This window comes from Verrucosispora sp. WMMD703 (assembly GCF_049178935.1).
In the GTDB taxonomy this organism is placed as follows: Bacteria; Actinomycetota; Actinomycetes; order Mycobacteriales; family Micromonosporaceae; genus Micromonospora; species Micromonospora sediminimaris.
In genome coordinates this window covers 6,327,753-6,384,117 of record NZ_JBMHMM010000004.1, presented here as the reverse complement: position 1 = coordinate 6,384,117, position 56,365 = coordinate 6,327,753, and the positions used below count along the sequence as shown (strand labels likewise).

Annotated in this window: 51 protein-coding genes and 1 tRNA gene (2 of these 52 only partly in view); 25 read left to right on the top strand and 27 right to left on the bottom strand. The window is 71.6% G+C overall.

Annotation, left to right across the window (positions count from 1 at the left end; genetic code table 11):
- On the top strand, positions 1 to 755 hold the 3' portion of the coding sequence (locus ACN26Z_RS29675) for an ABC transporter ATP-binding protein (RefSeq protein ID WP_275415505.1). Its footprint begins 370 nt before the window's first position; the window shows 755 of its 1,125 coding nt (coding positions 371–1,125); the start codon falls outside the window, past its left edge; the stop codon is at positions 753 to 755.
- Positions 756 to 837: 82 nt separating this feature from the next.
- On the opposite strand, the gene ACN26Z_RS29670 is transcribed toward ACN26Z_RS29675, so the two are convergent.
- Positions 838 to 1,284 carry a hypothetical protein gene (locus ACN26Z_RS29670; protein ID WP_421464460.1) on the bottom strand — a complete coding sequence of 149 codons (447 nt, stop codon included), beginning with the start codon at positions 1,282 to 1,284 and terminating at the stop codon, positions 838 to 840.
- Positions 1,266 to 1,925 (bottom strand): HNH endonuclease family protein, encoded by a 660-nt coding sequence (locus tag ACN26Z_RS29665; protein ID WP_093410012.1) that lies wholly within the window; start codon positions 1,923 to 1,925, stop codon positions 1,266 to 1,268. Before ACN26Z_RS29665 ends, ACN26Z_RS29670 begins: the two co-directional genes overlap by 19 nt.
- Positions 1,926 to 2,033: 108 nt before the next feature.
- On the opposite strand from ACN26Z_RS29665, the gene ACN26Z_RS29660 reads away from it, so the two are divergent.
- On the top strand, positions 2,034 to 3,506 hold the full coding sequence (locus ACN26Z_RS29660; protein ID WP_093410010.1) for an MFS transporter: 1,473 nt from the start codon (positions 2,034 to 2,036) through the stop codon (positions 3,504 to 3,506).
- A 41-nt stretch (positions 3,507 to 3,547) separates the two neighbouring features.
- On the opposite strand, the gene leuA is transcribed toward ACN26Z_RS29660, so the two are convergent.
- The 3 genes from leuA to ACN26Z_RS29645 form a co-directional block, all read right to left on the bottom strand.
- Positions 3,548 to 5,305 (bottom strand): 2-isopropylmalate synthase, encoded by a 1,758-nt coding sequence (gene leuA / locus ACN26Z_RS29655; protein WP_421464458.1) that lies wholly within the window; start codon positions 5,303 to 5,305, stop codon positions 3,548 to 3,550.
- Positions 5,306 to 5,541: 236 nt separating this feature from the next.
- The gene (locus tag ACN26Z_RS29650) at positions 5,542 to 6,090 is read right to left on the bottom strand and encodes a nitroreductase family protein (RefSeq protein WP_421464456.1); all 549 of its coding nucleotides are present in this window, start codon (positions 6,088 to 6,090) and stop codon (positions 5,542 to 5,544) included.
- Positions 6,091 to 6,175: 85 nt separating this feature from the next.
- The gene (locus ACN26Z_RS29645) at positions 6,176 to 6,991 is read right to left on the bottom strand and encodes a hypothetical protein (protein ID WP_421464454.1); all 816 of its coding nucleotides are present in this window, start codon (positions 6,989 to 6,991) and stop codon (positions 6,176 to 6,178) included.
- Between the two features lie 222 nt (positions 6,992 to 7,213).
- On the opposite strand from ACN26Z_RS29645, the gene ACN26Z_RS29640 reads away from it, so the two are divergent.
- Complete coding sequence (locus ACN26Z_RS29640) at positions 7,214 to 8,479, top strand: aspartate kinase (RefSeq protein WP_282236553.1); 1,266 nt, start codon at positions 7,214 to 7,216, stop codon at positions 8,477 to 8,479.
- Between the two features lie 5 nt (positions 8,480 to 8,484).
- The gene (locus ACN26Z_RS29635) at positions 8,485 to 9,543 is read left to right on the top strand and encodes an aspartate-semialdehyde dehydrogenase (protein ID WP_421464452.1); all 1,059 of its coding nucleotides are present in this window, start codon (positions 8,485 to 8,487) and stop codon (positions 9,541 to 9,543) included.
- A gap of 101 nt (positions 9,544 to 9,644) precedes the next feature.
- Here the strand turns inward: ACN26Z_RS29635 and ACN26Z_RS29630 are convergent, their stop codons facing one another.
- On the bottom strand, positions 9,645 to 11,063 hold the full coding sequence (locus tag ACN26Z_RS29630) for a diguanylate cyclase (protein WP_421464450.1): 1,419 nt from the start codon (positions 11,061 to 11,063) through the stop codon (positions 9,645 to 9,647).
- Positions 11,064 to 11,251: 188 nt separating this feature from the next.
- Here ACN26Z_RS29630 and ACN26Z_RS29625 point away from each other — a divergent pair, with 188 nt between their 5' ends.
- Together ACN26Z_RS29625 and ACN26Z_RS29620 are read left to right on the top strand one after the other, a co-directional pair.
- On the top strand, positions 11,252 to 12,031 hold the full coding sequence (locus ACN26Z_RS29625) for a phosphodiesterase (RefSeq protein WP_421464448.1): 780 nt from the start codon (positions 11,252 to 11,254) through the stop codon (positions 12,029 to 12,031).
- 113 nt (positions 12,032 to 12,144) lie between these two features.
- Positions 12,145 to 12,606 carry a hypothetical protein gene (locus ACN26Z_RS29620; RefSeq protein ID WP_421464446.1) on the top strand — a complete coding sequence of 154 codons (462 nt, stop codon included), beginning with the start codon at positions 12,145 to 12,147 and terminating at the stop codon, positions 12,604 to 12,606.
- A gap of 38 nt (positions 12,607 to 12,644) precedes the next feature.
- Here the strand turns inward: ACN26Z_RS29620 and ACN26Z_RS29615 are convergent, their stop codons facing one another.
- The 3 genes from ACN26Z_RS29615 to ACN26Z_RS29605 all read right to left on the bottom strand — a co-directional run bounded on the left by ACN26Z_RS29615 (position 12,645) and on the right by ACN26Z_RS29605 (position 14,140).
- A complete protein-coding gene (locus ACN26Z_RS29615) occupies positions 12,645 to 12,971 on the bottom strand; it encodes a zinc finger domain-containing protein (RefSeq protein WP_421464444.1) in 327 nt (108 codons plus the stop codon).
- 132 nt (positions 12,972 to 13,103) lie between these two features.
- A tRNA-Pro gene (locus ACN26Z_RS29610) sits at positions 13,104 to 13,180 on the bottom strand.
- Positions 13,181 to 13,246: 66 nt separating this feature from the next.
- Positions 13,247 to 14,140 (bottom strand): metallophosphoesterase, encoded by an 894-nt coding sequence (locus ACN26Z_RS29605; RefSeq protein ID WP_282236559.1) that lies wholly within the window; start codon positions 14,138 to 14,140, stop codon positions 13,247 to 13,249.
- Between the two features lie 25 nt (positions 14,141 to 14,165).
- Here ACN26Z_RS29605 and ACN26Z_RS29600 point away from each other — a divergent pair, with 25 nt between their 5' ends.
- Positions 14,166 to 14,621: a GatB/YqeY domain-containing protein gene (locus ACN26Z_RS29600; protein ID WP_093409988.1), complete on the top strand. Its 456-nt coding sequence runs from the start codon at positions 14,166 to 14,168 to the stop codon at positions 14,619 to 14,621.
- A 120-nt stretch (positions 14,622 to 14,741) separates the two neighbouring features.
- Here ACN26Z_RS29600 and ACN26Z_RS29595 read toward each other — a convergent pair whose 3' ends face one another.
- Entirely contained in the window at positions 14,742 to 17,195 is a 2,454-nt protein-coding gene (locus ACN26Z_RS29595) for a penicillin-binding protein (protein ID WP_396885018.1), read from the bottom strand.
- Between the two features lie 402 nt (positions 17,196 to 17,597).
- Here ACN26Z_RS29595 and ACN26Z_RS29590 point away from each other — a divergent pair, with 402 nt between their 5' ends.
- Positions 17,598 to 17,918: a WhiB family transcriptional regulator gene (locus tag ACN26Z_RS29590; RefSeq protein ID WP_093409985.1), complete on the top strand. Its 321-nt coding sequence runs from the start codon at positions 17,598 to 17,600 to the stop codon at positions 17,916 to 17,918.
- A gap of 46 nt (positions 17,919 to 17,964) precedes the next feature.
- Here the strand turns inward: ACN26Z_RS29590 and ACN26Z_RS29585 are convergent, their stop codons facing one another.
- The 3 genes from ACN26Z_RS29585 to ACN26Z_RS29575 are packed head-to-tail and all read right to left on the bottom strand — an operon-like array spanning position 17,965 to position 20,770.
- Positions 17,965 to 19,116, bottom strand: coding sequence for an ArsA family ATPase (locus tag ACN26Z_RS29585; RefSeq protein ID WP_282236562.1), 1,152 nt, complete (start codon positions 19,114 to 19,116; stop codon positions 17,965 to 17,967).
- 53 nt (positions 19,117 to 19,169) lie between these two features.
- Positions 19,170 to 20,147 (bottom strand): ArsA-related P-loop ATPase, encoded by a 978-nt coding sequence (locus tag ACN26Z_RS29580; protein ID WP_421464440.1) that lies wholly within the window; start codon positions 20,145 to 20,147, stop codon positions 19,170 to 19,172.
- A gap of 26 nt (positions 20,148 to 20,173) precedes the next feature.
- A complete protein-coding gene (locus ACN26Z_RS29575; RefSeq protein ID WP_282236563.1) occupies positions 20,174 to 20,770 on the bottom strand; it encodes a hypothetical protein in 597 nt (198 codons plus the stop codon).
- Between the two features lie 326 nt (positions 20,771 to 21,096).
- Here ACN26Z_RS29575 and ACN26Z_RS29570 point away from each other — a divergent pair, with 326 nt between their 5' ends.
- From ACN26Z_RS29570 to ACN26Z_RS29540, 7 genes are all read left to right on the top strand, one after another.
- A complete protein-coding gene (locus ACN26Z_RS29570) occupies positions 21,097 to 21,591 on the top strand; it encodes a hypothetical protein (protein WP_093410120.1) in 495 nt (164 codons plus the stop codon).
- 44 nt (positions 21,592 to 21,635) lie between these two features.
- Entirely contained in the window at positions 21,636 to 21,791 is a 156-nt protein-coding gene (locus tag ACN26Z_RS29565) for a DUF4177 domain-containing protein (RefSeq protein WP_013736319.1), read from the top strand.
- Positions 21,788 to 22,258, top strand: coding sequence for a RidA family protein (locus ACN26Z_RS29560; protein WP_093409977.1), 471 nt, complete (start codon positions 21,788 to 21,790; stop codon positions 22,256 to 22,258). The genes ACN26Z_RS29565 and ACN26Z_RS29560 overlap by 4 nt, the downstream gene beginning before the upstream one ends.
- A gap of 112 nt (positions 22,259 to 22,370) precedes the next feature.
- Positions 22,371 to 23,198: an MBL fold metallo-hydrolase gene (locus ACN26Z_RS29555; RefSeq protein ID WP_421464436.1), complete on the top strand. Its 828-nt coding sequence runs from the start codon at positions 22,371 to 22,373 to the stop codon at positions 23,196 to 23,198.
- Positions 23,195 to 26,782, top strand: coding sequence for an adenylate/guanylate cyclase domain-containing protein (locus tag ACN26Z_RS29550; protein WP_421464434.1), 3,588 nt, complete (start codon positions 23,195 to 23,197; stop codon positions 26,780 to 26,782). The genes ACN26Z_RS29555 and ACN26Z_RS29550 overlap by 4 nt, the downstream gene beginning before the upstream one ends.
- A 214-nt stretch (positions 26,783 to 26,996) precedes the next feature.
- On the top strand, positions 26,997 to 27,533 hold the full coding sequence (locus ACN26Z_RS29545; protein WP_421464432.1) for a hypothetical protein: 537 nt from the start codon (positions 26,997 to 26,999) through the stop codon (positions 27,531 to 27,533).
- Between the two features lie 31 nt (positions 27,534 to 27,564).
- Positions 27,565 to 29,040, top strand: coding sequence for a serine/threonine-protein kinase (locus ACN26Z_RS29540; protein WP_282236567.1), 1,476 nt, complete (start codon positions 27,565 to 27,567; stop codon positions 29,038 to 29,040).
- 22 nt (positions 29,041 to 29,062) lie between these two features.
- Here the strand turns inward: ACN26Z_RS29540 and ACN26Z_RS29535 are convergent, their stop codons facing one another.
- Positions 29,063 to 29,359 (bottom strand): hypothetical protein, encoded by a 297-nt coding sequence (locus ACN26Z_RS29535; RefSeq protein ID WP_282236568.1) that lies wholly within the window; start codon positions 29,357 to 29,359, stop codon positions 29,063 to 29,065.
- 291 nt (positions 29,360 to 29,650) lie between these two features.
- On the bottom strand, positions 29,651 to 30,004 hold the full coding sequence (locus ACN26Z_RS29530; RefSeq protein ID WP_282236569.1) for a winged helix-turn-helix transcriptional regulator: 354 nt from the start codon (positions 30,002 to 30,004) through the stop codon (positions 29,651 to 29,653).
- A 79-nt stretch (positions 30,005 to 30,083) separates the two neighbouring features.
- On the opposite strand from ACN26Z_RS29530, the gene ACN26Z_RS29525 reads away from it, so the two are divergent.
- The 3 genes from ACN26Z_RS29525 to ACN26Z_RS29515 all read left to right on the top strand — a co-directional run bounded on the left by ACN26Z_RS29525 (position 30,084) and on the right by ACN26Z_RS29515 (position 32,867).
- Positions 30,084 to 30,695, top strand: coding sequence for a hypothetical protein (locus tag ACN26Z_RS29525; RefSeq protein WP_421464429.1), 612 nt, complete (start codon positions 30,084 to 30,086; stop codon positions 30,693 to 30,695).
- 91 nt (positions 30,696 to 30,786) lie between these two features.
- Entirely contained in the window at positions 30,787 to 31,728 is a 942-nt protein-coding gene (locus tag ACN26Z_RS29520) for a transporter substrate-binding domain-containing protein (protein WP_421464427.1), read from the top strand.
- Positions 31,729 to 31,799: 71 nt separating this feature from the next.
- Complete coding sequence (locus ACN26Z_RS29515) at positions 31,800 to 32,867, top strand: hypothetical protein (RefSeq protein ID WP_421464425.1); 1,068 nt, start codon at positions 31,800 to 31,802, stop codon at positions 32,865 to 32,867.
- A gap of 61 nt (positions 32,868 to 32,928) precedes the next feature.
- Here ACN26Z_RS29515 and ACN26Z_RS29510 read toward each other — a convergent pair whose 3' ends face one another.
- The 9 genes from ACN26Z_RS29510 to ACN26Z_RS29470 all read right to left on the bottom strand — a co-directional run bounded on the left by ACN26Z_RS29510 (position 32,929) and on the right by ACN26Z_RS29470 (position 43,918).
- Entirely contained in the window at positions 32,929 to 33,663 is a 735-nt protein-coding gene (locus tag ACN26Z_RS29510) for a hypothetical protein (protein WP_282236572.1), read from the bottom strand.
- 138 nt (positions 33,664 to 33,801) lie between these two features.
- Positions 33,802 to 34,992 (bottom strand): acyl-CoA dehydrogenase family protein, encoded by a 1,191-nt coding sequence (locus ACN26Z_RS29505; protein WP_421464423.1) that lies wholly within the window; start codon positions 34,990 to 34,992, stop codon positions 33,802 to 33,804.
- Positions 34,989 to 36,998, bottom strand: a complete 2,010-nt coding sequence (locus ACN26Z_RS29500) for a biotin carboxylase N-terminal domain-containing protein (protein WP_421464421.1) — start codon at positions 36,996 to 36,998, stop codon at positions 34,989 to 34,991. Before ACN26Z_RS29500 ends, ACN26Z_RS29505 begins: the two co-directional genes overlap by 4 nt.
- 58 nt (positions 36,999 to 37,056) lie before the next feature.
- Entirely contained in the window at positions 37,057 to 38,658 is a 1,602-nt protein-coding gene (locus tag ACN26Z_RS29495; protein ID WP_421464419.1) for an acyl-CoA carboxylase subunit beta, read from the bottom strand.
- Complete coding sequence (locus ACN26Z_RS29490) at positions 38,655 to 39,866, bottom strand: acyl-CoA dehydrogenase family protein (RefSeq protein ID WP_421464417.1); 1,212 nt, start codon at positions 39,864 to 39,866, stop codon at positions 38,655 to 38,657. Before ACN26Z_RS29490 ends, ACN26Z_RS29495 begins: the two co-directional genes overlap by 4 nt.
- Entirely contained in the window at positions 39,863 to 41,575 is a 1,713-nt protein-coding gene (locus tag ACN26Z_RS29485) for an acyclic terpene utilization AtuA family protein (protein WP_421464415.1), read from the bottom strand. The genes ACN26Z_RS29490 and ACN26Z_RS29485 overlap by 4 nt, the downstream gene beginning before the upstream one ends.
- A 43-nt stretch (positions 41,576 to 41,618) precedes the next feature.
- Complete coding sequence (locus ACN26Z_RS29480) at positions 41,619 to 42,419, bottom strand: TIGR03084 family metal-binding protein (RefSeq protein WP_421464413.1); 801 nt, start codon at positions 42,417 to 42,419, stop codon at positions 41,619 to 41,621.
- 26 nt (positions 42,420 to 42,445) lie between these two features.
- Entirely contained in the window at positions 42,446 to 43,066 is a 621-nt protein-coding gene (locus ACN26Z_RS29475) for a TetR/AcrR family transcriptional regulator (protein ID WP_421464411.1), read from the bottom strand.
- A 174-nt stretch (positions 43,067 to 43,240) separates the two neighbouring features.
- On the bottom strand, positions 43,241 to 43,918 hold the full coding sequence (locus tag ACN26Z_RS29470) for a Crp/Fnr family transcriptional regulator (protein WP_013736306.1): 678 nt from the start codon (positions 43,916 to 43,918) through the stop codon (positions 43,241 to 43,243).
- Positions 43,919 to 44,138: 220 nt separating this feature from the next.
- Here ACN26Z_RS29470 and ACN26Z_RS29465 point away from each other — a divergent pair, with 220 nt between their 5' ends.
- From ACN26Z_RS29465 to ACN26Z_RS29440, 6 genes are all read left to right on the top strand, one after another.
- Positions 44,139 to 44,801 carry an adenosylcobinamide amidohydrolase gene (locus tag ACN26Z_RS29465; protein ID WP_421464409.1) on the top strand — a complete coding sequence of 221 codons (663 nt, stop codon included), beginning with the start codon at positions 44,139 to 44,141 and terminating at the stop codon, positions 44,799 to 44,801.
- Between the two features lie 58 nt (positions 44,802 to 44,859).
- On the top strand, positions 44,860 to 46,005 hold the full coding sequence (locus ACN26Z_RS29460; protein WP_396885003.1) for a CapA family protein: 1,146 nt from the start codon (positions 44,860 to 44,862) through the stop codon (positions 46,003 to 46,005).
- Between the two features lie 55 nt (positions 46,006 to 46,060).
- Positions 46,061 to 46,840 (top strand): endonuclease III, encoded by a 780-nt coding sequence (gene nth / locus ACN26Z_RS29455; RefSeq protein WP_396885002.1) that lies wholly within the window; start codon positions 46,061 to 46,063, stop codon positions 46,838 to 46,840.
- On the top strand, positions 46,837 to 47,445 hold the full coding sequence (locus ACN26Z_RS29450) for a TlpA family protein disulfide reductase (protein ID WP_421464406.1): 609 nt from the start codon (positions 46,837 to 46,839) through the stop codon (positions 47,443 to 47,445). Before nth ends, ACN26Z_RS29450 begins: the two co-directional genes overlap by 4 nt.
- 2 nt (positions 47,446 to 47,447) lie before the next feature.
- Complete coding sequence (locus tag ACN26Z_RS29445) at positions 47,448 to 48,152, top strand: NUDIX hydrolase (RefSeq protein ID WP_421464740.1); 705 nt, start codon at positions 47,448 to 47,450, stop codon at positions 48,150 to 48,152.
- 63 nt (positions 48,153 to 48,215) lie between these two features.
- Positions 48,216 to 49,394 carry a MarP family serine protease gene (locus ACN26Z_RS29440; protein WP_282236584.1) on the top strand — a complete coding sequence of 393 codons (1,179 nt, stop codon included), beginning with the start codon at positions 48,216 to 48,218 and terminating at the stop codon, positions 49,392 to 49,394.
- Positions 49,395 to 49,401: 7 nt separating this feature from the next.
- On the opposite strand, the gene ACN26Z_RS29435 is transcribed toward ACN26Z_RS29440, so the two are convergent.
- From ACN26Z_RS29435 to eccCa, 3 genes are all read right to left on the bottom strand, one after another.
- Complete coding sequence (locus ACN26Z_RS29435; protein ID WP_232511433.1) at positions 49,402 to 50,070, bottom strand: phosphatase PAP2 family protein; 669 nt, start codon at positions 50,068 to 50,070, stop codon at positions 49,402 to 49,404.
- 132 nt (positions 50,071 to 50,202) lie between these two features.
- Positions 50,203 to 51,525 carry a type VII secretion-associated serine protease mycosin gene (gene mycP / locus ACN26Z_RS29430; RefSeq protein ID WP_282236585.1) on the bottom strand — a complete coding sequence of 441 codons (1,323 nt, stop codon included), beginning with the start codon at positions 51,523 to 51,525 and terminating at the stop codon, positions 50,203 to 50,205.
- A 73-nt stretch (positions 51,526 to 51,598) separates the two neighbouring features.
- Positions 51,599 to 55,546, bottom strand: coding sequence for a type VII secretion protein EccCa (gene eccCa, locus ACN26Z_RS29425; protein ID WP_421464403.1), 3,948 nt, complete (start codon positions 55,544 to 55,546; stop codon positions 51,599 to 51,601).
- Between the two features lie 100 nt (positions 55,547 to 55,646).
- Here eccCa and eccD point away from each other — a divergent pair, with 100 nt between their 5' ends.
- On the top strand, positions 55,647 to 56,365 hold the 5' portion of the coding sequence (eccD, locus tag ACN26Z_RS29420) for a type VII secretion integral membrane protein EccD (protein WP_282236587.1). Its footprint extends 682 nt past the window's final position; only the first 719 of its 1,401 coding nucleotides appear in the window; its start codon is at positions 55,647 to 55,649; its stop codon lies beyond the right edge, outside the window.

Genomic DNA, 56,365 nt, shown 5'->3' with positions numbered 1-56,365 from the left:
CGATCCTCACCGAGGGGCTACAGGCGCACGGCATCGGTGGTGACCGGAACAGTCGTCGCAAGATCATTTCCGAGACGTTGGACCAGGTCGGGCTGCCGCGTTGGGCGCTGTCCCGCTACCCGCACGAGTTCTCCGGCGGCCAGCGGCAGCGCATCGGCATCGCCCGGGCGCTGGTGCTGGGGCCGGAACTGATCGTCGCGGACGAGCCGGTCTCCGCGCTCGACGTGTCGATTCAGGCCCAAGTGGTCAACCTGCTCGACGAACTTCAGGACAACCTCGGTCTGACCTACCTGGTAATCGCGCACGACCTGGCGGTGGTCCGGCACATCTCGGACACCGTGGGCGTGATGTACCTGGGCGCGCTGGTCGAGGAGGCACCGAGCGACCGGCTCTACACCGAACCGCTGCACCCGTACACCCGGGCGCTGATGTCGGCGGTGCCGGTGCCCGACCCGGACGTGGAGGACCGCCGAGAGCGCATCCTCATCGCCGGCGATCTGCCGTCGCCGGCCAACCCGCCGTCGGGCTGCCGCTTCCACACCCGGTGCCCGTGGGCGCAGCCGACCCGCTGCGCCGACGAGCGGCCGGAGTTGCGGGACATCGGCGGCAGTCGGGTCGCCTGCCACTGGGCCGAGCAGATCGCCAGCGGGGAGCTGCGTCGACACAAGGTCAGCGTGGAGATCACCCGGCCAGCGGGCGAGGGTGAGGATCCCTCGGTCGTTTCCGCCCCCACCGAGCCCGGCTCCTTCGTGTAGGTCGTGCGCGCAAGGGGTCCCTTCCTGACGCCCGAGCTGTCAGAAGGGCCCCTTGCCGTCACTGCCGACGACGCTGGGGCGATCAGCCCTCGGGGCGGTGCAGCAGGCCGAGGGCGATGGTGTGTACCGCATCCAGCCCGGGAGCGTCGGTCAGCGGTGCGCTGCCGCCGGTGACCGCGTACCACTCGTCGGCGTCCTTGTACTGCACGTGCAGACTGACCCGGCCGTCGGCGAAGTCGGTACGCAGGGTCAGCTCGCCGGTCACCACGCCGACCTCGTCGGTCATCACGCCGCCCGGTCCCGGCACGATGTCGGCGGTGCGGCTCTGTGGGCCGGTGGCACCGCCGGCGTCGGCGGTCATCCCGGCGCCCGGCACCTCCACCTCTGCCGCGGTGGTGCCGTCCACGGTCATGCCGGCCGTGGCCGGGCCGGGGCTGCCGGTGGCCGCCGCCGCGTCCTCGCCGCCCGGATCCGGCGTACGCTCGGGCGCCGGTGCCCCGTCGGCCCCGGTTACGGCTTGCTCTCCCATGTGCAGCCCTCCAACATGTCGGCCAGTTCGGCCTGCTCGGCACTGGTCACCGTCAGCTGCCAGTGGTGCTTCACCGCCACCCAGTCCCCGGCATATTGACACCAGTATGACCGGTTTGATGGCTTCCACTGGGACGGGTCCTGGTCACCCTTTGCCCGGTTGGAGGATGCGGAAACCGCGAACAGCTGCGGCCGGTCGAGGTCGTTGGCGAAGTCACCGCGCTTCGAGTCGTCCCACTCGTCGGCACCGGAGCGCCAGGCGTTGGCCAGCGGGACCATGTGGTCGATGTCCACGTCGGAGGGGTCGGTGAAGGTGCGGCCGTCGTAGACGCTCTCCCACCGCCCACCGACCACGTTGCAGCCGGAGTGCTCGATGGATTTGCCGTCGCGCTCCAGCACGGTGTCGCGGACGTCGCAGTTCTGGCCGGTCTTGCGCCAGTGCGGGAAGCGGTTGCGGCTGTAGCCGCGCATCGAACCCGCCTCGGCGACGGTCAGCTCCGAGAGCATCTGGTCGATGTTGCCGCTGCCGCTCGGCGGCGTGACCGGCTCCTCCTCAAGTGGGACGCAGCCGGCGGCGCCGAGGGTCAGCGCCGCGATGAGCGCGAGCGCCCCCGGGACGCGCGGTCCTGATCTGGTACGCACAGACGACACCTTTCCAGCTTGCGGGCTTCCGGCGATCCCGCACAGTACCCGGCTAGGGTTTCGGCGTTTCGTGGTGTCTGACGGATGGTGCACGGCAGATTGGTAACCATGCCCGAACCCTCGTCCGCTCTCCGCCTGCGCAGCAGCGCCGGCCGGGGCACCCTGGCCGCCGCCGTGCTCGCCTCCGGCATGGTCTTCCTGGACAGCACCGTGGTCAACGTGGCGCTGCCCCACCTCGGCGCCGACCTCGACGCGTCAGTTGCCGGTCTGCAATGGACCATCAACGGCTACCTGTTGACGCTCGCCGCGTTCGTCCTGCTCGGTGGGGCACTCGGCGATCGCTTCGGGCGTCGGCGGGTGTTCCTGCTCGGCGTGGTCTGGTTCACCGCCGCCTCCATCCTCTGCGGGCTCGCCCTGCGCACCGACTGGCTGGTGGCCGCGCGGTTCCTTCAGGGTGCCGGGGGTGCCCTGCTCACGCCGGGCTCGCTGGCGTTGCTTCAGGCCAGCTTCCATCCCGACGACCGGGCCAAGACGATCGGAGCGTGGTCGGGGCTCTCCGGTGTCTCCACCGCGCTCGGCCCGTTCATCGGCGGTTGGCTGATCGACGCCCTCTCCTGGCGGTGGATCTTCTTCCTGAACGTGCCGCTGGCGGTGCTGGTCGTGCTGGCGACACTCCGCTGGGTGCCCGAGAGCCGGGACGAGAACGCGTCCCGGAAGCGGGGCACCCGCCAGTTCGATGTGGCCGGTGCCCTGCTCGGCGCACTCGCCCTGGCCGGCGTCACGTACGCCCTGGTCGACGCCCCCGACCGGGGGCTGGACTCCCCGGCGGTGGTAGCCGCGGCCCTGGCCGGGGTGGTCGCCGCGGTGGCGTTCGTGTTCCTCGAACGACGTCGTGGGGAGACCGCGATGCTGCCCACCGGCCTGTTCCGCAGCCGGTTGTTCTCGGTGCTGAACTTCTTCACCGTGCTGGTCTACGCCGCCCTCGGCGGGTTCACCTTCTTCATCGCCGTGTACCTGCAGAACGTGGTCGGCTGGTCAGCCCTGCTCACCGGCCTCGCGCTGCTGCCGATGACCCTGCTGCTGCTGGTCGGCTCGCCGCTCACCGGTGCGCTGTCGACGAGGATCGGACCCCGGTTGCCGCTGACCGTCGGGCCGCTGCTGGCCGCCCTCGGGCTGCTGATGCTGCGCGAGATCGGGCCGGGGGCATCGTACTGGCGGGAGGTGCTGCCCGGGGTGGCGATCTTCGGCGTCGGGCTGACCCTGGTCGTGGCGCCGCTGACCGCCTCGGTGCTGGCCGCCGTCAACGACCGCTTCGCGGGAGTGGCCAGCGGCTTCAACAACGCCGCCTCGCGGGTCGGCGGGCTGCTCGCGGTGGCGGCCCTGCCGCTGCTGGTCGGGCTCACCGGCACCGGGTACGAACAGCCCGCGGAACTCACCGCGGCCTACCGTGGCGCGTTGCTCTGGTGCGCCGGTCTGCTGGTGGCCGGCGCTCTCATCGCCGCCCTGCTGGTCCATCGGCCGGCCCGTCGCCCGCCACCGGCCCAGCCCTGCCACTCGTTGCCCGTCTCCACGCCGAGATGACGCAGGGGCCCCGCGCCGGTGCGGGGCCCCTGCCTGTCGGTTCAGCTTCGGGCGCGGTTGACGGCGCTGGTGACCGCCTTGATGGAGGCGGTGACGATGTTGGCGTCCATGCCGACACCCCAGACCGTGTGCCCCTGCACCTCGCACTCGACGTACGCGGCGGCCTGGGCGTCCCCACCGGAGGAGAGCGCGTGCTCGTGGTAGTCGAGCACGCGTACGCTCACCCCGGCTGAGCCCAGCGCGTTGACGTACGCATCGATCGGGCCGTTGCCGATCGCGGTGATCGAGCGATCCTGCCCGCCGGTGTGGATCCGGGCGGCGATCTCGACCTTCCCGTCGGCGGTACCGATCGTGTACTCGGATAGCGCCACCGCAGGGTCGCGCTGGTGGTCGAGCAGGTACTGCCCGGCGAAGATCTGCCACATGGTGGCCGGGTCGACCTCACCGCCGTCGTGGTCGGTCACCTGCTGCACCACGCCGGAGAACTCGATCTGGAGCCGGCGGGGCAGGTCGAGCTGGTGCTCGGTCTTCATGATGTACGCGACGCCGCCCTTGCCGGACTGCGAGTTGACCCGGATCACCGCCTCGTAGCTGCGGCCCAGATCCTTCGGGTCGATCGGCAGGTACGGCACCGCCCAGGTGAACTCGTCGACCGGCACCCCGGCCGCCGCCGCGTCGGCCTCCAACGCGGTGAACCCCTTGTTGATGGCGTCCTGGTGGGAGCCGGAGAAGGCGGTGTAGACCAGGTCGCCGGCGTACGGGTGGCGCTCGTGCACGGGCAGCTGGTTGCAGTACTCGACGGCCCGTTTGATCTCGTCGATGTCCGAGAAGTCGATCATCGGGTCGATGCCCTGGGAGAACAGGTTCAGGCCCAGCGTGACCAGGTCGACGTTGCCGGTGCGCTCACCGTTGCCGAACAGGCAGCCCTCGATCCGGTCCGCCCCGGCGAGCAGGCCCAGCTCGGCGGCGGCCACGCCGGTGCCCCGGTCGTTGTGCGGGTGCAGGCTGAGCACCAGGCTGTCGCGGCGGGGCAGGCGTCGGTGCATCCACTCGATCGAGTCGGCGTACACGTTCGGCGTGGCCATCTCGACGGTGGCCGGCAGGTTGATGATCAGCTTGCGGTCCGGGGTGGGGTCGATCACCTCGATGACCTTGGCGCAGACCTCCAGCGCGTACTCCAGCTCGGTGCCGGTGTAGGACTCCGGCGAGTACTCGTAGAAGATCTCGGTGTCCGGGGTGTGGATCTCCGCGTACTTCTGGCAGAGCCGGGCACCGCTGGTCGCGATGTCGGTGATGCCGTCCCGGTCTAGCCCGAACACGACCCGGCGTTGCAGGGTGGAGGTCGAGTTGTAGAAGTGCACGATCGCCCGGCGGGCCCCGCGCAGCGATTCGAAGGTGCGTTCGATCAGGTGCTCCCGGCACTGGGTCAGCACCTGGATGGTGACATCCTCGGGGATCAGGTCCTGCTCGATCAGCTGGCGGACGAAGTCGTAGTCGGTCTGGCTGGCCGACGGGAAGCCGACCTCGATCTCCTTGTAGCCCATCTGCACCAGGAGCTGGAACATCCGACGCTTGCGCTCGGGTGACATCGGGTCGATAAGCGCCTGGTTGCCGTCCCGCAGGTCGACCGCGCACCAGCGCGGGGCGGCCTCGACGTGTCGGGTCGGCCAGGTGCGGTCGGGCAGGTCGATCCGGAACTGTTGCCGGTACGGCTGGTAACGGGCGTACGGCATCCGGCTCGGGCGCTGCCGCGCGAACGGATCGGAGTCGATGTCGGTGGTGCCGGCTGGGTGAGCCATGGCGGAGTTCTCCCGTGGTCATGTGACGTCAGCGGTGGAGGTCGGCGGCGAAGCCGAGAAGGTTCCGGGAAATGCTGGCGGCGCGGTTCAACTCCGCGACGAGGTGCCGGCCGTCAGGCCTCGTCGCGGCGACCAAGGAGAAGGTGCGCCTGCCACATGACAGAGTGACACTACGTGATGGACGTCGGTCTGGGAAGGCTCGTCCGTAGTTTGGGACGAGGCTTGCCTTCGTTCCTTCAGCTCGAGGCGTTCGAGCAGCTCAGGAGTAGTTCGGCCAATGGTTGGCGGTGGCGTAGTGACGTCTCGTGACGCAACAGGTCGGTCGGGAGGCTGAACGGATCACCGAGTTGCCCGACCGCCGCCACCACGTACGGTCGCACGTCGGCGGGTAGATCGAGGTCGGCGACCAGGCCGGGCCGGTCGAGTTCGGTCACCTGGCGTACGTGCAGCCCCAACGCGGTGGCCTGCACGGTCAGGTGGGCCACCGCCTGCCCCAGGTCGTACGCCGCGAACGGGTTGTCGGTGGCGTGGTGCGCGGCGAGCAGCAGGACGCTGGCCCGCCCGGCCCACCGCTGCTCGTCCGCCGGCAGGTTGACCAGGATCCGCTTGAAGGTCTCGTCCTCGCGGTGCCCGACGGCGAACCGCCACGGTTGCCGGTTGCCGACCGAGGGCGCCCACCGGGCCGCCTCCAGCAGGGTCGTCACTTCGGTTGGCGTCAACTCCGCGACCGGATCGAAGGAGCGGGGGCTCCAGCGGAAGGCGAGCAGCGGAGTGAGGTCGGTCATGGGAAGAGTGTCCCGTATGGGCGTTTTGATCGGGCCGGCAGGGGTGGACGAATGTGGGCAATGACACCCGTAACGGGATAGGTCGTCAGGGCGTTCCCGCGTGCTCGCCCGTACCTGTCGGATCCGGGCCGACGGGCGGGGTGGGATCCACCGGCGCGGCCATGCCCAGCGGCTCACCCTCGACCACCGGACCGGGCAGTTGCACGGTGCCGGGGGCCGGCTCGGGTGGGGCGGCCAACGTCAGCGTGCCGAACGCCGCCCGTACCGCCGTCGGTGTGCCGTCGGCGTCGAAACAGTAGATGCCGACGTCCAGCGGCGGGTTGATCGATGCCGCGGTGGTCTCCACCGAGTAGCAGTTGCCGGTCGCGTCGGCGGGTGCCATGGCCGGCGACACCGCCAGCGGGGCGCGCCGGTCGGTCAGCACGTCGAGCCAGTCGGTGAACGGGTGCTGCACCCGGGGATCCAGCCGGCGTGGCAGCGTGTCGTCCCGCTCACCGAGGCGTACGCAGCTCGCCGGCTCCGGTCGGGCGGCGGAGGGCAGCCCGCACTGGAACAACCCGTCCGCGATCGCGGCCAGCGTGATGTCGGCGGTGCCGCCGAGCGCTCCGCCCGGCACGTCCACCCGCCAGCTGCCGTCGTTCGCGCTGGTGAAGACGATCAGACGGTCGGCGGTCCCGTCCGCCCGCAAGGTGTACCGGGCGACCAGGTGCCGGTCCTGAGCGGCGGCGGCAAGGGCGGCCAACTCGTCCCGGGCCGCATCCGGACCGGCCGGGCGTGGCGCGGCGGTCGGCGGCGGTGCGGGGTCGGTGGGCGGGTGGGACGAGCAGGCGGCGAGGAGAGCGGGCACGGCAAGCGCGAGCGCGACGGTCAGCTGACGGTTCGGATGATGGGCGGCGGGCACCCGGCCATTCTGGGTGTTGGGCAGGGCTCGGCACAGCCCCGGAAAGGTCGGCCTTTCCGGCGTGTCGCAGGCCACTCCGGTCGCCCCGGCGGGCCGGATCGTGGGATCACCTGACCTGGCGGTCAGAGACGACCGATACCCTGAGGTCGTCCGACCCGCGCCGCCGGCCCCGGTGCCGGCGGCGTCGGCACGCTCAGGGCAACTGGGAGGGAGTGCACCGTCGTGGCACTCGTGGTGCAGAAGTACGGCGGGTCCTCCGTCGCCAACGCCGAGCGGATCAAGCGGGTGGCCGAGCGTATCGTCGCGGCCCGCAAGGTCGGCGACGACGTGGTCGTGGTGGTCTCGGCGATGGGTGACACCACCGACGAACTGCTCGACCTGGCCAACCAGGTGAGCCCGTTGCCGCCCGGCCGGGAGCTGGACATGCTCCTCACCGCCGGCGAACGGATCTCCATGGCGCTGCTCGCCATGGCGATCCACAACCTGGGGTACGAAGCCCGCTCGTTCACCGGCTCCCAGGCCGGCGTGATCACCACGTCGGTGCACGGCCGGGCGCGGATCATCGACGTCACCCCGGGTCGCCTCAAGGGCGCACTGGACGAGGGCGCAGTGGTCATCGTCGCCGGTTTCCAGGGCGTGTCGCAGGACACCAAGGACGTCACCACCCTCGGGCGGGGCGGTTCCGACACCACCGCCGTGGCGCTGGCCGCGGCGCTCCGCGCGGACGTCTGCGAGATCTACACCGACGTCGACGGGGTGTTCACCGCCGATCCTCGGATCGTGCCCAACGCCCGGCACATCAGGCAGATCACCTACGAGGAGATGCTGGAGCTGGCCGCCTGCGGGGCCAAGGTGCTGCACCTGCGTAGCGTGGAGTACGCCCGGCGGGCCGGGCTGCCGATCCATGTCCGTTCGTCATACTCGACAAACACCGGCACCATGGTCACCGGATCGATGGAGGAGCTCTCTGTGGAGCAGGCACTGATCACCGGAGTCGCCCACGACCGTAGCGAGGCCAAGATCACTATCGTCGGGGTACCCGACGAGCCCGGCGCCGCGGCGAGCATCTTCGACACCGTCGCGGGCGCTGAGATCAATATCGACATGATCGTGCAGAACGTCTCCACCGAGGGCACCGGTCGTACGGACATCTCCTTCACCCTGCCGAAGACCGACGGTCCGACCGCGATGGCTGCCCTGAGCAAGATCCAGGAAAACCTGAACTTCAAGGGCCTGCTCTACGACGACCACGTCGGCAAGGTCTCCCTGATCGGCGCCGGGATGCGGTCGCATCCGGGGGTGGCCGCCGGCTTCTTCGCCGCGCTGGGTCAGGCCGGGGTGAACATCGAGATGATCTCCACTTCGGAGATCCGCGTCTCGGTGGTCTGCCGGGACACCGACCTCGATGCGGCGGTCCGTGCCATCCACCAGGCTTTCGACCTTGGCGGCGACACCGAAGCGGTGGTGTACGCGGGGACGGGGCGGTAGCCCGGGTGGCCAGGCTTCCCACCCTGGCCGTGGTCGGGGCGACGGGGGCCGTCGGCACGGTGATGTGTGAGCTGCTCACCGGGCGGCGCAACGTCTGGGGCGAAATCCGGCTGCTGGCCTCCGAACGCTCCGCCGGTCGGAAGGTCCGCTGCCGGGGCGAGGAACTGACCGTCCAGGTCCTCACCGAGGAGGCCCTCGACGGCGTCGACGTGGCGATGTTCGACGTGCCGGACGAGGTCGCCGCGCACTGGGCGCCGATCGCGGTCAGTCGCGGCGCCATCGTGGTGGACAACTCAGGTGCCTTCCGGATGGATCCCGAAGTTCCGCTGGTGGTGCCCGAGATCAATCCGGAGCAGTTGCGCAACCGGCCCCGGGGCATCGTCGCCAACGCCAACTGCACGACTCTCGCGATGATCGTCGCGGTCGCCCCACTGCACCGCGAGTACGGCCTGCGGGAGCTGGTGCTCGCCTCGTACCAGGCAGCCTCCGGAGCCGGTCAGATCGGCGCGGACACGCTGCACGACCAGCTGGCCAAGGTGGCCGGCGACCGGCTGCTCGGCTCGCGTACCGGCGATGTGCGGCAGGCGGTCGGCGACGACCTCGGCCCGTTCCCCGCACCCCTGGCGCTCAACGTGGTCCCCTGGGCGGGCTCGCTTGCCGATGGCGGCTGGTCGTCCGAGGAGATGAAGATGCGCAACGAGTCGCGCAAGATCCTCGGGTTGCGTGACCTCAAGGTCTCCGCCACCTGCGTACGGGTACCCGTGGTGACCGGCCACTCGGTCGCGGTGCACGCCGTCTTCGCCACCGAGATCGACGCCGAGGGCGCTCGTGGTGTGCTGCGTAACGCGCCCGGCGTGATCGTGGTCGACGATCCGGCGGCCGGCGAGTTCCCGATGCCGATCGACGCGGTGGGCACCGACCCCTCCTGGGTCGGTCGGATCCGCCGTGCCGTCGACGACCCGCGGGCGCTGGACTTCTTCGTCACCGGCGACAACCTCCGCAAGGGAGCCGCCCTGAACACCGCCCAGATCGCCGAACTCCTCGCCAAAACCCTCACCGCCTGACCCCCACCCCCGCTCTTTGGCGTTGATCAAGAGGTTTGCGTCATTTTCGATCTCCCCCGAGGACCAAAACTTCTTGATCACCGAGGCAGGGGTGGGGTGGGTTAGGCGGCGGAGAGGTGGACGCCGTCGCGGCCCTGTCGTTTGACCGCGTAGAGGGCCTGGTCGGCGCGGCGCAGGGCGAGTTCGGGCGACTCGCCGGGGCGAGGCAGAGCCACTCCGACGCTGATCGTGCGGCCCACCTGGCGAGCCGCCTCGGTGAGTCGTTCCGCGACGCGGACCGCCTCCTCGGGGCGACTCACCTCGATCACCGCGACGAACTCGTCCCCGCCGATCCGGTACAACTCGTCACCCTGGCGCAGGGCGTCCTCCAACGCCCGGGCGAGCCCGATCAGCACCCGGTCGCCCGCCTGGTGACCGTACGTGTCATTAATGATCTTGAAGCCGTCCACGTCGATGGCCAGCAGGGCGGTGCGACCCGGCGTCACGGTGGCGATCCGCTGCCCGAACGGGCCGGTGTGCCGCAGCCCGGTCAGCGGGTCGGAGCTGGCCTGCTCGCGCAGCCGTTCCAGGGTGCGTAGCCGGTCCAGGCAGCTCCACGCCTGCCCGGCCAGCAGCTCCAGCAGGTTGACGGTGGTCGGGTCCGGTCGCAGCAGCCGCTCGTCGGCGACCAGCAGCACCCCACCTCGCTCCGGCGGCCCGAACGGCACCGCGACCAGCGTGCTGACGCCGACCCGCACCAGCGGCTGATGCTCGTCGGTCGGTGGATGACCGGCCTCACCCAGGGTGTAGCCCGCCCCGTAGCGGTGGGCCCGGTCGATGATGCGCCCGATGGCCGGGGCATCCAGCTCGGCCAGTTCGGTACGCATCCGGGTCTCCAACTCGCCTGGGGCGACCGTCGGGGGACCGAGTCGCGGGCCGCCCCGGCCACCGAGCAGCAGGACGGCCGCGGCGAGGGTCGAGATGTCCCGGGCCGCGGCGATCGCGGCCGTCATGAGGTCCCACTCGGTGCCGGCGGCGGTCATCGCCGAGACGTGCCGGAGCAGCTTCTCGCTGCGGCTCTCCGCCGGCCCACCGAGTGCCGAGATCCGGGTGCCGAGGCGGGCGGCGACCCGCTCGGCGACCAGCCGCCACGAGCCGAGGTCGGCCGGCCCGGTCCATTGCAGGTCGAGTACGCCGATGGTCCGGCCCGCCGGGTTCAGCACCGGTACGCACACCTCCGCGGTCACGTCCGGGCGAACCGGGATGTGCGCGGCGTCGGCGGTGACGTCCGGAACGACGGCGGAACGTCCACCTGTGTAGACCCGCCCGACGATGCCGGCGTCCGGCGCGACGGTGGCGAAGACCTGCCAGGATCCGGTGGCGGCGACGCAGCGGAGCCGGCCGTGCACGTGCAGCAGGACGGCGATCGTGGCAGGGGTGTACCGGGCGAGAGCGTCGACGGCCGCTTCGCAGACCTCGGTGACGGTCGACGCCATGGGCAGGCGGACCGTGACGTCACGGATGACTCGCTGGTGATCCACTCGCACGTCGTTCCAGGTCGGATCGGTTCCCGGTGGCGCCGGGTCGCGGATCAAGCGTACTCACGCGTGGCTGAGAGCCGGCTGCGGTCGTACACATGTGCTATCCACAGGGTGTGGACGCGGCCTGTGGGCCCACGCGTCGGGCGCGGCGGCGATAGCGTGGGATTCTCCGGTCTAGTGGAGGCCCGATGCTCATCGCTCACCTCAGCGATCCGCACCTGACCACCGGCGTCCTCGGTGCCGAGCCGGCTGCCGGCCTGCACCGGGCGCTCGGCCGGGTGCTGGCGCTGAATCCCCGACCCGACTGCGTGGTCATCACCGGCGACCTGGCCGATCACGGCCGGCCCGACGAGTACGCCGTGCTGCGCGAGGTGCTCGGCCGGTTCCCGTTGCCGGTGCACCTGGTCACCGGCAACCACGACGACCGGGAGTCGCTGCTCGACGCCTTCGGCGGCACGCCCTGGCTCGGCGGTGGCTTCTCCGCTCACTACCAGGTCGATCACCCTGGAGCGACCGTCGTCGTGCTCGACTCCCTGGTCCCCGGCTCGAACGGCGGGCGGCTCGGTGAGGAGCAGCTCGCCTGGCTGGACGGGGTGCTGGCGGCGCGCCCCGACGTGCCGGCCGTGGTCTGCCTGCACCACCCGCCGGTCGAGGTCGGCATCCCGATCGCCGACTCGATCCGGCTCGCCGACGGTGCCGAGCTCGCCGAGGTGCTGCGCCGACACCCCCATGTGGTACGCGTCGCCGCCGGCCACCTGCACCGTCCGGTGACCGCCACCTTCGCGGGCACGGTGCTGACCGTCGCACCCAGCACCTGGCGGCAGTCGACGCTGACCATGAGCGACGACGAGCAGATCGGGTGGGTCGCCGAGCCGACCGCACTGCTGTTGCACGTGGTGTCCGGGTCGGGCTGCGTCACGCACACCGTCCAGGTGAGCCACACCGCCGGCATGACCTGCGGCTTTTGACCGGCGCACGGCGACAAAGAACGACGAGAATCACTATCGTGGTTCGCTGAGGTCGCCGGTGGCCGCTCCGGTCCGTCCGACTCGGCGGCCCGGCGGGACAAAGGGGTGTCGGGATGAGGCGTGGTCTTGCGGTGCTGGTGGTGGCCTTGCTGCTGAGCACTCCGGTGGTGACGGCCTGGCTCGTCGGCGACCTGACCGGCGAGGCGGCGCGGCGACTCGCGGCCGAGGGAGAGTCGCTCGACTACGCGGTGGAGCCGGTCAGCCTGGGTGCGACCGGTGACCGGGTCCTGGTGGTCGTGGCCAGCGCGCTCCTGCTGGCGTCGCTGGCCCTGCTGATCCGCGCCACCGTCACCCGCAAACTCGATCCGCGCGTGTGGTCTGCGCTCGTACCGCTGCTTGTCGCCGGTGTGTTGATCGGTCTCGCCTGGCGGATCGTGACCGCCGGAGCGATCGGTGCGAACATCGGTGCCGGCGTCGTCGTCCTCGGCGGCGGCCCGGTGCTCCTGATTCTCCTCGGTGTCGCCGCCGTGCAGGCCGCTCGGCTGCGCCGCGAACACCGCCGCCGGGTCGGCTGAGGCGGCAGATTCGACGTCGGCAGGCCGGGGCCAGGGGGTTAGCGCAGCGGAGGCGGAATCGGCACTTCGCCCTTGAACGCCTTGGCCGACAACTCCACGCGCTCCGGGTGACAGGCACGATCTCCGAGCGGATGACCGGCAACGTTGACGCAGCGTTGGCCGGGCAGGGCGGCGCAGATCGGGCACTGCAGGAACAGCCCGCCCGACGAGACCACCTCGATGCCCTGCGCCAGAGCAGCTCTGCCGATCTTGACGATTGCCTGGTAGAGGTCTTGATCCTGATGACGCGCGGCGGCGTCGGCGACGTCCCGCATCCCTTCCCAGAACAGGTCGCGGGCGTCGGGCTCGTCCACGTCGATGCGCATGACCGCGCATCCCCGTCGACCCATAGGCCAAACCTGACTTCGGAAACTCACAGTGCCCGATGCGTCGGTTGGGCGATGGCGTTGGCACACCACAAAGAGGGGCACATCCAGTGGCTGGATGTGCCCCTCACCTGGTCGGGGTGGCCGGATTCGAACCGACGACCTCTTCGTCCCGAACGAAGCGCGCTACCAAGCTGCGCCACACCCCGAGGCGTGCCGACAAATAGTAGCCCACCCGTCCCGAGGCTCAAACTCGGTACCCGGGGCGCGGGTGGTCAGCGCGGGATCAGCGTGAGCAGACTGGCCTCCGGAGGGCAGGCGAACCGGACGGGGGCGGTCGGATGGGTGCCGAGCCCGGCGGAGACGTGCAGCCAGGAGTCCGATCCGGGCCAGCGGTGCAGGCCCTTCGCCATCGACCGGGGCAGCCCGCAGTTGGTCACCAACGCTCCTACCCCCGGTACGCAGACCTGACCGCCGTGGGTGTGCCCGGCGAGCAGCAGCCCGAAGCCGTCAGTGGCCATCTCGTCGAGCAGCGCGGGCTCGGGCGAGTGGGTGAGCGCGATGGAGAGGTCGGCGTCGAGGGAGATCGGCCCGGCGACCGAGGCGTAGTCGTCCCGCTCGACGTGGGGGTCGTCCACCCCGACCATGTCGATCGCGCGGCCGCCGGCCTTGACCGTGCTCCGCCGGTTGTTCAGGTCGACCCAGCCGGCACCGACGAGCACGTCACGAAGTTCCTCGGAGGGCAGCTCGACGCCCTCGGTGTACTCCCGGTCAGGCAGGAAGTAGGTGAACGGGTTCTTCCAGACCGGCCCGGTGTAGTCGTTCGAGCCGAACACGAACGCACCCGGGTAGTCGAGTAGAGGTTGCAGTGCCCGCAACACCCCCGGCACCGCGCCCGGGTGCGCCATGTTGTCGCCGGTCACCACCACCAGGTCGGGATCCACAGCGGCCAGCGACGCGACCCACTGCTGCTTGCGTACCTGGTTGGGGGTCATGTGCAGGTCCGACAGGTGCAGCACGCGCAGCGGCTCGGTGCCGGTCGGCAGCACCGGCACATCGAAGCGGCGGAGGGTGAACATGTTGCGCTCGACAAGGGAGGCGTACGCCAGGGCGGCGGCACCCGTCGCGACGGTTGCGGTCGCGAGCCGGAATAGTGTGCGCTTTCGCATGCCGATCAGGGTAGTTTGACCGTCCATGAGCACGCTGAAGGACCGCCTCACCGCCGACATGCGCGCCGCCCTGAAGGCCCGCGACGAGCTGACCACCTCCACGCTGCGGATGGCCCTGGCCGCCGTGGGCACTGCCGAGGTCTCCGGCAAGGCCAAGCGGGAGCTCAGCGACGACGAGGTGGTGGCCGTGCTGACCAAGGAGGCCAAGAAGCGCCGCGAGGCCGCCACCGCCTTCGCCGACGCGGGCCGCGCCGAGCAGGCCGCGAGGGAGAGCGCCGAGGGCGAGGTACTGGACCGCTACCTGCCGAAGCAGCTCTCCGACGCCGAGTTGACCGAGCTGGTCACGCAGGCGCTCGCCGCGGGCGGCTTCACCGGCAAGGCCCAGATGGGCCCGGCGATGAAGGCGGCTCAGGCCGCGGTGGCCGGCCAGGCCGAGGGGGGCCGGGTGGCCGCCGAGGTACGCCGCCAGCTGGGCCTCTGAATCGTCCCAGCCGAATATCCATCCCGGCCCTTATCTCCTGCTGGCGGCAGGTCACGCCACATGAACGGGCGGGCACCCCCTGGTTCGGGGTGCCCGCCCGTTCGAGCGCTGCTGCGGCGGTCAGCCGCCGGGCCGGTCCGGCGGACGGCCCGGGTTGTTGGGCGGGCCGGAGGGTGAGTCGTTCCCCGGCCGGTCGTCACCGCCGCCGTTGCTGGGTTTACCGGCACTGACCATGATCGTCACGATGCCGCCCTTGATGGTGCGCCCGCTGGGGCTGGTGCCGGCGGCCGTCCCGGCGGGGCAGTCGGAGGTGACCCGGCTGCTGGAGACGATCGGCTCGAAGCCAGCGCCGGAGAGGCGGGACTTGGCCCGGTCGAGGGACAGGCATCCGACGCCAGGGATGGTGCGCTGGTCGCCCAGGGAGATCTTCTTACCGGGCGGGTCGAAGTCGATCCGCTTCTTGCCCTTCATGGCGTCGCGCAGCGTCTCCCAGACCGGCGGGTTGATGCCGTCCGGCTGGTTGTGCTTCATCTTGGCGTTGGTCTGCGGCCAGTCCGGGTCGGCCATGATGCCGGCCACCGCGTACTGCTTGGTCATCGCGACCAGGGCGGCGCTCTTCTCGGAGTCGGTGGTGCCGGACTTGCCGGCCACCGGGGCGTCGACGATGCCCTTGGTCTGGGCCGCGGTCCGGCTGCCGCCGCACTTGCTGGTGGAGGAGTTGTCGCCGACCGGGCACCGGGCGGCGTCCACCGCCGCGCGGGCCACCTCGGTGCTGATCCGCTTCTCACAGCGCGGGTTGGCCACGTCCAGCTTGTTGCCGTCCAGGTCCCGGATCTCCTGCACCGGGATCGGCTCGCAGTACTTGCCGTCGGCGGCGAGGGTGGCGTACGCGTTTGCCAGATCCAGCGGGGTGACCTGCGAAACGCCCAGGGTGAACGCGCCCCACTGGTGCGCGGCCTCCTTGGTGTTGGCGAAATCCGCGTCCTTGCTCTGCCGGAACTGGATGCCGAGGCGCTTGGCCACGTCCACCACGTTCTCCGCGCCGACCTGCTGCTGCAACGGAACGAAGTACGTGTTGATCGAGGCGGAGAAGGCGCTCCACATGTTCTGCACGCCGCCGGCCTTCTTACCTGAGTTCGTCGGGCAGTAGAGGTTCGTGCCCGGACAGGCGGCGGGGCTGCTGCTGTCGATGATGTACTCGGACTTGAACTGCTGCGGCGCGTTGAAGGTGTAGCTGAGCGGGATGCCCTTCTCCAGCGCGGCCACGATGGTGAAGATCTTGAAGGTCGAGCCGCCCTGGTAGCCGGTGATGCCGTCGCCGCCGGTTAGCAGCGGGTTGACCGTGTTCGGATAGTTGCCCCGCTTGCCCTTCTCGCGCTGCTTCGGGTCGCTGTGCGGCTTGTTCTTGGGCTTGTCGGGGTTGTCGAGCTTGAAGTTCCGGTTGACCGACAGCGCCCGGACCCGGCCGGTGCCGGGCTCGACCACCGCGACCATGGCGGCTTCCTTGGCGGTCACCGGCTTCGCCCGGCGCACCGCCTTGTCGGCGCCGGTCTGGGCCTGCTTGTCCAGGGTCGTGATGATCGTGTAGCCGCCGCTCTTGAGCCGCCGCTCCCGGTCGTACGAGGTCGACCCGAACGTCTCCTGCGACATCCACCAGCGGTAGAAGTAGTCGCAGAAGAAGCCCCAGGCGTTCTTGTTGGTGGCGACGCAGCCGTTGGGGGCCCGCTTGCCCTTGACCACCAGCTTGACGGCCTTGGCCTCATCGGCCTGCTGCTGGGTGATCGCCCCGGTCTTGACCATGTTGTCGATCACGTAGTTGCGCCGGTCGACCGCGTGCGGGTAACCGTCCTTCGTGGTCGGGTCGAAGGCGGTGGGGGCCTTCACCAGGCCGGCCAGCATGGCCGCCTCTTCGATCTTCAGGTTCTTCGGGGGCTTGTTGAAGTAGACCTGGCTGGCGGCGTAGACGCCGTACGCGCCGTTGCCGAAGGCGGCGAGGTTGAGGTAGCGCTCCAGGATCTCATCCTTCGACATCTCCTTGTCGAGCTGGAGTGCGTACCGCATCTCGCGCAGCTTGCGGGCGCTGGTGTCCTCGGTCGCGGCGATCACGTCGGCCGGGTGCGTGGCCGAGTACGCGATGCCCATCCGGACGTACTGCATGGTCAACGTCGAGGCGCCCTGCCGGTCGGCGCCGGCCTGGCTGTTGTTGACGAAGGCCCGGGCCACGCCGTTGAGGTCGACCCCGTTGTGGTTGTAGAAGTCGTGGTCCTCGGCGGCGATGATCGCGTTACGCATGTTCTCCGAGATGTCGGCGAGCTTGACGTCCCGCCGGTTCTCGTCGTACATGGTGGCCAGCGGTGTCTTGCCGTCGGAGGCGAGCAGGTAGCTGATCTGTGGTGCGCGGGCCACGGTGAGTTCCTTCGGTAGCGCGCCGAAGGTCTCCGCGCCGGCCTTCGCGGCCAGGCCCGACATCGCCACCGCGGGGAAAGCCGCAGCGGCGACCACCACGCCGGCCAACAGCCCACAGATGAGCAGCGATGCGGCGTTGGTCAGGACGTTGTGGTCACGTTTCCGCATCCAGGTCACCTCGACAGGGTACGCGAACAGGTAACGAGGGGCGCTGGGGCGTCTTTTCCCCATTTCCTGCGCGCGCCGGCCTCGTTGTGCTAGACGCGTGGCACCGGGTGTCCGGTTGCGTGGATTCGAGCCGAGTTTCCTCCTCATGGAGGTGGCTCGCAGCGTTTTCGGCGACCTCGGTGGGGTAAGCGGCGGTCCCGGGCCCGAGAAGCCGGGAGTGTCCGGAATGATGGATTTCGCCGACAACGTTGCGTAATCGTGCGACTACAGAGCATGATGTAGGCGGCGACAGCGCCACATGTCGTCTGTGCCGCCTTGGGGTAAGGCGTGCCGGACGACCCGGGGGGATTGCCGGCTGGCCCGCGACGGCGTCGGTAGTACAGCAAGGGGGGACGTGTACAGATGGGCATGATCACTGACTGGCCGTCGTTGGCGGCGTGTCAGAACGGGGACCCGGACGCGTTGTTCGTACAGGGCGCCGAACAGAACGTGGCCAAGCGGATCTGCCGGAGCTGCCCAGTCCGGTACGAGTGCCTGGCCGACGCGCTGGACAACCGGATCGAGTTCGGCGTGTGGGGTGGCATGACCGAACGGGAACGTCGCGCGCTGCTGCGTCGCCATCCCCAGGTCACCAGCTGGCGCAAGATGTTCGAGGCGGCGATGAAGAAGAACGCCAAGGACAAGGCCGGCAAGGACAAGATCCTGGCCGCGACCGGCAACTGAACCACCGGCACGGTCGGCTGCGGCTTCCGGCCGCACCCACCGTCGGTCAGTGGCGGCTGATCGCCGCCGCGATCGTCCGTAGCCCGTCGACGTCGTGCACGTCGGCGGGCTGCGCCGTCACCGACACGGCCGGCACCTGGGGAAACGCCTCGGTGAACCGCGCTGCCACCTGCTGCTCCCGTACCGCCTGCTCGGCCAGGGCGGCGTGCGCCCGCAACACCTCGACGGTGCCCTCATGGCCACCGGCCGCGGCCAGGCGGTCGGCGGCGGCCCGGCTCTCCGCCGCGCCCAGTTCGGTCACCGTCGGCCGGTGCACCCGGTTGAGTACCAGGCCGGCGAGCGGCATCTGCTCCGCGCCCAGCCGGCCGGCGAAGTAGGCGGCCTCCCGGACCGCGTCCGGCTCCGGCGCCGCGACCAGCAGGAACGCCGTCTCCCGCGCCTGGAGGATGCGGTACGTCTGCTCGGCGCGCTGCCGGAACCCGCCGAACATCGAGTCGAGCGCGGCGACGAAGCCGGACAGATCCGTCAACAACTGGGTGCCAATCACCTTCTGCACCACCCGGGAGAACATCCCGAAGGAGGCGGTGACCAGGCTGAACATGCTGCGACCGCCGGTCCTTGCCGGCGCGAGCAGCAGCCTTAGCATCCGCCCGTCGAGAAACCGCGACAGCCGGGCCGGTGCGTCGAGGAAGTCCAGTGCCGAGCGCGACGGGGGAGTGTCCACCACGATCAGGTCCCACTCGCCCCGCGCGTGCAACTGGCCGAGCTTCTCCATCGCCATGTACTCCTGCGTGCCGGCGAAGGTGGAACTCATGGCCTGGTAGAAGGGGTTGGCGAAGATCTCCGCCGCCTTCGCCGGATCGGTGTGCGCCAGCACCACGTCGTCGAAGGTGCGCTTCATGTCGAGCATCATGGCGTGCAGTTCGCCGCCGCTGTCCTCGACGTCGATCCCCTTGACCTGCCGGGGCGTGTTGTCCAGCTCGGTCAGGCCGAGGGACTGGGCCAGCCGCCGCGCCGGGTCGATGGTGAGCACCACCGTGCGGCGTCCGTGCTGTTCGGCGGCGCGCAACGCGAGCGCGGCGGCCGTGGTCGTCTTGCCCACCCCGCCCGCACCGCAGCAGACCACGATCCGAACTCCCGGATCGGCCAGGATCCGGTCGACGTCCAGCGGCGGCGCGGCGTTGTCGGAAGGCACCAATCGAGCGTATCGGGCTGACCGGCTCCGCGCGCCGGGCCGAGGTGAGGTGTGAGTCAATCGGCCTGGACGAGCGCGGCGGCGAGCACCTCCAGGCCGGCGCGGTTCACCCCGTCGGGCAGCAGCGGTAGTTCGACCAGGGGAACGCCGAGGTCCACCAGATCAGTGCGGAGCGAATCCTCCAACTCCCGGCGGATCATCAGGTCCCGCGCCTCGTGGTGCAGGCCGGTGACGATCCCCGTGCTGGCTGGCAGCCCCGCCGCGCGCAGACCCCGCGTCAGTTCCGCTTCCGTGACCAATCGTCCGGTCGGCAGCGGTGCCCTGGTCCCGTTGACGATCACCCGCCCCACACCGAAACCGAGCGAGGTCAGCTCGGCGATCGCGTCGACCGTCTCCTGTACCGGCATCTCCTCAAGCAGAGTCACCACGTGCACGGCGGTCATCGGTGAGCGCAGCAGCGCGGAGACTCCGTCGCTCTGCGTCTTGATCGGCCCCATCTTGGCCAGCCGGGCGGTCTCGGCGGTGACGTTCAGGAAACGCCCGATCCGGCCGGTCGGTGGCGCGTCCAGCACCACCGCGTCGTACACCCGTCGCTGGTCGACGGTGCGGGTGGTGGCCTCCTTGACCTTGCCGGTGAGCAGCACGTCGCGCAGACCGGGAGCGATCGTGGTGGCGAAGTCGATCGCACCGAACTTGCGCAGCGCCCGGCCGGCCGCGCCGAGCTTGTAGAACATGTCGAGGTATTCGAGCAGGGCCTCCTCGGCGTCCACCGCGAGCGCCGCCACCGTCCCGCCGCCGGGGGCGTCGACCAGGTGCCGCTCGACGTACGGCAGCGGTTCGGTGCCGAAGAGCTGGGCGATGCCCTGACGCCCCTCCACCTCCACCAGCAGGGTGCGTCGACCACCGGCGGCCAGGCCAAGGGCCAGCGCGGCGGCCACGCTTGTCTTGCCCGTGCCGCCCTTGCCGGTCACCACGTGCAGGCGGGCGGGCCAGTCGATGCCGGCCCGGTCAGTCGGTCGCTGCGCTGCTCCCACCCGTCGAGCCTATCCATCCGGCGTGCTCAGGCGACCTCGCAGACCCACCAGCCGGTCTTACGGATCACCGTGAAGCGCAGATCCTGATCAGCGATCTTCTCGTCGGCGGTGGTGACGGTCACCGTGGTGGTGACCGTCGCCCGGTCGCCGGTCTCGTTGTCCACGGTCGGCGTGTCCCACCGGAACCGGGGGTTCTGGTAGGTCGCGACATACTCCTCGACCTCGGACACCTTGGCCCGGATCTTGTCCTGGTCGCGCGCGGCGGTGCAGACCATAGCCGCCGCCTTGGCGGCGTCACGGTCCTGGTAGATCGCGGTCAGGAAGTCGTCGACCGCCACCGACGGATCGGGCGCGCCCTCGCCCGACTCGGTGTTGCGCAGGGTGAGGAAGGCGGCCACCCCGCCTCCGGCGCAGAGCAGCAGCACCACGACAAGCGTGAGCGAGGCCAGCAGTGGCCCCCGCTTACGCGGCGGTCCGGCCGGCGAGTGCTGCGGCCGATACCCGCCCTCGGGCGGCGCGGGCGGCGCACCGTGGCCGGTGGCCGGTGGCGAGGGCTGGGCCGGTGAGCCGGCCGGCGGGAGGTCGGTGGGGCCGGTCGGGCCGCCGACGGGTGGCTGGGTCATCGGTCCCCCCGGGTGCGGCGCAGCACCGCATGAAGGCGGTGCGCGTGGGATCGGGTGGCCGGGCCGGGCGCCCGTCCAGACGGGAAGGGTAGCGGTCCGCGGCGCCGCTGCGGAGGGCCCGGTCTGTCCGGTACGACGATCGCGATCAACTTTCCGCTGGCCGGGTGTCGCAAATGTGACCGAACGCGATCAGGCGCGCGCGTCCTGTTGATGGGACCGGTGCCCCGGTCCTACGGTCGCTCCGGCACGCCCCGGCCCGGGCCGGGCGGATGGGTCCCGGACCGGTGGGCGACGCCGTGACCAGGTACGACGCCCGGAGGCAGTGCATGCGCGACACGGACAACACCCCCCGAGCCCAGTTCCCCGCCGGGCTGCGGCGGGGCAGCCGGACAGCTGGCGGAGACTCCTCCGGCCGGCTGCCGGTCAACGAGCGGTCGTATCGGCGTCCCGTCGACCCGGTCACGAGTGCCGAGCCGACCGGCGGACGGGAGGAGGACGGCCCCGGGTACGTCATTCACCTGCCCATCCGGGTGACCGATCTGGCCGCCGCCACCGCGTTGGCCGGTCGGCTGGCCACCTCGCTGAACTTCCTGCTCGAACTCGACGCCGGTGAGACCGAGGTGTCGACCGCCGACGACCAGAACAACCGGCACCGGGTCTTCTGCGACCTGTTGCTGCCGGATCGCACGCGCTGCCCCCAGCCCTACGACCACTCCGGCCCCTGCGGGGAACTGTCGCCGGCACCCGAGCAACGGGCCGCTCCCGAGCAGTGGCCCGATGCTGACCAGCGTCCCGCGTCCCGGCCGGCCGGCGGACCGTAGGCTGTGTCCCGAAGTGTCCATGCCACCGAGGGAGCACTCCACCGATGCAGAAGTGGGAATACGCCACCGTCCCGTTGCTGGTCCACGCGACCAAGCAGATCCTCGACAACTGGGGTGAGGACGGCTGGGAACTCGTCTCCGTCGTGCCCGGGCCGAACCCGGAGCAGCTGGTCGCCTACCTGAAGCGCCCGAAGGCATGAGTGCCGTGGCCAACGGACCCCACGCCAGGCTGGCGGAACTCGGTCTGGAGCTGCCGGAGGTGGTGCCGCCGGTGGCGAGCTACCTGCCGGCGGTGCAGTCCGGGCAGCACGTGTACGTCTCCGGGCAACTGCCGATGGCCGAAGGCAAGCTCCTGGCCACCGGCAAGGTCGGTGCCGGTGTCTCCGCCGAGCAGGCCAAGCAGCTGGCCCAACGCTGCGCACTGAACGCGCTCGCCGCGATCGACTCGCTTGTCGGTCTGGAGAACGTGGTCAAGGTCGTGAAGCTGACCGGGTTCGTCGCCAGCGCAGCCGGCTTCACCGGGCAGCCGGGTGTCATCAACGGCGCGTCGGACCTGTTCGGCACCGTCTTCGGTGAGGCGGGCCGGCACGCCCGGTCGGCCGTCGGTGTCGCGGAGCTCCCGCTGGACGCGCCGGTGGAGGTCGAGGTCATCGTCGAGGTCTCCTGACCTGCCGCGATCTTGCAGTTCCCGACCGGACGAAGAACTCTAACGAGGACGAATCGGGGACCGGAACTGCAAGATCGCGGGGCTGCGTTCGTGGGGTCGTACGATCGCAGCCATGGGAGGGCATGTGACGGGGGCGGTGACCGCCCTCGCCAGCGAACTGCCGGACTGGGCGGCGCTGCTGCGGGCACCCAACCCGGGGCCGATGACGCTGGACGGCACCAACACCTGGCTGCTGCGGGCCCGGCCGGGCGAGCCGGCCGTGGTCGTCGACCCGGGCCCGGCGGACGAGGCGCACCTCGCGGCGATCGTCGCGCAGGGGCCGATCGGGCTGGTGCTGATCACCCACGGCCATCCGGACCACACCGAGGGCTCGGCGCGCCTGCACGACCTGCTCGACGGAGCCGCCGTCCTCGCCGTCGACCCGGCGCATACCGTCGGTGGTGAGCCGCTGACCGGGCCGGGGCAGGACCTGAGCGGCTTCGGCCTGGAGATCCGCCTGCTCGCCACCCCCGGCCACACCGCCGACTCGGTCTGCTTCCTGGCCGAGCGGGACGGTCAGCGGGTGGTGCTCACCGGTGACACGATCCTCGGCCGGGGCACCACGGTCGTGGCGCACCCGGACGGGCACCTCGGTGACTACCTGGCGAGTCTGGAGCTGCTCTCGACGTACCGGGACGTACCGGCGTTGCCCGGGCACGGCCCGGCGCTGGCCGACTGCGGCGCCGCCGCCGACTTCTATCTCGCCCACCGCCGCGCCCGCCTGGACCAGGTCCGGGCGGCGCTGGACGCGGGGGCGCGGACCGCGGCCGAAGTGGTCGCCGCGGTCTACGCCGACGTCGACCGGTCGCTGTGGTGGGCGGCGGAATGGTCGGTGCGCGCCCAACTCGAATACCTCGGCCGGGAATCCGACGGCGGCGACGCGAGGTTGGATCCAGCGTGACCTGCCCGGTGTGCGGAACCGTCGCCGTGCCCGGCGCCCGGTTCTGCCACAACTGCGGCGCCGCGCTGCCGGCCGCCGCGACCCTGCCCGCCGCCGAGCGCCGGGTGGTGACCGTGCTCTTCGGCGACCTGTCCGACTTCACCTCCTGGTCGGAGGATCTCGACCCGGAACGCGTCGGCGCGGTCACCGACCGGGTGCTGGCCGCGCTGGCCGGGGCGGTCAAGACCTTCGGCGGGCATGTCGACAAGCTGACCGGTGACGGGATCATGGCGGTCTTCGGTGCCCCCGTGGCGCACGAGGACGACGCCGAGCGGGCGGTACGCGCCGCGTTGTCGATGCAGCGTGCGGTGCGCCGGGTGCTCGACGACGAGCGGGGCGGTGGCGCGCCGCTGGGACTACGGGTCGGGCTCAACACGGGTGACGTGATCGCCGGCATCCAGGCCGCCATCGAGTACACCGTCATCGGCGACACGGTGAACACCGCAGCCCGGCTGGCCGACGCCGCCGCCGTCGGTGCGGTCTACGCCGGTGGGCGTACCGCCGCGGCGACCCGGCACGTCGCGAGCTGGCGGGCGTTGCGACCGCTGCGGCTCAAGGGCAAGCGGGAGCCGGTCGAGGCGTACGAGCTGCTCGGCCTGCTGGACGCACCCGGTACCCGCTCGGGTCTGGGCGACGAAGCGCCGTTCGTTGGCCGGGAGACCGAGATCGGTCGGGTGGCCGGCCGACTCGCCGAGGTGATCGACCGTACCGAGCCCCGGGTGCTGCTGATGACGGCCGAGGCGGGCATCGGCAAGTCCCGGTTCGCCGCCGAGGTGGAACGCCTCGCCGCCGGCTACGACGTAGGTGCCGGCCGGTACGCCGCGCATACCGGTGCCCGGGTTCTCTCGGTGCGCTGTGCCGCGTTCGGCGAGCGTCGCCGGCTGGCGCCCCTCGCCGACCTGGTACGCGCCGCGACGGGGTTGCCGAACGACACCGCGACCGCGGTCACCCGGGCCGCGGTGGAGGAACGGCTGCGCCGGCTCGGGCAACGGCTCAGCCGTACCCGGACGGAGCCGGCCCCGGTCGCCACCGATCAGCTGCTGGCTCTGCTCGGGTACGCGGAACTCCCCGCGGGCGGCCCGACGGACCAGGGCGAGTGGAGCACCGCCCAGGCGCCCGCCGACGTCGACGCGGTGCCCAACGCGGTGGCCGACCTGCTCAGTGCGCTCGCTGAGGAGGCACCGCTGATGGTGATCGTGGACGATCTGCACGATGCCACCGCGGAGACCATCGGCGCGTTGGAGGTCACGCTGTCCCGGCTCGCCGGTCCGGTGCTGGTGCTGCTGCTCGGTCGACCCGAACTGGTCCGTACCGCTGGCACCCTGGCCCGGGTGTCCGACGCCGAGGTGCAGCCGCTGCCGCCGCTGCGAGGCGCCGACGCGGCCCGGTTGCTGACCAGCTACCTCGGCGGTGGACGGCTGCCCCAACCCGACGCCGACCGGTTGCTCGCCACCGCCCAGGGCAACCCCTTCTACCTGGCGGAGCTGGTCACCCTGCTGATGGAACGCGGGGCGCTCACCGCCGGGGCACGCAACACCTGGCGGCTGGCACCGGGCTCACTGGGCAGCCGACTGCTCTCCCGCGACCTCGCGGCGGTGCTCGCCGCCCGGATCGACGCCCTGCCGGCGGAGGCCCGCTCGGTGCTGCGGGACGCCGCGGTGGTCGGCGACACCGTGCCCGACGGTGCGCTGGAGGCGCTGCGGGAGCGGCGCACCGCCAGTGACGGCCGTCCGGCCGCCGTCGCCGCCGTCGAGCTGGAACGGGCCGTGGAGGAGTTGCTGCAACGCCGGATGCTGCACCGCACCCGGAGCGGGTACGCCTTCGCCACCCCGCTGATGCGGGAGGCCGCGTACTCCGGAATCAGCAAGGCGGAGCTGGCGGAACGGCACGCCGCGTTGGCCCGCTGGGCGGCTCCGGTGACCGAGGTCGCCAGCCCGAGCGGCACCGGAACCGGCCCGGGCGGCTTCCCTGAGGCGTCCCGGGACGACTTCGTGGCCGAGCACGTCGAGCGGGCCACCGCGCTGGCCGACGCGGTCACCCTACGTCCGGACGCGCCGGCCCGGGCGGTCGCGCCGCTGGGCGTGGCGGCGCTCGGCCGGGCCACCCGCCGGGCCCTGCACGCGGGGGAGCCGGCACTGGCCGTCGAGTACGCCGAACGCGCCACCGAACTGGCCCGCGACGGAATCCCCGCCGTCGACCGGGTGGCGCACGCCCGGGCACTGCTCCAGGTGGGTCGGGCCACCGACGCGCTGGCCTCGGCCGAGAAGATCGCCGCGAACGTGGGAGATCCGGCGACCCGGGCCAGTGCCCTGCTGCTCGCCGGGCAGGCCCAGCAGGTGATGGGTGATCTACGGCGGGCCGAGTCCTGCTGGCAGGAGGCGCTTCAGGTGGCCGGGGACGCGGACCTGCCCGCCCTGCGTGCCTCGGCGATGCGCCGGCTGGGCATGACCGACTTCCTGGTCGGCCGGCTGGGCCAGGCCAGCAGCCGGCTGGCGGCGGCGTACCAGGTGAGTCTGGGCGCGGGGGACCGCCGGGGACAGGCGTGGTCGTTGCAGAACCTCGCCTGGGTGACCACCACCCGGGGCGACTTCGCCGGCACGGACGCGGTCCTCGGCCGGGCCGCCCGGCTCTTCGCCGAGCTCAAGGACCCGTACGGACGGGCGTGGTTGCGCGGCACCACCGCCTTCGCCCGGCTGCTCGCTGGTCGGCTGCGGGAAGCGCGCCGGCTGGCCCGGGTGTTCCTGCCGTTCGGTGAACGGGTCGGCGAGGCGTGGGCGGTGGGCACCCTCCGGGCGGTCGACGCGTACGCCAACGCCGAGCTGGGTGAGCTGGTCGACGCCGACCGGGAAGCCCGGCGGGCGTACCGGGATTTCGCCGCCGCCTCGGACGACTGGGGGCAGGGCTTCGCGCTCGTGGTCCGGGGCGTGGTCGCCCGAGGGCTGGGCGAGCCGGAGCACGCCGCGGACCTGCTCACCGACGCGCTCGCGTACGGCCACCGGACCGGTCACCCGCTGCTCACCGGGATGGCCGGTACGCTGCGCGGCTTCGTCGCGCTGGAAATGGGTGACGTGGCCGGCGCCGAGCGGCACGCCCGCGCGGTGCTCACCACTGTGGAACCACACAATCCGCAGGCACCGGCCCAGGTCGCTCCCCGGGTGCTGCTGGCCACCGCCCGGTTGGCGGCCGGCGACTCGGGCACTGCGGTCGGCCTGCTCGCTCCGGTCGCCACGATGGCGGCCACCACCCCGTCCCTGCTCTTCTCCCGCCGGCAGTCGATGGCGCGGTACGCCTCGGCCCTGCTCGCCCACGGCCAGCGCGAACAGGCGTTGGACTGGGCCCACCGCGCGGTGCGGGTGCAGGCCGAGGATGTCCGCAGCCAGGTGGTCGCGGCGAGCGTCCTGGCCGAGGCGCTGGCCGCGTGCGGGCGGCCGGCGGAGGCGAAGGCCAGCGCCGAGGACGCGGTCCGGCTGGCGTACGCCACCGAGCAGCGCAGTGAGCGGGCCGCTGCGGAGGCGCTGCTGAACCGCCTGCGAACCCCCGGCTGACCGCACCCGGCGGCATCGGCGGTGACCGCGCTTCGGCGCGATGTCCCGGAAACGTCACCCGGCGGGGTCGGGCTCTCGACCTGGTACGCCCGGTCGATCGATGGCCGGTACGGATCTGGCGGTTTCGGGGATGTGGCCGGTCGGGGCCGGCCGCTAGCGTGGCGGGTGCACGCGACCGTCGATGTCGGCGGTCGCGCCGTCGAGGGGGGCGAAGATGAGGCTGCCGCGTTCGGTCGCGGGGTGGACGATCGCGGTGTTCGGCGTGCTCGCGCTGGTGATGGGGGCGGTCGGCCTGCTCTGGCCGGAGGCGCTTTTGCGGGTGCTCGGCTTCGAGATCCCGCAGAGCCGGGCACCGGGTGACTACACGGGTGTCTTCGTGACGGCCTCCTCGATGGCCTCGTTCAACATGGGGGTCTACTACCTGCTCGCCGCAGCCACCGAGTGGCGCGCCTTCTACCGCTTCACGGTCGTGTTCCGGCTGGTCACGTTCACGGTCTTCACCCTCGCGGTGCTTGCTGACATCGCACCGGGGCGGTTCTTCGGGGTGGCGGCCTGGGAGGGCCTGGGCGCGGTGGCGACTGCCGCCGGGCTCTGGTGGGACGCGCGCCGGTCCGCTGGCACGGCTGCTCGGTCCGGGGCGGTCGCCCCGGCGGCTGGGAGCGGATCGACTGCCGACGAATGGGAGCAGGACGACGACCGGCGTGGTGCCGGGACATCGGGTGTGGGGCCGGCCACCGATGCGGTTCACTGAGCGGCCGGCAGAGTTCGGTATTTTCGAGACTGTGACCGACACCCCGCCCGGCGCCCTGCCGACGCCCATCGTGCCCGGTCTGACTAATTTGCAGGTGTTTGCCCGGGGTGGTTACGCCACGGTCTACCGCGCGACGCAGATCTCGGTGGGCCGCGAGGTCGCCGTCAAGGTGGAGAACCGGACCCTGGCCAGCGACCGGGATCAGGCCCGTTTTCTGCGCGAGGCGCGTGCCGCCGGTCGGATGTCGTCCCACCCGCACGTGGTCGACCTGTTCGATGTCGGGGTCACCATCGACCAGCACCCTTACCTGATCATGGAACTCTGCGACGGCTCGTACGCCGAGCGGATGCGCAACTCGCCGCTGGGCGCGGTCGAGGCCCGGGATCTCGGTGTCAAGATCGCGGACGCCATCGCCCACTCACACGCCGCCGGCGTGCTGCACCGCGACGTCAAGCCCGCCAACATCCTCCACTCGCACTTCAACCCGGCGGTGCTTGCCGACTTCGGGCTCGCCGTGGTCGCCGAGATGCGGGACGCCTCCGTCGCGCTGGAAGTGCTCACCCCGGCGTACGCGCCGCCCGAGATGTTCAGTCACAGTCCGCCCTCGCCGGCCGTCGACGTGTACGCGCTCTGCGCCACCCTCTACGCGGTCATGCACGGCCGGCCCCCACGCTGGCAGAGCGAGCGCAACCCGAGCCTGGTCACCGTGTTGGAGATGTTCCACCAGCCGGTTCCCAGCCTGCCCGGCATCCCGGAGGACCTGGTCGACGTGCTGCGTGCCGGCATGGCCAACGATCCCGGTGACCGGCCGTCCGCCGCGGAACTGCGCGACATGCTCACCAATCTGACGTTGGACGGCTCGGCCGCACCGAGCGGGGGGTCGACCCCTCCAGCGGCACCGACCAGCGGCGTTGCCGCCAACATCCACGATGCCGGCCGTGCCGCCCCGCCGGCCAGGGAGGGCTCCACCGAGCGCAGCCGTCGCCGCCGCTGGTTCCTCGGGGCCGCAGGGGTGGTGGCCCTCGCGGCTTCGGCAGGTGTCGGCGCCTGGGCCGCCGGTGGTGGACCGTCGCCACAGCCGAGCATGCCGGCCCGCCCGGCGGCCACCGGTCTGCTCCGCCCGGGTTGCGCCACTCATCAGGAGGCGCTTCCCACGGGTGCCCAGTGCGCTGCGGAGTTGGAGTGCTTCGGGCCGGTGCAGGTGCGTGGCCAGCAGGCCGAAGCCAGCCGAGTGCCGTGCGACGCCCGGCACACCTGGGAGAGCTACGCCCAGGGGAAGTTGCCGGCCGCCCTGGCCGATGCCGGCCACGACGAGATCGTCGCGGATCCCCGAGTACGCCAGGTCTGCAACGAGGAGACGTTCCGTCTGGTCAGCGGGATGCGTCAGGCGGCGGGATGGAATCTTGAGGTGTTACCGCCGGCTGACGCGGACACTGACCTCACCTATCGATGCCTGGCCGGTCGGGGTCTCAACGGCCTTGCCTCGCCCACGCTCACCAGCGGCTGACCTCCCGGGAGGGTCGCGGGCGTCAGCGTCCCCGCCGGTCGCGTCGATGCCGGTCCCGCAGCGCACGGACCGCCTCCCGATCGCCCAGGCTCTCCAGTGTGTCGGCATCAATGCCGAACGGCTCGATACCCGGCCCTCCGGACGGCTGCCCGCTATCCGGTCGAACATCCGCGTCACGCTGCCGGGCAGCGGTGACGGCCACCCCCGCGACGGTGGCGAGCAGAACGCAGAGCAGCGCCCCCGCCACCCCGAGCAGATCCTGCCGGCGCCCCACCACCAGCGCCGCGAGCAGCCAGAACGCTGCCAGGGCCGCAGCCACTGCCACGGTCCGTGCGTCGGATCCTGGGAACCGTCTCACCCGTCCAGAATGTCGGAGATTGCCGATCTGTCAACAGCAGCCAGCTTCACCAGGCGGAACAGCTGACGAACAACAGCTTGCCGAAAGGGGGCAAGGTCTGCCACGGCGACATCCAGCCGTTCGAGGAGCTGCCGGAGACCGAGGTGGCCCAGCGCGCGGAGACCGCCAAGAGCGACCTGGCCGCTCAGGGTGCGCCGGCGCGCGCTGAACCCAAGCGGCTACCGCCGGTTGTGCGCGGCCGTGACGGCGGCGTCAGCCGGCCCCGAGACGTCGGGTGCCGGGCAGGTGGGTGATGCCCCAGGTGGCGAGGCTGTCCAGCACCGGCGCGAGGTCCCGGCCGCGTTCGGTCAGCTGGTATTCGTACCGCCGGGGCCGCTCGCTGTAGGGGTGGCGCACCAGGATCCCGCACTCCTCCAGCCGACGTAGCCGGTCGGTGAGCGTGTTGGTCGGCATCGCCTCGGTTGAGGCCGCCAGGTCCGCGAATCGGAGATTGCCGCGGAACAGCAGGTCACGCACGATGAGCAGGGACCATCTGTCACCGACGAGATCCAACGTGCCGGCGATGGCGCAGTCCGAGCGGGGGGCCACGTTCCGGGCTGAAGACATCCGCACCTCCGAGTCACTTGCGATACACAAGCTACCCCAATAGAGTCACTTGCAAAACACAAGCGACTCTGGAGGGCTCGTGACCGTGCCCGTGCGTACCCATGCTTCGGTGTTGACCCTGCCCGCGCTCGTCGCTGTCGGCTGGTTCTGCGCCACGCTCGCGGCCAGCGCCCTGGGCGCGTTCCGCACGCCACCGGGCGATCCGCCAGTGGCTCTCGCGCTCGCCGCCGGCGTACCGCCACTCACGGTGCTCGTCCTAGCCGTACGCTCGTCACGGTTCCGTGCCTGGGCTCGCCGCCTCGACCTGCGGTTCCTCACCCTGTTGCAGACCTGGCGGGTCGCGGGACTGGCGTTCCTGGCGCTCGTCGCCGTCGACGCGTTGCCGGCCGGCTTCGCGCTGCCGGCCGGGATTGGCGACGTGGCCATCGGGTTGACCGCGCCACTGGTGGCGGCCTTCGTGGTCGACCGCGCCAACCGGATCTTCGTCGCCTGGACAGCCCTGGGCATCGCCGATCTCATCCTCGCCGTCACCCTCGGCGTCCTCTACTCGGCCAGCCCGGCCGGCCTCCTGCTCACCGACGTCGACACCGGACTCATGTCCACCCTGCCGATGAGCCTCGTCCCCGCCTTCGGCGTTCCCATCACGTTGGTCGCCCACCTGCTGTCACTCATCAAACTCTCCGGCCGGTGACCCACGCCGGAACCGACCACCGGATGGTGGTAACTCGACACGGACGACTACTTTCGGTGCAACCCGAAACTCGAAACGTAGCGAGGTGGCCATGGCGGTAAGCCTCTCCAGTTCCCGGTGGCGTGCGGCGGCGACCACTGCGGCGGTCGCCCTGACGCTGCTGCTCGGCGCGGCAGCCGGCTGCGACAGCCAGAAGGAGCCGGAACTGCCGTCCGTGCAGGAGAAGCTGCGCGAGTCACACATCTGGGGCCAGCCCGTCCTGCGGATCGGGGTGGCCGACGACGAACCGCTGATGGGCGAGATACGCGACGGGAACCACATCGGGTTCGACGTCGAGATCGCCCGGTACATCGCCGCTTCCCTCGGCTACGAGGGGGAGCACCGGCTGGAATTCGTGGCGGTGTCCACTGAGGACCGTATTCCGGCCCTCCAGGGCGGCGTGGTGGACCTGGTGGTCTCCAGCTTCTCGATCACGGAAGACCGCAAGAAGCTCGTCAGCTTCGCCGGTCCGTACTTCGTGACCACCCAGGAGGTGCTGGTGCCGACCAGGCACAAGGACACCATCCGCACCATCGAGGACCTGCGGAACCCGAAGTACCGGATCTGCACCAGCGGCGGTTCCACCACCGAGGCGGAACTTGAGAAGAACCAGGTCCGCACGCTCGTGGTCAAGGACGTCTGGGACTGCGTCAAGGGCATCCGGGCCGGCAAGTACGACGCGGTCAGCTCCGACGAGACGATCCTCGCCGGCTTCCTGGCCCGCTACCCGACCGAGTTCGAGATCGTCGACATGCCCTTCGGCACCAGCGAACTGCTCGGCGTCGGCGTGCCGATCGGGGACCCGGCCCTGCGCGACCTGGTCGCCTACTTCCTCGACAAGAGCTACCAGCAGGGGCGCAGCGGAGAAGCCAGCCCGTGGCTGACCGCGTACAACCGCACGTTGGGGCCGTGGCTGCGGGGCGAGAAGCGGCAGCCGCAACCGCTCGACGTGCCGAGACTTGTGGACTTCGACGACAAGGCACCACAACGATGAGTGCGGCACCCGCCACCGCCTCCGACGAACCGGGCGCTGGCAGACCACCGCCACCCGTGCTACGAGCCCCCGTGCAGCCGACCGCCCCGCCGCCTTCGGCGCCGCCGAGCAATGCGGAGCGGGTCGAGCCACCCCCGGGTACGGCCCGGACGGGAACTCCCGGCGGCTGGGATCCGGCCGAGCGCCGGGCGCGAGCCAGCCAGTCGTTCTGGACGGCCGTGGTTGGCGTACCGGCGATCTTCTCGGTGCTGCGGCTCGGTATCGAGGCCGGCGGTGAGTTGCAGACCACGCTGCTGCTGGTGGCCAACGTGGGACCGGTGAACCTGCTCGCCGGCTTCCTCACCACGGCGGCCCGCCTGCTCTCCACCGTGCTGGTCGCGGTGTTCGCGCTCGGCGGGGTACTCGCCGCCAGCGGGCACCGGCTGACCCGCCGACCGCTCTTTGCCCGGTGGATGGAGATCACGCCGGGCTGGTTCGTCGCGGCGAGCTTCCTGATGGCCCTGGTGACCTGGCCGCTGCTGTATCTCCCGCTGCTGCTGCCCACCGTCGCGGCGGCCTTCCAGCTCCGGCCGGAACGCCTGCACGAGCGTCCCGCCCTCCGCGTCCTGATCGTCGTCGCGGCGTACGCCGGCTACCTCTGGCTGCTCGTACCGACGCTGCGCGACGCCGGGCGGCAGGGCGAGCTGCTGCCGATCGTGCTGCTGGTCGTACCTCCGCTGCTGGCTCTCTTCGTCGCCGGCCCGCTGCCCCGGGTGGTCATCCAGCCACTCGCCCCGGTGACCCAGCTCGCCGTGCTGGTGGTGCTGGTCTGGGCGGCGCTGCCGGTGATCAGCACGCCGGTGCTGCCGCTGACCGTGACCACTGTGGGTGAACCCGGCGTGACCTCCGCCGAGGCCACCGAGGAGATCCGTGGGCACGTGGTGACCACCGACGACGTCAACATGGTGATCCTTCAGGAACGCGGTGGGGTGCGCTACGTGCCGGTCGACCAGGTACGCGGTCAGGTGCTCTGCCCCTCGGAGGAGGAACTGCCCCGGTACCGGCTGCGCATCCACGACTTCCACGTCGAGGACTCCCTGCTGGAAGGGCTGGGCCGCCGGGTACGCCCGGTCCACCGGGTAGACGCCGCCTGCCGATAGTTGACCCCGGCCCGATCCGGTTCGGCTCGCCGAGCAGTCGGCGACTGCGGCGATGCCCGGATCAGTCCGGACGTAGGCCCTTCTCGCGCAGCCAGCCGCGGAGCGCCTCGGCCTGCTCTCGTCCCCTGCTGATCTCCCTGGCGGCCGCCGGGTCGGCGACATGCGTCGCGACGGCGTCGAGAAGGGCCAGTGGCTCGTCCCCGGCCAGCCAGCGCTGAAAGGTCGAACGGTCGTCGTCCGGGACGGTCGAGAAGACGCACCAGTCGATGACGTCGGCCAGGTGGCGGGCCGCGGCGACCTCGCCGATCTCGGTGAAGGCGGCGAGGTAGGAGGTGAGGTCGACACCGCACTCCAGGGCGGCGTCCAGCAGATACCAAGCCTCGTTCGACCCAGCGAAGGTGTGCAGCATGTGCCGCCACCATGTCGCCAACAGGCGCGTCACGGCGGCCCGCTCGGCTGTCGACCAGTCGCGCCACTGCGAGGAGATCCGTCTCGTCACCGCGTCCGGCCTGCTCCAGCCGTCCATCTGGTCGCGGGCGTACAGTTCCAGCAGCCGGGGCAGCAGGTGCGGGAATTCCGTGTCGTCACCGAAGGTGCCGGGGTTGAGCAGGTAGACACCGAGCTGATCCGGGGTGAGCTGGCGCAGCGGCGTACGCCGGAAGAGATCTACTTCCTCCGGGCTCACACAGTGGTCGCAGGCCGTCAGGTCTGCCGGCAGCTGATGGCGGGCGAAGAGGGCGTACACGTTCTCGATCGCGTCGTCCAGGGCCTGACCGGCCGCTCCGGTGTCGTTCACGACGGTGAGTATGCGCGTCGGAGCCGGACACGGCGACGGGGAAAACGGACGCCTCCGCCGCGGGCTGCGGCATGTTGCGCCTTCCCACCCGACTAATCCCGCGACATGCCGCAACTCGCGACGACCACGTCACGGGACTCAGTACGACTTGTCCTGGCCGAGGATGTGTTGGGCGACGAAGTTGAGGATCATCTCCCGGCTGACCGGAGCGATCCGGCCGGCCCGTACCGCGCCGAGCAGCGTCGCCACGCCGTACTCGGTGGTCATGCCGGCGCCGCCGAGCGCCTGCACGGCGGTGTCCACCGCCAGCGCGGCGGCGTCGCCGGCCGCGTACTTGGCCATGTTGGCGGAGACCCCGGCCTCCAGGTCGCGGCCGGCGTCGTAGAGCGCCGCCGCTTTCTGGATCATCAGCCGGGCCAGCTCCACCTGCACCGCCGCATGCGCGAGGGGGTGTGCGACCCCCTGGTGGGAGCCGATCGTCCGGCCGCCCCACACCGAACGGGTCGCGGTGTACTCGGAGGCGCGTTCGATGGCGTACCGGCCGGTGCCGGCACCCATCGCGGCGACCGTGATGCGCTCCGGGTTGAGCCCGGCGAACAGTGCCGGTAGCCCAGCGTCCAGCGACTCGCCGACCAGTGCCGCAGCGGGCAGCCGCACGTCGTCCAGGTAGAGCAGGAACTGGTTCTCCGGGGACACGATCTCCATGTCCAGCTTGGACCAGGTCAGCCCGGCCGCGTCGGTCGGCACGATGAACAGCGCCGGCTTGAGTTTCTGCGGAGCCGCCTCCCCAGCGCCGGCACTGCCGTCATCGACGGCGACGCGGGCCACCACCAGGACGAACTGAGCCTCGTCGACGCCGGAGATGTAGCACTTGCGGCCGGACAGCACCCAGTCGTCACCGTCACGGCGAGCCACCGTGGAAAGGCGGTGGAAGTTCGAGCCGGCGTCCGGCTCGGTGATCGCAAAGACGATCTTCTGGGAGCCGTCGGCCAGGCCCGGCAGATGGCGTTTGCGCTGCTCCTCGGTGCCGTGTCGGTTGATGACGGTGGCCGCGATGGCGGGGGAGACCACGAGCAGCAGCAGCGGGCAGCCGCTGGCGGCCAGTTCCTCGCAGACGATGGCCAGTTCGGTGATGCCGCCGCCCCCGCCGCCGTACTCGGTGGGGATGTTGACGCCGAGGTAGCCGAGCTCGCCGGCCTCCTGCCACAGCTCGGTGGTGTGCTCGCCGGCCTTCGCCTTCGCCACGAAGTACCGGTGCCCGTACCGCCTGCCCAGCGCCCGCACGGCGTCGCGGAGCTGGTCCTGCTCGGGGGTGAGGTCGAAGTTCATGACGGCGACTCCTCATCGGGGGTGACCACGGCCAGCACGGCGTCGGTGTCCACCTGACCGCCGGCCGGTACCGGCAGTTCGGTGACCAGACCATCGGTGGGGGCGAGCACGGGGTGTTCCAGCTTCATCGCTTCCAGGGTCAGCAGCAGGTCACCGGCGGTGACCCGCTGACCGACCTCGACGTGCACCCGGGCCACCGCGCCGGGCAGCGGCGCGAGCAACGACCCGGCGGCCAGTTCCGCGGTGGGCAGCGGAAAACGCGGCAGCTCGGTCAGGCCCGCCGCCCCGTCCGGACCGTCCACGAAGACCTCCGACCCCACCCGGTGTACCCGGTAGACCCGCCGCACCCCGTCGACATCGAGCACGACCCGTTCCGGGTACGCCTCGACGAGGGAGACGGCCGGCGTGCCGCCGTATCCGTCCGCCGTCCCGGTGCTGGCCGGCGACGCCGACCACTCGGTGAGCCGGCCGGCGCGGTCCAGCCGGTAGCGGATCTCGATGTCGTCCCCGTCAGCGGCAGCGAAGCGGGCGACCTGCGGGAAGGCGGGCACGTTGCGCCATCCCGAGGGCAGCCCGGCCAGCACCGTCGCGGCAGCCCGGCGAGCGGCGGCCGAGGCCAGCGCAGCGGCCAACGCGACCAGGGGGTGCTGTTCGGCCGGTAGCAGCGCGGCGAAGACCTCCGGATGCCGGTCCAGGAAACCGGTGTCGATGTCGACGGCAGCGAACTGTGGGCTACGCAGGACGTGGACCAGCAGGTCCCGGTTGGTGGCCACGCCGTGCAACTCCGCCCTGGCCAGCGCGCCGGCCAGGGCACGGGCCGCCTCCACCCGGGTTGGCGCCCAGGCGATCACCTTGGCGAGCATCGAGTCGTAGTGGATGCTCACCGCCGACCCGTCAACCACGCCGGAGTCCAGCCGCAGGCCGGGCACGGCAAGGGCCCCGAACTCGGCCGCCACGCCGGGCACGGCGAACCGGTGCAGGGTGCCGGTCGCCGGTCGGTACCCGTGCGCGGGTTCCTCGGCGCAGAGGCGTACCTCGATCGCGTGTCCGGTGGCCGTCGGTGTCGCGGCCAGCGGCAGCGCCCCGCCCTCGGCGATCAGAAGTTGCAGCCGAACCAGGTCCAGTCCGGTGGTCAGCTCGGTTACCGGGTGCTCGACCTGGAGGCGGGTGTTCATCTCCAGGAAGTGGATCTCCCCGTTGGGCGCGAGCAGGAACTCGACAGTGCCGGCGCCCACGTAGTCGACCGCCCGTCCGGCGGCCACCGCCGCCTCGTGCAGCCGCTCCCGCGCCTCGTCGCCAAGGACGCCGGGCGCCTCTTCGACGATTTTCTGGTGCCGGCGCTGGATCGAGCAGTCCCGCACGCCCAGCGCCACCACAGTGCCGAAGCTGTCGCCGAAGATCTGCACCTCGACGTGCCGGCCACGCTCGACGTACCGCTCGATGAAGACCGTGCCGTCGCCGAACGCCGCCGCCGCCTCGCGGCGCGCGCCTTCGACGGCCGCGGCGAGCCCGTCGGCGTCCCGGACCACCCGCATGCCGCGCCCGCCGCCCCCGGCGGACGCCTTCACCAGCACCGGGAAGCTCGTCACCTGCGCCGGGTCGGTCCAGGTGGGCAGCATCGGTACGTCGGCCTCGGCGAGCAGCGCCTTGGCGGCCAGCTTGTCGCCCATCGCGGCGATCGCCTTGGCCGGCGGACCGACCCAGGTCAGGCCGGCGTCGGTGACCGCCGTGGCGAACTCGGCGTTCTCGGCGAGGAAGCCGTAGCCGGGATGGACGGCGTCCGCACCGCAGCGGCGGGCCGCATCCAGGATCAGGTCGATCCGCAGGTACGTCTCGGCAGCGGTGTTTCCGGGCAGCCGGACGGCCTGGTCGGCCTCGGTGACGAAGGGCGCGTCGACGTCCGCGTCGGAGTGCACGGCGACCGTCTCGATCCCGAGGGTCCGACAGGTGGCGAAGACCCGGCGGGCGATCTCCCCCCGGTTCGCGACCAGCAGCTTGCGAATCATCTGCCGTGCCTCCTTTCGTTCGCGACTGCGGGACTCCGCTTCGCTGCGTTCCTCGCGCTCACATCCGGAAAACGCCGAAGCCGTCGGCGCCCTTCACCGGTCCGCTGTGGATGGCCGACAGACACAGGCCGAGGACGGTACGGGTGTCCCGGGGGTCGATCACCCCGTCGTCGTAGAGGCGGCCCGACAGGAACAGCGCGCCGGACTGGGACTCGATCTGCTGCTCGACCATCATCCGCATCGCCGCGTCGGAGTCCTCGTCGAACTCGCGGCCCCGCGCGGCGGCGGCCTGCCGGGCCACGATGGACAGCACCCCGGCCAACTGCGCCGGTCCCATCACCGCAGACTTGGCGTTCGGCCAGGTGAACAGGAACCTCGGCTCGTACGCCCGGCCACACATGCCGTAGTTGCCGGCACCGTACGAGGCACCCAGGTTCACCGTCAGGTGCGGCACCGTCGAGTTCGACACCGCGTTGATCATCAGGGCGCCGTGCTTGATGATGCCGCGTTGTTCGTACTCGGTGCCGACCATGTAACCGGTGGTGTTCTGGAGGAAGATCAGCGGCGTGTCGGCGGCGTTGGCGAGCTGGATGAACTGTGTCGCCTTCTGCGCCTCCTCGCTGAACAGCACGCCCCGGGCGTTGGCCAGCACACCGACCGGGTACCCGTGCAGCTCACCCCAGCCGGTGACCAGCGCGGTGCCGTAGGCCGGCTTGAACTCGTCGAACTCGCTGCCGTCGAGCACCCGGGCGAGCACCTCACGCGGGTCGAACGGCACCTTGAGGTCGGCGCTGGTGATGCCGAGCAGTTCCTCCGGGTCGTACTTCGGTGGTTGCGGCATCGGGTTGCGCGGTGCCGGACCCCGCTTGCGCCAGTTGAGCCGGCGTACGCACTGTCGGGCCAGCCGGATGCCGTCGCGCTCGTCGGCGGCGAGGAAGTCGGCCAGACCGGACTTCGTGGCGTGCATGGCGGCGCCACCCAACGACTCGTCGTCGGCGTCCTCGCCGGTGGCCATCTTCACCAGCGGCGGCCCGGCCAGGTAGACCTGCGAACGGTCCCGGATCATGATCGTGTAGTCGGACATCCCGGGCACGTACGCGCCACCGGCGGTGGCGTTGCCGAAGACCACGCTGACCGTGGGGATCCGCTCGGCCGAGAGCCGGGTCAGGTCGCGGAACACCCGGCCGCCCGGAATGAAGATCTCCGCCTGGGTGGGCAGGTCCGCGCCGGCCGACTCGACCAGGTTCACCATCGGCAGCCGGTTGGCCAGGGCGATCTCGCCGGCCCGCCGGGTCTTCGCAAGCGACCAGGGGTTCACCGCGCCGCCGCGTACCGTCGGATCGTTGGCGACGACCAGGCACTCGACGCCCTCGACCACGCCGATCCCGGTCACCACGCTGGCCCCCACCGGGAAGTCCGTGCCGAACGCGGCTACCGGTGACAGTTCGAGGAAGGGGCTGTCCTGGTCCAGCAGCAGCTCGATGCGTTCGCGGGGGAGCAGCTTGCCGCGCTTGTGGTGCCGGGCCACGTACTTCTCGCCACCGCCGGCCCGGGCCTGGTCGAGCGCCGCGTCCAGCTCGGCGAGACGTTCCAGCAGCGCGTCCCGATTGGCCCGGAAAGCCGGCGTGGACCTGTCGATCGCGGTGTCGAGTGTGCTCACAGGCCGATGCCCTTCGCGATGATCTCGTTCATGATCTCGGTGGTGCCACCGCCGATGCCGAGGATGCGGGCGTCCCGGTAGTGCCGCTCCACCTCGGCGTCGCGCAGGTAGCCGAAGCCGCCGTGCAGTTGCAGGGCCTGGTCCACGACCCGGTCGGCGGCCTCGACGGCCACGTTCTTCGCCATCGCCACCTCCGTCACCACCGGCTCACCTGCGGCCACCCGGGCGGCCACCTGGTGCACGTACGCCCGCGCCGCCTCGGCCCGGGTGTGCATCTCGGCCAGCCGGTGCCGGACCAGCTGCCGGCTCGCCAACGGCCGGCCGAAGGTGGACCGGTCGCGACACCAGGTGGCGGCCAGCTCGACGCAGCGCTGCGCGATGGCGTACGCCTGGGTGGCCAGGGAGAGACGTTCGGCCGCGAACTGCTGCATGATCGCGAGGAAGCCGGTGTCCTCCTCGCCGATCCGGTTCGCCACCGGCACGCGTACGTCGACGAAGGAGAGTTCGGCGGTGTCCGAGCAGTGCCAGCCGAGCTTCTCCAGCCGTCGCCCGACGGTGAAGCCGGGGGTGCCCTTGTCGATGACCAGCAGGCTCAGCGCTCCGCTGCCCGGCACTCCGGTGCAGACCGCGGTCGTCACGAAGTCCGCCCGGACTCCGCTGGTGATGTAGGTCTTCGCGCCGTTCACCACGTAGTGGTCGCCGTCGAGGCGGGCGTGGGTGCGGATGCCCGCGACGTCCGAGCCGGTGTCGGGTTCGGTGATGGCCAGCGCGCCGATCATCGAACCGGCCAGCGTCGGCCGGACGTACCTGTCGATCAGGTCATGCTCCCGGCCCGTCGGGTCAATGCGTTCGACGGCGTCACCGGGCGGTCTGGGGAGCTTGCCGCCCGACCGGGCACCGGCCGCGGCGACCATGTGCGGCAGCGCGATGCCGTGCGTGAAGAGGGCGGCCACCAACCCCGAGGAGCCTCCCGAACGGATGATCTCCTCGGTGACCAGAATCGAGTCGAGCAGGTCACCGCCGCTGCCGCCGACCGCCTCGGTGAAGCCGATGCCGAGCAGGCCGATTTTCGCGGCGGTCACGTGCAACTCGCGGGGTACCTCGCCGGCCCGCTCCCAGTCGGCCAGGTGCGGCAGCACCTCCCGGGTGACGAAGGCGCGGGTCAGCTCCCGCAGCTGCCGCCGCTCGGGAGTGTCCACGATGGTCACGGCCGCACCTCCCCGACGACCGGTGCCGGGGCGTCGCCGGTCGCCGGCTCGACCGGCAGGTCGACGATCCGGGAGCGGAGCAGCTCGCCGAGAGCCTTGGCCTGCGGGTCGAACCGGGTGGAGGCGGCCACCCCGGCTCCGAGCAGCCCGCGGATCACGAAGTTGACGGCCCGCAGGTTCGGCAGTTCGTACCGTTCCACTGCCAACGGGGCGGTCTCCGGCAGCAGCTCCGCCAGCCGCGCCACGGTGAGCCAGCCGCGTAGCCAGGCCCAGGTCGCGTCGGTCCGCGCCCAGACCCCCAGGTTCGCGTCGCCGCCCTTGTCACCGGATCGCGCGCCCACCACCTCACCCAGCGGCCCCCGCCGGGTCGGACCTGTCGCCACCGGGCCGGCCAGCTCGGCCGCCGGCTCGGCGGCGGCCGGGACGGTCACCGACGGTGGGTCGATCGGCAGCCGGGTGCCGTCGGGCAGCACGGCGACGTGAGCGACCTCGTCCTGCGCCACGACGTCGGCCGTGAACACGCCGTACGGGGTGGCGTCGCCGGGCAGGGTGGTCAGGGTGCAGCCCGGGTAGGAGGCCAGGGCCAGCTCGACCGCCGCCGCCGAGAACGCCCGCCCGGCCCGGGCCCGGTCACCGTCGCGCAGGTGTACGTGCAGCAGGGCGCTTGCCGTCTCGGTGTCGGCGGCGTCGGGGTGGTCGGTGCGGGCCAGCGTGAACTCCAACCCGTCCGGGCCGACCGCCTCCGTCAACTGCTCCCGTACCAGGGCCGCCTTGGCCGGGATGTCCAGCCCGCAGAGCACGAACGTCATGGAGTTGCGGAAACCACCGAGGTTGTTGACGCCCACCTTCAGCGTCTCCGGCGGCGGCGTGCCCCGGGCACCGCTGACGAGTACCCGGTCCGGGCCGTCCTGGCTCAGTCGGACCGAGTCGAGCCGGGTCACCACGTCCGGGCCCAGGTACGCCGGCCCACCCACCTCGTACAACAACTGGGCGGTGACCGTCTCGACGGTGACCGCGCCGCCGGTGCCGGGATGCTTCGTGATCACCGCCGAGCCGTCCCTACGCAGCTCGGCCACCGGAAATCCCGGCCGGCGCCCACCGTCGGGCAGTTCGGTGAAGAAGCTGAAGTTGCCGCCGGTGACCTGCGCCCCGCATTCGATGAGGTGCCCGGCGACGGTGGCCCCGGCCAGCGCGTCGAGGTCGCCACGCCCCCAGCCGAAGCGGGCGATGGCCGGCCCCACGACCAGCGAGGCGTCGGTGACCCGGCCGGTCACCACCACGTCCGCCCCGGCGTCGAGGCAGGCGGCGATACCGAACGCCCCGAGGTACGCGTTCGCGGTCAGCGCGTCCGGTCGGGCCAGGGCGTCGCCCTCGACGTACCCGATCCGGACGGGGAGCCCGAGCCGGTCGGCGAGAGCGCGGATCGCGGCGGCCAAGCCGGCCGGGTTGAGCCCGCCCGCGTTGGTGACCAGCGTGACCCGGCGGTCGAGCGCGGTGCCGAGGCAGCCCTCCAACTGCCGGAGGAACGTCTTCGCGTAACCCAGGTCGGGGTCGCGCATCCGGTCCCGACCGAGGATGAGCATGGTCAACTCGGCCAGGTAGTCGCCGGTCAACACGTCCAGCTCGCCGCCGTCGAGCATCTCGCGCCAAGCGGAGAACCGGTCACCGTAGAAGCCGGAGGCGTTGCCGACCCGCAGCACGTCGCTCATCGGCAGCCCCCTGGGGTCGCGGCTGCTCGGTGCCACCGTGCGCTCATGGCTTGGCTCCCGAGGCCGCCGTTCGTGGCGGGCGGCCGGTGCCGGGCGGGCCGGCGAAGGCCTGGGCCACGTCCAACCACCCGTCGGCGACCGGCCCGGTAGCGACCAGCGCGGTGTCGGTGCGGTGCCGGCGTCGGGTCACCAGCAGGCAGAAGTCGAGCGCCGGACCGGTCACCCGGTCCGCCGCGTCCGCCGGACCGAAGGCCCAGGTATCGCCGCCGGGCACCGCCAGCTCCACCCGGACCGGTGCCGTGGGCACCGCGCGGCCGTGGGCGGCGAAGCTGTGCCCGACGGTACGGAAGCCGAGGTACGCGACGTGCCGTAGCCGGTCGGTGGCGGACCGGGTGACGCCGAGCGCCTCGGCCACGTCCTCGCCGTGCGCCCACGTCTCCATGATCCGGGCCGTCACCATCGAGGCCGGCGACATGCGGGTTCCGTACCAGGGCAGCTTCTCCCCGGCGGGGGCGGCGGCGAGGGCCGCCGCGAGCGCCGAACGGCCCTCCCGCCAGCGGGCCAGCAGCGCCTCGGGCGGGGCGAGGAAGGCGATCGCGCCGTCGTCGACCAGTCGGGCCGGATCCGGTGCGGCGGTGACCGAGGCGTAGAACGCGTCGGCGTCGGTCGCGGCGAGTCGGGCCACGTGATCCGTCCAGGCCAGATGGGCGATCTGGTGAGCGACGGTCCAGCCGGCCGCGGGGGTGGGCCGCTCCCACTCCTGCTGCGGCAGCGCCGCGACGAGCGCGTCGAGCTGCTCGGACTCGGTGGCCAGATCCGTGAGCAGGGCGGTCAGGTCGACCATGGGTGCCTCCGGGCGGGTTGGGCCGGTCAGGGTGCCGTCTCCGCGCTGGTGAGCAGCGCCGTCAGCTGGGTCTTCCAGGCGTGCAGCAGCGCGGCCCGGCGGGCCGAGTCGTCGCTGAGCAGGTTGGCTACGCCGAGCCCACGCAGCAGGTCCAGGGTGGCCTGCACCGCCTCGCGGACGCCGGGACGCCGCTCGTCCACCCCGAGCAGCTCGACCGTCAGTCGGTGCATCTCCCGGCCGATCCGGGCTTCGAGGGGCAGCAGCGCGGCCCGCAGCTCGGCGTCGGTGCGGGCGGCCACCCAGAGTTCGAGGGCGGCGACGAAGAGGGGACCGGTGAAAGCGGCAGCGAGCAGGTCCACCACCCGGTCCAGCCGGTCGGCGCCGGCCGGCAGGGCGTCGGCTTCGGCCCGCAACTCGGCCGCCCGCCGTTCGGTGAGGTGCCCGACGGCGGCGGTGACCAGGGCGGTGCGGGTCGGGTAGTGGTGCAGCTGGGCACCCCGGGAGACGCCGGCCCGGGACGCCACGACCGTGGTGGTGGTGCCGGACCAGCCATGCTCCACCAGGCAGTCGACGGTCGCCTCCAGCAGCCGGGCCCGGGTGGCGCGGCTGCGCTCCTGCTGAGGGACGCGCGTCGATGCAGCGGACATGCGGGAAAGCCTGCCCCCCGAAAAACAAACAGTCAAGCTTGACTTTTTTGAGGGACCAATTCCACGCCATGCGAGGCCGTCAATGGTGCAACTTCAGGGTTGGTGCTGCATCCGGCGCGCGGCAGGCAGCACCAACCCTGAAGTTGCACACCCAGCTACGTGGGTTTCGGGGGATCAGACGCGGGCGCGGCGGGCCAGGCGCTCCGGGTCGAGGATGATGATGCTCTTGCCGTCCAGCCGGAGCCAGCCGCGCGAGGCGAAATCCGCCAGGGCCTTGTTGACGGTCTCCCGGGAGGCGCCGACGAGCTGGGCGATCTCCTCCTGGGTCAGGTCGTGCGTCACCCGCAGCACGCCGCCGTCGCGGGTGCCGAAACGCCCCGCCATCTGGAGCAGGTTCTTGGCCACCCGGCCGGGCACGTCGGTGAAGATCAGATCCGCGAGGGCGTCGTTGGTCCGGCGCAGCCGGCGGGCCAGCACCCGCAGCAACTGCTCGGCGATCTCCGGGCGGTTGTTCAGCCACGGCCGCAGCGCCTGCTTACGCAGTCGGGCCAGTCGGCTGTCGGTGACCGCGGTCGCGGTCGCCGTACGCGGGCCCGGGTCGAAGAGCGACAGCTCGCCGACCATGTCCGACGGACCCATCACGGCGATCAGGTTCTGCCGGCCGTCCGCTGCCCGGCGGCCAACCTTGATCTTGCCGGACAGCAGGATGTAGAGACTGTCGCCGGGCTCGCCCTCGTTGAAGACGACCTCGCCCTTGCGGACCTCGATCGTCTCCATCTCCTTGGCGAGCGCCTCGGCCGCCTCCGGGTCGACACCCTGGAAGATCCCGCTGCGGGCCAGTACCTCGTCCATCGCGCACCTCCGGTTGCGCGTGCCGTCTGCTCGGCCTGGGTCCGCCGTCCGCTGATCCCTCGCGCGCCGACCAGTCTAGGCGCACGTGAGCAGGAATCAGAGGTGCACCCCTGGAATCTTGATCGTTGGGCGTAACGTGCCCGTCGTGATCACCCTCTAGGATCCCGCGCCTGGTCAGGCCCGGATCGGCGGGGTGGACACCCGGACGTAGGGTCACCGGGTGCTGCCCGAGCCCCTACTGACCACCCGGCGCGAGGACGAACGTGACATTCCGGTGCTCATCTGGCGTGCCGAGGGGGCGCTGCGAGCGGTCAGCTCCGCCCCGCTCGGCGGTGGGATCGGCGTACGCCGGTGGGTGCTGAACGCGACGGTGCCCATGTCGTACGACCGGAACGACCCCGCCGACCACCTGGCCGGGCTGGCCCGCGAGTTCGACCTGGACGGGCCCGGCGTGGGCCTGATGACCGGAGTCGACGTGGCCGAGGTGGTGCGGCGGACCGACACCGGCGTGCTGGTCTGGGCCACCGTCGGTCTGGGCACTCCGGTGCCGGCGGCGGCACCGACGGTGGCGGCACCGGCGCAACCGGTCGGCACGGTGAACATCGTGGCGTACGTTCCGGCGCGGCTCGGTGACGCGGCACTTGTCAACGCGGTCGCCACGGCCACCGAGGCGAAGGCACAGGCGATCGCGGAGTTGGGGCTGCCCGGCACCGGTACGCCGACGGACGCGGTCGCCGTGCTCTGCCCGCCGGACGGGCCGATCAACGCCTACGGCGGACCCCGCTCCACCTGGGGTGCGCCACTGGCCCGGGCGGTGCACGCCGCCGTGCTGTCGGTGGGCCGCGACACCGTCGTGCCATGGTCGGATCGGCTCCAGGGCTGAATCTCCTCACCCGATCGGCGGTCGATTCCGCGATATCCGCCCGGTAGGGTCGCGCACGATGTACGCTGCCGCACCCTTCGTGCCCCGACCCCGCCGCCGCACCCTGGCCGCAGTGGGGGCGCTGCTCGCCGCCCTCCTCCTCGCCGGCTGCGCCAGCACCGACGAGGGGCCGCTCTGGCAACCCGGCACGGGCGGTGGCGAGGGCGCACCTGTCGAATCGGCCGCCCCCGAGGTCAAGAAGATCTCGCTCTCCGCCACCGGCGACATCGTGATGGCCATGGCACCCGACCGGCTCCCCCCGAACAACGGCAAGGGTTTCTTCAACTCGGTGAAGAAGGCGCTCGCCGCCGACCTGGTGATGGGAAACCTGGAAGAGCCGTTGACGGTGGACACCGGGGCCGGCAAGTGCGGTGCCAACTCCACCCGCTGCTTCCAGTTCCGGGCGCCGCCGGAGTACGCCGCCCATCTCGCCGACGCCGGTTTCGACCTGCTCAACCAGGCCAACAACCACGGGTACGACTTCGGGCCGAAGGGTTACGAGAACACCCAGAAGGCGTTGGAGGAACACGGGCTGGAGCACACCGGCGCGCCTGACCAGATCACTGTCGTCGAGGTGAAGGGCGTCAAGGTCGCTGTCGCCGGTTTCTCGTCGTACCAGTGGTCGAACAGCCTCACCGACATTCCGGCCGCGAAAAAGGTGATCAAGAAGGCCGCCGGTCAGGCCGACATCGTCGTGGTGCAGGTACACATGGGGGCCGAAGGGTCGGAAATGACGCGGGTGCGGCCCGGCACCGAGATGTTCCTCGGCGAGAACCGGGGCGACCCGATCAAGTTCTCCCGCGCCATGATCGACGCCGGTGCCGACCTGATCGTCGGGCACGGCCCGCACGTGCTGCGCGGGATGGAGTTCTACAAGGGCAGGCTCATCGCGTACAGCCTGGGCAACTTCGCCGGTGGCGGCAACTCGCTCAGCAACAACGGTCGGCTCGGCTGGGGTGGCGTGCTGAAGGTGTCACTCGAAGCGGACGGCACCTGGGCCGGCGGCTCGTTCACCTCCACCTACATGGACGGGGCACGCAAGCCGACGATCGACCCCGACGACCGTGGTCTCGGGCTGCTGCGGGACCTCACCGAGCTCGACTTCGCCGAGACCGGAGCCCGGTTCACCGACTCCGGGAAGATCAGCCCGCCCGACGCGGACTGATCGCCGACGGCACTGGCGTCCGAGCCGGTCGGACCGGCGACGTAGGCTGGCCGTCGTGACCAGAAGCGCCACCGAGACCGACCTGGGACGCACCCGTCGCGCGCGGCGGATCGGCCGGGTGCTGACCGAGACGCACCCCGACGCGCACTGCGAGCTCGACCACGGCAGCCCGCTGGAACTGGCCGTCGCCACCATCCTGTCGGCCCAGTGCACGGACAAGAAGGTCAACGAGGTCACTCCGAAACTGTTCGCCCGCTACCCGACCGCCGCCGACTACGCCGGGGCCGATCGTGGCGAGGTGGAAGAGATGATCAAACCGACCGGCTTCTACCGCAACAAGACCAACTCGCTGATCCAACTGGGCCAAGCCCTGGTCGAGCGCTACGCCGGTCGGGTTCCCAACCGGCTCGCCGACCTGGTCACCCTGCCCGGGATCGGTCGCAAGACCGCCAACGTCATCCTCGGCAACGCCTTCGACGTGCCCGGCATCACCGTCGACACCCACTTTCAGCGGCTGGTGCGGCGCTGGGGGCTGACCACCGAGACCGATCCGGTCAAGATCGAGCACGAGATCGGGGCGATGTTCCCGAAGCGGGACTGGACCATGCTGTCGCACCGGATCATCTTCCACGGCCGCCGGGTCTGCCACGCCCGCAAGCCCGCCTGCGGTGCGTGCACCCTGGCGAAGCTCTGCCCCTCGTACGGCACCGGACCGACCGAACCAGCCGCCGCCGCGAAGCTGCTCAAGGGCCCCCGCGCCCGTGCCCTCGCGGCCGCCGCCGGTGTCGATCCCGAGCTGGTGCCGGCGCAGGCCGTCCAGGCGGAGGCACCGTGAACCGCCGACTCGCGCTGCTGACCCTGCCGCTGCTGCTGTTGCTCGCCACCGCCTGCACCGCCGACTCCGAGACACCGGCACCGGCCCGGCAGGGCACGGCCGCCGCCCGCCCGTCCCCCTTCGAGGGCTGCGCCGACCTCACCGACGGTCCGGTCGGCCCCGGCAACAGGGAGGCGACGGGCGATCCGCTGCCCGAGTTGACCCTCACCTGCTTCACCGGCGGGGCCCCGGTCGCCCTGCGGGACATCCGCGGACCGGCAGTGGTCAACATCTGGGCCTCCTGGTGCCCGCCCTGCCGCAAGGAACTCCCCGCCTTCCAGCGCCTGCACGAACGTACCGAGGGCCAGCTGCGGGTCATCGGGGTGAACAGCCGGGACAGCCGCGACGGCGCCCAGTCGATAGGCGAGGACTTCGGTGTGCGGTTCCCGATGCTTGTCGACCAGGGTGAGGCGGTGCAGCGGGCACTGCGTCGCAACGCCGTCCCGCTCACCGTCTTCCTCGACGACCAGAGCCGGGTACGGCACATCGACAGCTCCGGCGCGCTGGACGACGCCCGCCTCGCCGAGCTTGTCCGACAGCACCTCGGCCTCACGGTGCCGGCGTGAGCGTGCCCGAACCAGCGGATCGCCAGCCGCCCGGCTGGCTGGGGCCGCTGCTGGGTCGGCTCGACACCGCACGCACGGAGGACTTCACCCAGCTCCGTACGCCGGAGCAGGGTGGCCGGGAGAGCGCCGTGCTGGTGCTGCTCGGCGAGGACGCCGTCACCGGCCCGGACGTGCTGGTCCTTCAGCGGGCCGCGACCCTGCGCAACCACGCCGGTCAACCGGCGTTTCCCGGCGGCGCGGCCGACCCGGAGGACGCCGACGCCGCCGCCACGGCGCTGCGGGAGGCGAACGAGGAGGTCGGGCTCGACCCGACAAGCGTCACGGTGCTGGCCCAGCTGCCGAGGTTGTGGATCCCGGTCAGCGACTTCGTGGTGACCCCGGTGCTCGCTTGGTGGCACGCGCCGCATCCGGTGGACTCCCGGGAACCGGCCGAGGTGGCGCACGTGGCCCGCCTGCCGATCGCCGAGCTGGTCGACCCGGACAACCGGGTCCGGGTACGCCATTCGAGTGGCTGGGTCGGCCCCGCCTTCTCCGTACGCGGGATGCTGGTCTGGGGGTTCACGGCCGGGGTGCTGGCCGCGCTGCTGGACATGGGTGGCTGGAGCCGCCCGTGGCCGCGCAGCCGAGTGATCGATCTTCCGCCGATCGGTGCCTCACCCGCCCCGTCGGCCGGCACCGACGAGGCCGACGAGAGCGCCCTGCGCTGATCTGACCGTCACCTTCCGCAAGCGATCGTCTTCGCGCGAGCCCCGGCCCCGTACGCTTGAGCCGTGTCGGCCGTGGATCTCGTCCTGCTGTTGCTCATGCTCGTGTTCGCGATCAGCGGATACCGACAGGGGTTCGTCATCGGCGTGCTCTCGTTCTCCGGGTTCTTCCTGGGTGCCCTGATCGGCCTTCAGGTCGGCCCGATGTTCGCCCAGCAGTTCGTGGACAGCGGCACCCGGGTGCTGATCTCGCTGGTCGCCATCTTCGGTCTCGCCGTGGTGGGTCAGGCACTGGCCGGCTGGCTCGGATCACACCTGCGCCGCACCATCGCCAGTGATGTGGGACGACGGGCCGACGACATCGGCGGCGCATTCGTCTCGCTCTTCGCGGTGCTGCTTGTCGCCTGGCTGGTCGCCGTGCCGCTCGGCTCCTCCTCGCTGCCCTGGCTCGCCGCCTCGGTGAAGAGCAGCGCGCTGCTCAACGTGGTGGACCGGGTGCTGCCCGACCAGGCTCAGCAGCTCTCCACCGCGCTGCGCGACACGGTCGACACCAACGGCTTCCCGGACGTCTTCGACGGGCTGCGGCGTACCCAGGCTCGGCAGGTCGAGCCGCCGGACCCGGCGCTCGCCGGCTCCGAGGTGGTGAGCAGCGGTCAGCGCTCGGTGGTGAAGGTGCTCGGGTCGGCCCCGAGCTGTTCGCGCCGGATCGAGGGGTCCGGCTTCGTGTACGCCGACGACCGGGTGATGACAAACGCGCACGTGGTCGCCGGCACCCGTTCGGTCGCGGTGGAACTGGGCGGGGACCGGTACGAGGGCGAGGTGGTCGTCTACGACCCGGACCGGGACCTGGCCGTGCTCTACGTGCCCGGGCTGCCCGGCCCGTCGATGCGCTTCGCCGCCGGCAACGCCTCCACCGGCGCGGACGCCATCGTGCTCGGTTTCCCGCTGGACGGGCCGTACAACGCCCAGTCGGCGCGGATCCGCGACGTCGACCGGATCACCGGGCCGGACATCTACTCGTCGGGAAACGTCAACCGGGAGATCTACACGATCCGGGCCCTGGTCCGCAGCGGCAACTCGGGCGGTCCACTGGTCTCCTCGAACGGCCTGGTGCTCGGGGTGATCTTCGCGGCGGCGGCCGACGACCCGAACACCGGGTTCGCGGTCACCGCCGCCGAGGCCCGACCGGTGGCGCTGGCGGGCGCCGAACGCACCCGGGGCACCGACACCGGCGACTGCACCTGACGACGGGTCAGCCCGACCGGCGCCGCGACCAGACCGCGAACGCGGTGACGGTGGCGACGACCACCGCCGCGCCGAGCAGCCACCCGGCCAGCACGTCGCTGCTCCAGTGCACGCCGAGCGCCACCCGGCTGAACCCGGTCACCAGGACGATCGTCAGCGCACCGAGCCAGACGGCTGCGCGGGTCACGGAGCCGGGCCTGGTCCGGGGCAGGAACACCACAAGCAGCACCCCGGCGGCGAGCATCGCGTTCAGCGCGTGGCCCGACGGGAAGGCCAGACCGGGCGCCTGCGCCACCGGGTCGGGCAGATCCGGTCGCTGCCGGCCGACGAGCAGTTTGAGCAGCGGCCCGAGCAGACCACCGAGCACCATGGTGCTCGCGACCCAGCCGGCGAGTCGCCGCGCACCGTCGCGGGCCAGCCAGATCACCAGGACCAGCGCCACGGCCCGCAGGGGCATCGGCGCGAAGGCGTCGGTCCAGAAGCTCATCGCCCGGACCCAGACCGGGTGGTCCAGGGCGTACCCGTGCAGCTGAGTGGTGATCGCCAGGTCGAGTCGACGCAGCGGCGGCCAGTCACCCAGCACCAGCGTGGCGAGCAGCGCGAACGGCACGACCAGCAGCACGCCGGAGACGGTGTGGGTCGGCCACACACCTGACCGGTCGTCCCGTTGTCCCACACCGTCCGGACCGGAGGGCGGCGCCGAGTCGACTCGTTCGAAGGTGTCCACGGCGATGGTTTTACCCCGCTGAACGGGACCTTCCCGGGCGGATGCGCAGAATCTGTGGAATGTTGCGTCGACCGGGGCCGGTCAGCGGTGCGACTGCCGGAACCGGCGCAGCATCAGCACCGCACCGGTGAGCAGCGCGACGAAGATGGCCGAGCCGATCCAGAGCCGCTCCGAGCCGGCGTCGTCCTGCGAACCGGCGGCCCGCGCCCGCCACTGGGTCTCCTGCCCGGACCCAGTCAGCCCGAGCTGCTCGGCGTCGGGATCGCCCGTCGTCGCGGCACCGGGCGCAGGACCGAAGCCGGTCACCCCGGGCGGGTCGTTGTCGTCCAACGGGTTCCTGTCCGTCGGCGGCACCTGTGCGGTAAGCGCCGCGACCGGGTCGACCAGCCCGTACCCGAACCGCTCGTCACGCCCGGTGGGTCCGATGTCCCTGGCGGTGGCCAGCAGCCGGTTCACCACGTCAGCGGCGGACATCTGCGGGTAACGCGACCGCACCAGGGCGGCGGTGGCGGCGACCAGGGGTGCCGCGAAGCTGGTGCCCTGCACCCGCCAGTAACCACCCGGCGGACGTGCGCCCACCAGTCCGCTGGCGGGGGCGGTCAGCACCGTGGTGCGACCGGTGATCGCCCCGCTCCACAGGTTGTCGCTGTTGCGCTCCAGGCCGGAGACCGCGATGACGCCAGGTTCGCGGGCCGGATACCACACCTTCGCCTCGGGCGAGGTGGCGAGATTACCGGTGCAGGCGACCACCACCACGTCCCGGGCGAAGGCGTAGTCGATCGCCGCGGCCAGCGCCGCGCTGTCACCGTTACCGCCGAGCGACAGGTTGATCACCTTCGCGCCGTTGTCGACAGCCCACCGCACCCCCTTGGCCACGATCAGCGCGTCGTCGTAGCGGTTCTCCGCATCCAGGACCCGCACGGGCAGGATCCGGGCGTCCGGCGCGAGCCCCACCACCCCCCGGCGGTCGTCGTTGCGGCCCGCGATCAGGCCGGCCACGGTGGTGCCGTGCCCGACCGGATCCGCTTGGGTCGCCCCGTTCGGCGCGACCAGGTCGAGCCCGGGCAGCACCTGACCGGTCAGGTCCGGATGGGAACCGTCCACCCCGGAATCGATCACGGCCACGACCACGCCGCGCCCGGTCGAGGTGCGCCACGCCGCCCGCGCGTTCAACTTGTCGAGCTGCCACTGCTCGTCACGGACCTGGTCGGCGCGTCGCGCGGCATCGGGGTTGTGGGCAGCCGGCGTGCCGAGCGCGGGAGCCTGGACCGGCACGGCGGCGGCCGGCATGACGGCGACGGCAGCCGACAGCGCGGTGGCGGCCGCTGCGAGCAGCACGCGGTTGGCGAACCGGCCGGCCCTCGCCGGGCCGGTGTGCCGCAGCCTGGTCACATCCTCAGCCATTCGTCGCGGGACACATGACGATCGGAGATTACCGGTTTCGACCCGCCTACAGGGACGTTCCGTGGAGTCGACGTCACTGTGGCGGCAGGTGAGCCAGTTGGACCAGGCGTACGCCCTCGCGTCGGGTGAACAGCCGACCGCGCCCGGGTGGCAGCGGACCAGGACGCACCGGACCGACCAGGACACCCTCCTCCGGGCTGCCCGACATCACCAGGCCCGCGGTGGACAGTTCCCGTAGCCGCTGCACCAACGGCTCGTACTGGGCGCGGGCGGCACCGCCGGAGCGGCGCGCCAGCACCAGGTGCAGCCCGACGTCGCGGGCGTGCGGCAGGTGCTCCTCCAGCGCCCGCAGCGGGTTCGCGGGCCCGCTGGACACCAGGTCGTAGTCGTCGACCAGCACGAACAGCTCCGGCCCGGACCACCACGACCGTTCCCGCAGCTGCGTCGGGCTGACCTGCGGGCCGGGTGCGCGGCCCGCCAGGTAACCGGCGGCTGACTCGACCAGGTCGGCGGTGTGTGCCGCCGCGGTGCCGTAGCCGATCAGGTGTTCCGTGGAGATGACGCCGAGCAGGCTGCGCCGATAGTCCACCAGGATCACCCGTGCCTGTTCCGGCGTGAACCGGGCGACGATCGAGGTGGCCAGGGCGCGCAGGAACGACGACTTGCCGCTCTCGGCGTCCCCGTAGACCACGAGGTGTGGCTCGGTGGCGAAGTCGAGGACCACCGGACGTAGGTCCGCCTCGGCGACGCCTACCGGAATCCGCAGCCCCGTCGTGGCGTCGAGGTCGAGGTCGGCGTACGGCAGCACGGCCGGAAGCAGCCGGACCGGGGGTGCGGCCGGGCCGGACCACGCGTCGTTGACCCGCTTCACCAGCCCGGCGGTGTCCGTTCCGGTCGGCTGCGGCAGCGCGGTGAGGAAATGCAGGCTCTCCGAGGTGATGCCACGCCCCGGGGTCTGCTCCGGCACGTGCGCCGCCGCCCGTCGAGCGACAAGCGAGTCGGACGGATCACCGAGGCGTAGTTCCAGCCGGGAGCCGAAAAGGTCCCGGATGGCCGGTCGGAAATCCAGCCAACGCACCGCGCTGGCGACCACGTGCACGCCGTAGGAGAGTCCCCGGGTCGCCAGGTCGGTGATCAGCGGTTCCAGATCTTCGTACTCGGTCCGCAGGGTCGTCCACCCGTCCACGACGAGGAACACGTCGCCGTACGCGTCGGTGTCGCCCGGGTCGGTGCCGGTGTTGCCGCTGCCGCGCCGTTGCCGCCAGGCGGCCACCGACTCCACGCCCAGTTCGGCGAAGCGGCGCTCCCGATCGGCGAGCAGGGTGGACATCTCGCCGACGGTGCGGCGCACGCCGGTGGGATCGGCCCGGCCGGTGACCCCACCGACATGCGGCAGGTCACGCACCGAGGCCAGCCCACCACCACCGAAGTCGAGGCAGTAGACCTGCGCCTCGGTCGGCGTGTGGGTGAGGGCCAGGGCACAGATCAGCGTACGCAGCGCGGTGGACTTGCCGCTCTGCGTACCGCCGACCACCGCGACATGGCCGGCGGCTCCGTCCAACGCCAACCACAGCAGGTCGCGGCGCTGCTCGAAGGGCCGGTCCACGACGGCCACCGGCACCTGGAGGGCGCCGTGCAGCTCGGGATTGCCGAAGGTCAGCCCCCGGACCGGGTCGACCGTGAGCGGACCTACCAGCTCGTCCAGGGCCGGAGCGACATCCAGCGGCGGCAGCCACACCCGGTGGGCCGGTGCGCCCTGCCCGGCCAGCCGGTCGACGAGCAGACGCAGCACGGTCTCCGTGGCGTCCGCCTCGTCTTCGACAGCCGGTGGGGCGGGCGGCTGCGGTACCGGTGTGACGTGGGTGGAGAAGGCGAGCAGCCGGGGACGTTCGGGTCCGGTCGCGTCGATCGCCAGGGCGCGCCGACGTACCGGGCCGGAGACGTACGCGGTCTTGAAACGCAGCAGCGGCTCGGTGCCGAAGCGCAGGAAACCGTGCCCCGGCGACGGGGGCAGCTCATGCGCGTCGGGCACCCCGAGCACGGTGCGGGACTCCAGCGAGGAGAAGGTCCGCAGACCGATCCGGTACGACAGGTGGGTGTCCAGCCCGCGCAGTCGTCCCTCCTCCAACCGCTGGCTCGCCAGCAGCAGGTGCACCCCGAGGGAGCGGCCCAGCCGGCCGATCTGGACGAACAGGTCGATGAAGTCGGGCTTGGCCGACAGCAGTTCGGAGAACTCGTCACAGATCAGCAGCAGCGACGGCAGCGGGGGCAGCGGGTTGCCGGCCGCCCGGGCCCGCTCGTATTCGCGCAGGCTGGCGAAGTTGCCGGCGCGGCGCAGCAACTCCTGCCGGCGGACCAGCTCCCCGTTGATCGCATCGACCATCCGGTCGACAAGCGGTAACGCGTCGGCCAGATTGGTGATCACAGCGGCGGTGTGCGGCAACCGGTCGAAGGGCGCGAAGGTGGCCCCGCCCTTGAAGTCGACGAGCACGAAGTTGAGCTGCTCGGCGGAGTGGGTGGCGGCCAGCCCGAGCACCAGCGTACGAAGTAGCTCGGACTTGCCGGAGCCGGTGGCTCCGATCAGCAGCCCGTGCGGACCCATGCCGCCCTGCGCCGACTCCTTCAGGTCCAACTCGACCGCGCCGCCGTCCACGCCGACGCCGACCGGCACCCGCAGCCGGTCCCGCGGGGACCTCGGAACCCACCCCTGCTCGACGGTGAAGCCCTCCGGCTCGCCGATGCCGAGCAGCTCGGGTAGACCCGGCTCGGCGCCTGGTGCGGCGTCGGCACCCGGGGTGGCAGCCAGCCGCAGTGGTGCCAGCCGCCGGGCCACCGCCTCGGCCTCGGCGACGTCGAGCGCGTCGGCGGTGCCGACCTCGGCCGGCCCGTCCGAGGAGCGGGAGTGCAGCCGGCCGTCCCGCAGCTCCAGCAGCAGGGAGAACCGGTCGAGCAGGCGCGGCGGCGGGGCGTCCAGGTCGATCAGGGTGACCGCGTCGATCCCACCGTCTCCGACCAGTTCGGTGGCGCCGGTGCGGTCGCCGCCGTCGAACACGACCACCAGGTGCGGCCCGTCCGTGGCAGGTCCGACCGGGCTGAACCTCGACCGGCTGGCCAACACCCCGTCGAGCAGTCGTTCCAACTCCACCGCGGAACTGGCCACCAGCCGTACCGGACCGAGCGCGTCGGTGCGGATGGGGTGCTGGGCGTGCGGCAACCACTTGACCCACTCCCAACTGCCGCGCCGTTCCGGCCCGGCACAGATGGCGACCAGCAGCTCGTCCGGGGCGTGGAAGACGGCGAGCTGGACGAGCATGGCTCGGGTCAGCGCCTGCGCGGCCGGCGACCCGCTGGGTCCGGCCGGAGCGGCCCGGACGAAGACCCGGGCGAAGCTGCGCAGCGAGAGAGCTACCGGCAGGTCGGGCACCACCGAGTACGCGTCCAGGAAGCGCCGCAGCGCGCCCGCCGTCATCGGCTCCAACTCCTCCAGCGGGCGGGTGACCGGCGGCACCAGCGGTGTGGCCAGGGTCTGCGGCCCGACGGCGACCCGAATCACCGCGAAGTCCGGGTCCGTGGGCCGTCGCTCCCAGACCCGGTGGCTGTGCACCGTCGACCAGAGCAGCGACGGATCGGGGTACCGGTAGCAGAGGCCGGCGCGTTGCCGTTCCGCGGTCTGCCGAACCTGTCGGCGCAGGGTGGCCAGGTGCCGTAGGTAATCCCGGCGGGCGGCCATCATCTCGGACTTCTTCGGGTTGCCGGAGGCGCTGCCCCAGGAGGTCGCCAGCATCGCCAGGGAGGAGAGGCCGAACATGCCGCCGACCACGTACGCGTACGCTCCGCCGCCCCGGCCGAACATCATCGCCATCGCGACCGTACCGCCGAGCATCGGCAGCAGCATCAGCAACTGGTGCCAGCGGGTGTCGGTGGCGGCCGGAATCTCCGGGGGCGCCTGCACCGGTAGGTCACCGACGGGTATCTCGGGCGCCGGGCGTCGCGCCGGCCGCCGGATGACGACAGTGGACACTCGACCTCCCGACTGCGCACGGTGACCCGAGCCTGGCTCATGGTAGGTAAAGTCCTGTCGTCCGCGCAGCAGCAGGCCGGCTCGGGATGGAGGTGAGTCGATGACCGTCGGGCTTGCCCGGCTCACCGTCAGCACGCCCCGACGGCGGGTCGACGTGGCACTACCGGATCAGGTACCCCTCGCCGAGTTGCTGCCCGAGGTGCTGCGCCACGCTGGCGACGGGCTCGCCGACGAGGGGGAGCAGCACGGCGGTTGGCTGCTCCGGCGAGCCGACGGCACCGTGCTGACCGGCGGGCAGGCGCTGCTCGCTCAGGGGGTCCGCGACGGCGAGGTGCTGCACCTGGTACCGGCTCGCACCGAGTGGCCGGAGTTCGAGTACGACGACGTGGTGGAGGCCATCGCCGACGCCGCCCGCCGACGCGGTGGGGCCTGGTCGCCCGGTGCCACCCGGGCGGTGGCCCTGGTCGGTGCCGGTGTTCCGCTCGCCGTCGGCCTGCTCGCCCTGGCCGCCGGTGGGCCCGGCGACCCCGCCGGCTGGCCGGCCGCGACCGTGGTGGCGGGTCTGCTGGTGCTGGCCGGCACCGTGCTGTCCCGCGCGCAGGGCGACGGGTCGGCCGGCGCTGTGCTGGGCGGACACGCGCTGCCCTACGCGGCACTGGCCGGCGCCCTCGCCGTCGGCTCGGGCGACCCGGTCGGGCCGATCGGCGCGCTGCGCTGGGTGGGCGCACCGGAGTTGCTCGCCGGGTCGGTGACGCTGCTGCTGGCCTCGGTGCTGGGGCTGTTCGGGGTGGCCACCCGGCTACGGATCTTCGTGGCTGG

Bases quoted from the DNA above. Each gene is read 5' to 3' on its own strand.
- ACN26Z_RS29670 (WP_421464460.1), bottom strand. From the start codon at position 1,284: ATGGGAGAGCAAGCCGTAACCGGGGCCGACGGGGCACCGGCGCCCGAG.
- ACN26Z_RS29660 (WP_093410010.1), top strand. From the start codon at position 2,034: ATGCCCGAACCCTCGTCCGCTCTCCGCCTGCGCAGCAGCGCCGGCCGG.
- leuA (WP_421464458.1), bottom strand. From the start codon at position 5,305: ATGGCTCACCCAGCCGGCACCACCGACATCGACTCCGATCCGTTCGCG.
- ACN26Z_RS29650 (WP_421464456.1), bottom strand. From the start codon at position 6,090: ATGACCGACCTCACTCCGCTGCTCGCCTTCCGCTGGAGCCCCCGCTCC.
- ACN26Z_RS29625 (WP_421464448.1), top strand. From the start codon at position 11,252: ATGCTCATCGCTCACCTCAGCGATCCGCACCTGACCACCGGCGTCCTC.
- ACN26Z_RS29620 (WP_421464446.1), top strand. From the start codon at position 12,145: ATGAGGCGTGGTCTTGCGGTGCTGGTGGTGGCCTTGCTGCTGAGCACT.
- ACN26Z_RS29615 (WP_421464444.1), bottom strand. From the start codon at position 12,971: ATGCGCATCGACGTGGACGAGCCCGACGCCCGCGACCTGTTCTGGGAA.
- ACN26Z_RS29605 (WP_282236559.1), bottom strand. From the start codon at position 14,140: ATGCGAAAGCGCACACTATTCCGGCTCGCGACCGCAACCGTCGCGACG.
- ACN26Z_RS29600 (WP_093409988.1), top strand. From the start codon at position 14,166: ATGAGCACGCTGAAGGACCGCCTCACCGCCGACATGCGCGCCGCCCTG.
- ACN26Z_RS29595 (WP_396885018.1), bottom strand. From the start codon at position 17,195: ATGCGGAAACGTGACCACAACGTCCTGACCAACGCCGCATCGCTGCTC.
- ACN26Z_RS29590 (WP_093409985.1), top strand. From the start codon at position 17,598: ATGGGCATGATCACTGACTGGCCGTCGTTGGCGGCGTGTCAGAACGGG.
- ACN26Z_RS29575 (WP_282236563.1), bottom strand. From the start codon at position 20,770: ATGACCCAGCCACCCGTCGGCGGCCCGACCGGCCCCACCGACCTCCCG.
- ACN26Z_RS29570 (WP_093410120.1), top strand. From the start codon at position 21,097: ATGCGCGACACGGACAACACCCCCCGAGCCCAGTTCCCCGCCGGGCTG.
- ACN26Z_RS29565 (WP_013736319.1), top strand. From the start codon at position 21,636: ATGCAGAAGTGGGAATACGCCACCGTCCCGTTGCTGGTCCACGCGACC.
- ACN26Z_RS29560 (WP_093409977.1), top strand. From the start codon at position 21,788: ATGAGTGCCGTGGCCAACGGACCCCACGCCAGGCTGGCGGAACTCGGT.
- ACN26Z_RS29555 (WP_421464436.1), top strand. From the start codon at position 22,371: ATGGGAGGGCATGTGACGGGGGCGGTGACCGCCCTCGCCAGCGAACTG.
- ACN26Z_RS29545 (WP_421464432.1), top strand. From the start codon at position 26,997: ATGAGGCTGCCGCGTTCGGTCGCGGGGTGGACGATCGCGGTGTTCGGC.
- ACN26Z_RS29530 (WP_282236569.1), bottom strand. From the start codon at position 30,004: ATGTCTTCAGCCCGGAACGTGGCCCCCCGCTCGGACTGCGCCATCGCC.
- ACN26Z_RS29520 (WP_421464427.1), top strand. From the start codon at position 30,787: ATGGCGGTAAGCCTCTCCAGTTCCCGGTGGCGTGCGGCGGCGACCACT.
- ACN26Z_RS29505 (WP_421464423.1), bottom strand. From the start codon at position 34,992: ATGAACTTCGACCTCACCCCCGAGCAGGACCAGCTCCGCGACGCCGTG.
- ACN26Z_RS29500 (WP_421464421.1), bottom strand. From the start codon at position 36,998: ATGATTCGCAAGCTGCTGGTCGCGAACCGGGGGGAGATCGCCCGCCGG.
- ACN26Z_RS29485 (WP_421464415.1), bottom strand. From the start codon at position 41,575: ATGAGCGACGTGCTGCGGGTCGGCAACGCCTCCGGCTTCTACGGTGAC.
- ACN26Z_RS29480 (WP_421464413.1), bottom strand. From the start codon at position 42,419: ATGGTCGACCTGACCGCCCTGCTCACGGATCTGGCCACCGAGTCCGAG.
- ACN26Z_RS29475 (WP_421464411.1), bottom strand. From the start codon at position 43,066: ATGTCCGCTGCATCGACGCGCGTCCCTCAGCAGGAGCGCAGCCGCGCC.
- ACN26Z_RS29470 (WP_013736306.1), bottom strand. From the start codon at position 43,918: ATGGACGAGGTACTGGCCCGCAGCGGGATCTTCCAGGGTGTCGACCCG.
- ACN26Z_RS29460 (WP_396885003.1), top strand. From the start codon at position 44,860: ATGTACGCTGCCGCACCCTTCGTGCCCCGACCCCGCCGCCGCACCCTG.
- mycP (WP_282236585.1), bottom strand. From the start codon at position 51,525: ATGGCTGAGGATGTGACCAGGCTGCGGCACACCGGCCCGGCGAGGGCC.